Source organism: Aureimonas sp. SA4125 (assembly GCF_019973775.1).
Classification (GTDB): domain Bacteria; phylum Pseudomonadota; class Alphaproteobacteria; order Rhizobiales; family Rhizobiaceae; genus Plantimonas.
In genome coordinates, this window is record NZ_AP025032.1 from 4,205,294 (window position 1) to 4,262,964 (window position 57,671).

The 57,671-nt window shown below is 67.0% G+C and carries 43 protein-coding genes (2 of these 43 running past the window's edge); 17 read left to right on the forward strand and 26 right to left on the reverse strand.

Features of this window, described 5'->3' with window-relative positions; genetic code table 11:
* Both Sa4125_RS19925 and Sa4125_RS19930 read left to right on the forward strand, forming a co-directional pair.
* Positions 1 to 1,007, forward strand: the 3' portion of a protein-coding gene (locus Sa4125_RS19925; RefSeq protein ID WP_224000920.1) for a glycosyltransferase family 4 protein. The gene continues 40 nt to the left of window position 1, outside the view; only the last 1,007 of its 1,047 coding nucleotides appear in the window; the start codon falls outside the window, past its left edge; it ends in the stop codon at positions 1,005 to 1,007.
* Entirely contained in the window at positions 1,004 to 1,801 is a 798-nt protein-coding gene (locus Sa4125_RS19930) for a class I SAM-dependent methyltransferase (protein WP_224000922.1), read from the forward strand. Before Sa4125_RS19925 ends, Sa4125_RS19930 begins: the two co-directional genes overlap by 4 nt.
* A 25-nt stretch (positions 1,802 to 1,826) precedes the next feature.
* Here Sa4125_RS19930 and Sa4125_RS19935 read toward each other — a convergent pair whose 3' ends face one another.
* Positions 1,827 to 2,504 (reverse strand): cytochrome b, encoded by a 678-nt coding sequence (locus tag Sa4125_RS19935; RefSeq protein WP_224000924.1) that lies wholly within the window; start codon positions 2,502 to 2,504, stop codon positions 1,827 to 1,829.
* Positions 2,505 to 2,790: 286 nt separating this feature from the next.
* Between Sa4125_RS19935 and Sa4125_RS19940 the strand changes: the two genes are divergently transcribed.
* From Sa4125_RS19940 to Sa4125_RS19960, 5 genes are all read left to right on the forward strand, one after another.
* The gene (locus Sa4125_RS19940; RefSeq protein ID WP_224000925.1) at positions 2,791 to 21,276 is read left to right on the forward strand and encodes a hypothetical protein; all 18,486 of its coding nucleotides are present in this window, start codon (positions 2,791 to 2,793) and stop codon (positions 21,274 to 21,276) included.
* A gap of 410 nt (positions 21,277 to 21,686) precedes the next feature.
* A complete protein-coding gene (locus Sa4125_RS19945) occupies positions 21,687 to 22,193 on the forward strand; it encodes a tail fiber protein (RefSeq protein WP_224000927.1) in 507 nt (168 codons plus the stop codon).
* A gap of 10 nt (positions 22,194 to 22,203) precedes the next feature.
* Positions 22,204 to 22,707 carry a tail fiber protein gene (locus Sa4125_RS19950; RefSeq protein WP_224000929.1) on the forward strand — a complete coding sequence of 168 codons (504 nt, stop codon included), beginning with the start codon at positions 22,204 to 22,206 and terminating at the stop codon, positions 22,705 to 22,707.
* A gap of 9 nt (positions 22,708 to 22,716) precedes the next feature.
* Positions 22,717 to 23,238: a tail fiber protein gene (locus tag Sa4125_RS19955; RefSeq protein WP_224000931.1), complete on the forward strand. Its 522-nt coding sequence runs from the start codon at positions 22,717 to 22,719 to the stop codon at positions 23,236 to 23,238.
* Between the two features lie 16 nt (positions 23,239 to 23,254).
* A complete protein-coding gene (locus Sa4125_RS19960) occupies positions 23,255 to 23,851 on the forward strand; it encodes a GNAT family N-acetyltransferase (RefSeq protein WP_224000933.1) in 597 nt (198 codons plus the stop codon).
* On the opposite strand, the gene Sa4125_RS19965 is transcribed toward Sa4125_RS19960, so the two are convergent.
* Positions 23,844 to 24,140: a hypothetical protein gene (locus tag Sa4125_RS19965; protein ID WP_224000935.1), complete on the reverse strand. Its 297-nt coding sequence runs from the start codon at positions 24,138 to 24,140 to the stop codon at positions 23,844 to 23,846. The two genes, Sa4125_RS19960 and Sa4125_RS19965, sit on opposite strands and share 8 nt — an antisense overlap.
* Between Sa4125_RS19965 and Sa4125_RS19970 the strand changes: the two genes are divergently transcribed.
* Positions 24,104 to 25,075 (forward strand): SapC family protein, encoded by a 972-nt coding sequence (locus tag Sa4125_RS19970; RefSeq protein WP_224000937.1) that lies wholly within the window; start codon positions 24,104 to 24,106, stop codon positions 25,073 to 25,075. The genes Sa4125_RS19965 and Sa4125_RS19970 overlap by 37 nt on opposite strands.
* Before the next feature lie 34 nt (positions 25,076 to 25,109).
* On the opposite strand, the gene Sa4125_RS19975 is transcribed toward Sa4125_RS19970, so the two are convergent.
* From Sa4125_RS19975 to Sa4125_RS20035, 13 genes are all read right to left on the reverse strand, one after another.
* Positions 25,110 to 25,766: an invasion associated locus B family protein gene (locus Sa4125_RS19975; RefSeq protein ID WP_224000939.1), complete on the reverse strand. Its 657-nt coding sequence runs from the start codon at positions 25,764 to 25,766 to the stop codon at positions 25,110 to 25,112.
* Positions 25,767 to 26,256: 490 nt separating this feature from the next.
* Entirely contained in the window at positions 26,257 to 27,027 is a 771-nt protein-coding gene (locus tag Sa4125_RS19980) for an SDR family oxidoreductase (RefSeq protein WP_224000941.1), read from the reverse strand.
* On the reverse strand, positions 27,027 to 27,950 hold the full coding sequence (locus tag Sa4125_RS19985; protein ID WP_224000943.1) for a dihydrodipicolinate synthase family protein: 924 nt from the start codon (positions 27,948 to 27,950) through the stop codon (positions 27,027 to 27,029). Before Sa4125_RS19985 ends, Sa4125_RS19980 begins: the two co-directional genes overlap by 1 nt.
* The gene (locus tag Sa4125_RS19990) at positions 27,947 to 28,630 is read right to left on the reverse strand and encodes an aspartate/glutamate racemase family protein (protein ID WP_224000945.1); all 684 of its coding nucleotides are present in this window, start codon (positions 28,628 to 28,630) and stop codon (positions 27,947 to 27,949) included. Before Sa4125_RS19990 ends, Sa4125_RS19985 begins: the two co-directional genes overlap by 4 nt.
* A 16-nt stretch (positions 28,631 to 28,646) precedes the next feature.
* Complete coding sequence (locus Sa4125_RS19995; RefSeq protein ID WP_224000947.1) at positions 28,647 to 30,095, reverse strand: amidohydrolase family protein; 1,449 nt, start codon at positions 30,093 to 30,095, stop codon at positions 28,647 to 28,649.
* Complete coding sequence (locus tag Sa4125_RS20000; protein WP_224000949.1) at positions 30,088 to 31,512, reverse strand: ABC transporter substrate-binding protein; 1,425 nt, start codon at positions 31,510 to 31,512, stop codon at positions 30,088 to 30,090. The genes Sa4125_RS19995 and Sa4125_RS20000 overlap by 8 nt, the downstream gene beginning before the upstream one ends.
* Complete coding sequence (locus Sa4125_RS20005; RefSeq protein ID WP_224000951.1) at positions 31,509 to 32,525, reverse strand: dipeptide ABC transporter ATP-binding protein; 1,017 nt, start codon at positions 32,523 to 32,525, stop codon at positions 31,509 to 31,511. The genes Sa4125_RS20000 and Sa4125_RS20005 overlap by 4 nt, the downstream gene beginning before the upstream one ends.
* Positions 32,522 to 33,505 carry an ABC transporter ATP-binding protein gene (locus tag Sa4125_RS20010; RefSeq protein ID WP_224000953.1) on the reverse strand — a complete coding sequence of 328 codons (984 nt, stop codon included), beginning with the start codon at positions 33,503 to 33,505 and terminating at the stop codon, positions 32,522 to 32,524. The genes Sa4125_RS20005 and Sa4125_RS20010 overlap by 4 nt, the downstream gene beginning before the upstream one ends.
* 11 nt (positions 33,506 to 33,516) lie before the next feature.
* Positions 33,517 to 34,392, reverse strand: a complete 876-nt coding sequence (locus Sa4125_RS20015) for an ABC transporter permease (RefSeq protein ID WP_224000955.1) — start codon at positions 34,390 to 34,392, stop codon at positions 33,517 to 33,519.
* Positions 34,393 to 35,358, reverse strand: a complete 966-nt coding sequence (locus Sa4125_RS20020) for an ABC transporter permease (protein ID WP_224000957.1) — start codon at positions 35,356 to 35,358, stop codon at positions 34,393 to 34,395. It lies immediately after the preceding gene.
* Between the two features lie 59 nt (positions 35,359 to 35,417).
* Positions 35,418 to 36,977: an ABC transporter substrate-binding protein gene (locus tag Sa4125_RS20025; protein WP_224000959.1), complete on the reverse strand. Its 1,560-nt coding sequence runs from the start codon at positions 36,975 to 36,977 to the stop codon at positions 35,418 to 35,420.
* Between the two features lie 57 nt (positions 36,978 to 37,034).
* Positions 37,035 to 37,421 (reverse strand): VOC family protein, encoded by a 387-nt coding sequence (locus Sa4125_RS20030; RefSeq protein ID WP_224000961.1) that lies wholly within the window; start codon positions 37,419 to 37,421, stop codon positions 37,035 to 37,037.
* A gap of 105 nt (positions 37,422 to 37,526) precedes the next feature.
* Positions 37,527 to 38,183 carry a GntR family transcriptional regulator gene (locus Sa4125_RS20035; protein ID WP_224000963.1) on the reverse strand — a complete coding sequence of 219 codons (657 nt, stop codon included), beginning with the start codon at positions 38,181 to 38,183 and terminating at the stop codon, positions 37,527 to 37,529.
* A gap of 140 nt (positions 38,184 to 38,323) precedes the next feature.
* Here Sa4125_RS20035 and hydA point away from each other — a divergent pair, with 140 nt between their 5' ends.
* On the forward strand, positions 38,324 to 39,784 hold the full coding sequence (hydA, locus tag Sa4125_RS20040; protein WP_224000965.1) for a dihydropyrimidinase: 1,461 nt from the start codon (positions 38,324 to 38,326) through the stop codon (positions 39,782 to 39,784).
* A gap of 237 nt (positions 39,785 to 40,021) precedes the next feature.
* Here hydA and Sa4125_RS20045 read toward each other — a convergent pair whose 3' ends face one another.
* The 5 genes from Sa4125_RS20045 to Sa4125_RS20065 are packed head-to-tail and all read right to left on the reverse strand — an operon-like array spanning position 40,022 to position 44,546.
* A complete protein-coding gene (locus Sa4125_RS20045) occupies positions 40,022 to 41,041 on the reverse strand; it encodes an ABC transporter substrate-binding protein (RefSeq protein WP_224000967.1) in 1,020 nt (339 codons plus the stop codon).
* Between the two features lie 53 nt (positions 41,042 to 41,094).
* Complete coding sequence (locus tag Sa4125_RS20050) at positions 41,095 to 41,826, reverse strand: GntR family transcriptional regulator (protein WP_224000969.1); 732 nt, start codon at positions 41,824 to 41,826, stop codon at positions 41,095 to 41,097.
* 25 nt (positions 41,827 to 41,851) lie between these two features.
* Positions 41,852 to 42,709 (reverse strand): ABC transporter permease, encoded by an 858-nt coding sequence (locus Sa4125_RS20055; RefSeq protein WP_224000970.1) that lies wholly within the window; start codon positions 42,707 to 42,709, stop codon positions 41,852 to 41,854.
* Positions 42,706 to 43,521, reverse strand: a complete 816-nt coding sequence (locus Sa4125_RS20060) for an ABC transporter ATP-binding protein (protein WP_224000972.1) — start codon at positions 43,519 to 43,521, stop codon at positions 42,706 to 42,708. The genes Sa4125_RS20055 and Sa4125_RS20060 overlap by 4 nt, the downstream gene beginning before the upstream one ends.
* The gene (locus Sa4125_RS20065) at positions 43,518 to 44,546 is read right to left on the reverse strand and encodes an ABC transporter substrate-binding protein (RefSeq protein WP_224000974.1); all 1,029 of its coding nucleotides are present in this window, start codon (positions 44,544 to 44,546) and stop codon (positions 43,518 to 43,520) included. The genes Sa4125_RS20060 and Sa4125_RS20065 overlap by 4 nt, the downstream gene beginning before the upstream one ends.
* A 295-nt stretch (positions 44,547 to 44,841) precedes the next feature.
* On the opposite strand from Sa4125_RS20065, the gene Sa4125_RS20070 reads away from it, so the two are divergent.
* Positions 44,842 to 45,531 (forward strand): fumarylacetoacetate hydrolase family protein, encoded by a 690-nt coding sequence (locus Sa4125_RS20070; RefSeq protein ID WP_224000976.1) that lies wholly within the window; start codon positions 44,842 to 44,844, stop codon positions 45,529 to 45,531.
* Between the two features lie 85 nt (positions 45,532 to 45,616).
* The gene (locus Sa4125_RS20075) at positions 45,617 to 46,276 is read left to right on the forward strand and encodes an RraA family protein (RefSeq protein ID WP_224000978.1); all 660 of its coding nucleotides are present in this window, start codon (positions 45,617 to 45,619) and stop codon (positions 46,274 to 46,276) included.
* 153 nt (positions 46,277 to 46,429) lie between these two features.
* Here the strand turns inward: Sa4125_RS20075 and Sa4125_RS20080 are convergent, their stop codons facing one another.
* Genes Sa4125_RS20080 through Sa4125_RS20095 form a run of 4 tightly spaced genes read right to left on the reverse strand, consistent with a single transcriptional unit; the run spans position 46,430 to position 49,972 of the window.
* Positions 46,430 to 47,278: a fumarylacetoacetate hydrolase family protein gene (locus Sa4125_RS20080; protein WP_224000979.1), complete on the reverse strand. Its 849-nt coding sequence runs from the start codon at positions 47,276 to 47,278 to the stop codon at positions 46,430 to 46,432.
* 31 nt (positions 47,279 to 47,309) lie between these two features.
* Positions 47,310 to 48,158: a ThiF family adenylyltransferase gene (locus Sa4125_RS20085; protein ID WP_224000981.1), complete on the reverse strand. Its 849-nt coding sequence runs from the start codon at positions 48,156 to 48,158 to the stop codon at positions 47,310 to 47,312.
* Between the two features lie 10 nt (positions 48,159 to 48,168).
* Positions 48,169 to 49,257 (reverse strand): LacI family DNA-binding transcriptional regulator, encoded by a 1,089-nt coding sequence (locus tag Sa4125_RS20090; RefSeq protein WP_224000983.1) that lies wholly within the window; start codon positions 49,255 to 49,257, stop codon positions 48,169 to 48,171.
* A 13-nt stretch (positions 49,258 to 49,270) separates the two neighbouring features.
* Complete coding sequence (locus Sa4125_RS20095; RefSeq protein ID WP_224000985.1) at positions 49,271 to 49,972, reverse strand: DUF4286 family protein; 702 nt, start codon at positions 49,970 to 49,972, stop codon at positions 49,271 to 49,273.
* A 191-nt stretch (positions 49,973 to 50,163) separates the two neighbouring features.
* Here Sa4125_RS20095 and Sa4125_RS20100 point away from each other — a divergent pair, with 191 nt between their 5' ends.
* From Sa4125_RS20100 to Sa4125_RS20125, 6 genes are all read left to right on the forward strand, one after another.
* The gene (locus Sa4125_RS20100) at positions 50,164 to 51,795 is read left to right on the forward strand and encodes a CoA-transferase (protein WP_224000987.1); all 1,632 of its coding nucleotides are present in this window, start codon (positions 50,164 to 50,166) and stop codon (positions 51,793 to 51,795) included.
* A 167-nt stretch (positions 51,796 to 51,962) separates the two neighbouring features.
* A complete protein-coding gene (locus tag Sa4125_RS20105) occupies positions 51,963 to 52,823 on the forward strand; it encodes an ABC transporter permease (protein ID WP_224000989.1) in 861 nt (286 codons plus the stop codon).
* 56 nt (positions 52,824 to 52,879) lie between these two features.
* Complete coding sequence (locus Sa4125_RS20110; RefSeq protein ID WP_224000991.1) at positions 52,880 to 53,878, forward strand: ABC transporter substrate-binding protein; 999 nt, start codon at positions 52,880 to 52,882, stop codon at positions 53,876 to 53,878.
* Between the two features lie 67 nt (positions 53,879 to 53,945).
* The gene (locus Sa4125_RS20115; RefSeq protein WP_224000993.1) at positions 53,946 to 54,431 is read left to right on the forward strand and encodes a MaoC/PaaZ C-terminal domain-containing protein; all 486 of its coding nucleotides are present in this window, start codon (positions 53,946 to 53,948) and stop codon (positions 54,429 to 54,431) included.
* Between the two features lie 16 nt (positions 54,432 to 54,447).
* On the forward strand, positions 54,448 to 55,281 hold the full coding sequence (locus tag Sa4125_RS20120; RefSeq protein WP_224000995.1) for an ABC transporter ATP-binding protein: 834 nt from the start codon (positions 54,448 to 54,450) through the stop codon (positions 55,279 to 55,281).
* 4 nt (positions 55,282 to 55,285) lie between these two features.
* The gene (locus Sa4125_RS20125) at positions 55,286 to 56,083 is read left to right on the forward strand and encodes an enoyl-CoA hydratase-related protein (RefSeq protein WP_224000997.1); all 798 of its coding nucleotides are present in this window, start codon (positions 55,286 to 55,288) and stop codon (positions 56,081 to 56,083) included.
* A gap of 279 nt (positions 56,084 to 56,362) precedes the next feature.
* On the opposite strand, the gene Sa4125_RS20130 is transcribed toward Sa4125_RS20125, so the two are convergent.
* Both Sa4125_RS20130 and Sa4125_RS20135 read right to left on the reverse strand, forming a co-directional pair.
* Positions 56,363 to 57,223, reverse strand: a complete 861-nt coding sequence (locus tag Sa4125_RS20130) for a DUF296 domain-containing protein (RefSeq protein ID WP_224000999.1) — start codon at positions 57,221 to 57,223, stop codon at positions 56,363 to 56,365.
* A protein-coding gene (locus Sa4125_RS20135) for an acyl-CoA synthetase (protein WP_224001002.1) crosses the window boundary here: on the reverse strand, positions 57,223 to 57,671 show its 3' end. 1,210 nt of this gene lie beyond the right edge of the window; only the last 449 of its 1,659 coding nucleotides appear in the window; its start codon lies off the right edge, out of view — the gene reads right to left on this strand; the stop codon is at positions 57,223 to 57,225. The genes Sa4125_RS20130 and Sa4125_RS20135 overlap by 1 nt, the downstream gene beginning before the upstream one ends.

Sequence of the window (57,671 nt, forward strand, 5' to 3'; positions counted from 1 at the left end):
GGACGATGACCGGCGGCTATGCCTATGACCGGCGGATGATCGCCGAACTCGGCGCGCTCGGCTGGTCCGTCACGCACCTGGAACTGCCGGGCAGCTTCCCCGATCCCGGTCCCTCGGACATCGAGGAAACCGCGCGGCTTCTGGCGGAAATCGGCGACGGGGCCGCAGTGCTCGTCGATGGTCTCGCCTTCTCGGCCGCGCCGGAGGTTTTCGCGGCGCAAGCGGACCGGCTCGCCTTCGTCGCCCTCATCCACCATCCGCTTGCGCTGGAGACCGGACTGACCCGCCAGCGCCAAGACGCGCTTCGTGCCGCCGAGACCCGCGCGCTCGAACTCGCCCGTGCCGTCGTCGTGACCAGCGCGATGACCGGCCGGGAGCTGACGGATTCGTTCGGCGTCGAGCCGGGCCGCATCACCGTCGCGGTACCGGGCACCGACCGCCAGGCGCGCGCACCGGCGCAAGGCGCTCCGCCGACGATCCTCTCGGTCGGAACACTGGTGCCCCGCAAGGGCCACGACGTGCTGATTACGGCGCTGTCCCGCGTCGCCGATCTCGACTGGCGTTGCCGCATCGTCGGGGATGCCACCCGTGATCTGGATCACGCTTCCGCCCTCGCCCAACTGATCGGCGGGTTCGGCCTCGGCGATCGGATCACGCTTGCGGGAGGCGTGGACGATACGGGCGCCGCGTTCGCCCGCGCCGACCTCTTCGCGCTCGCCACCCATTACGAGGGCTACGGCATGGTGTTCGCAGAGGCGCTGGCCCATGGATTGCCGATCGTCGGCACGCGCGCGGGCGCAGTGGCGGAAGTGGTGCCGGCAGATGCCGGCATTCTGGTCGAGCCGAACGACGTGCCGGCTTTTGGCGGCGCGCTGAGAACGCTCCTCGCCGATCCAGCGCTTCGCCGGCGGTATGCCGATGGCGCCTTCGATGCGGGACAGCGTCTTGCGACCTGGGAAAACTCGGCGCGGCACATCGACGACACGCTTCGACGGCTTGCCGCATGAGCGGGTTCGAATCCGACTGGCTGTCCCTCCGCGAGCCCGCCGATCGCGCGGCGCGCGCAAGCGAACTTCTCGAGGCTGCCGCTGCCCATGTTGCGTCCGGGCAAGGGGCGGTCGTCGATCTCGGCTGCGGCACCGGCTCGACCTTCCGGGCCCTCGACCCGCAGCTGCGCCCGGAAACGCCCTGGGTCTTCGTCGACGACGACGAGGCCCTGCTGGCCCGCGCCCACATGCTGCTGCCACCGGCGGGGCGCGACCGGGTGCGGCTGCATACAGCCGATCTCGCCGGTTTCGACGACGAGATCTTCCAGACGGCCGCGCTGGTCACCGCGTCGGCCGTGTTCGATCTCGTCTCCTCGAGCTTCATCGAGGATCTCGCCGAGCGAATGGCACGGCGCGGTCTTGCACTCTACGCCGCGCTGACCGTCGACGGTCGGATCGTCTGGGACAGTCCGCATCCGCTCGACGACGAGATCGTGAAGGCGTTCTCCCTGGATCAGCAACGCGACAAGGGATTTGGTCCGGGCCTCGGCGGCGGGGCTGCCGTGCTTCTCGAAGCCGCCTTTGTCGCCAGGGGCTACAGGGTGCAGTCGGCGACGAGCGACTGGACTCTCGGCGTCGGCGACCTCGCATTGCAGGACGCGTTCCATGAGGGGCTTGCCGCGCCGGCCCGGGCGGCGATGCACGACGAGGTTACCGGCTGGCTCCGCCACCGGAGGGAAACCGCCCGTGCCGGTTGCGGCGTCCGCGTCGGCCATCGCGACATGCTGGCTCTGCCGCCGGCCCGGCATCCGTGACGCCGCCACAAGGGGCTGCGGCGTCCTAGATCATCCGGTAGAGCGTGGCGTCGCGGCGCAGAACGTGGTGATGGATGACGCCGGCCATGTGCAGCAGAAAGAGCACGAGGATCGTCCAGCCCAGTACCGTGTGCACGGTCATGAAGACGGGCGCCAAGGCCTCGTCCTTGCCGATCGGGCTCGGGATCGGCAGGACGCCGAAAAGGCGCAAGGGAAAGCCGAAGGCGTTGGTGGCGAGAAATCCGGCCACAGGCATCGCGATCAACGCGGCATAGAGCGCGACGTGGACGGTGCCCGCGATCCGCGCCTGCCAGAGCGGCATCGGTTCACGCTCCGGCGCCCCGCGCAACAGCCTGACCGCGAGCCGCGCCAGCATGATCCACAGGATCAGAAAACCGAAAGACTCGTGCAGGAGATAGCCGATCGTCTTGTTGTCCTCGGCGAGGAATTCGATGACCATCCCCGCGGGCCACACGACAATCACCAGCGCCGCGACGATCCAGTGCAGCACCCGCGCGAGCGCCGAATATCGGGCTGCCTGCGGGAGGCCTTGTGCGATGCCGTTATCGTCATACACGGGCATGTCCACGGGACTTGAGTTGCTGTCGAGGGCGACACTGCGCTCGAACCTGCTCGGGGCATAAGTGTCGCCTTCGGATGCACCAAGGTCAATTGGGCGCCGCCGCACGGCGGTCAGGGTCATCACGATGGCCGACCGCGTCCCGTGACGTGGTGTCGTTGACGGCGTGTTGCCGCCACTTCCGGCAGGGCCGGTGGATCACCGGGTCATGGGCTGGCAGGGCTGACGAAAGAATTGTCGCGACGAGGTGCGACGCGATCCAGCATTGTGCTCACTCAGCCAGATACATCCGCCCATTCGGGATTCGGATCGTTCTGCGTACAAACAATCCCACTGCGACTATTGTGCAACGCCGGCAAATTGACAAACTGATCCAACCGTTTGCGACCGGCCTCCGAAGTGGCCGACCTTGGCCGAGCCCATTCACACTAACGAAACGTCAATATCCCGCCCGACTTCCCCTTACGCGTCGCTTCTAAGTTGTGCTTATATCCCGCCAAGGCTCCGGCTCGAGAGGGCGAACCGGAGGGGGATCGACTCTATGCGTTCTCGGCGATCGCAGCGACTGATGACTGGCACCTGCCTGGCGGCCTTGGCCTGCGCGGCGGTCAATGGTGGGGCCCGCGCTCAGGAGAGCCCGGCTTCCTCGGCCAATGGGCCGCTCTGGGGAGCGCATGCCGACATTGTCGGGCAAACGGCGCGCGAGCATTCGGCGGCCGGCGTGGAGTTCTTTGTCCCGCTGGCGCAGAATCAGGATTCGATGATCTTCATCGACGCCGGCATCAACGGCGACTTCGACTCCGAAGTCTATGGGACCTTCGGCGTCGGCTATCGCAAGATCGTCAGCCCGGACCTCATCCTTGGCGGCATCGTCGCCATCGACGTCACGCAGACGGACGAGGGGAACAGCTACGGTGCCATCTCGCTCGGCGCCGAGGCCATCGGCACCGCCGCCGAAGCGCGCATCAACGTGCAGCTGCCCTTCTCGGGGGCGAGCCGGATATCCGACAGAACCGTCGCGCTGAGCCAGCCGGGAACGCTGACCCTTCTCGACAACCGGCTCGTGGAGCAGGTGTCGAGCCGACGCATCACAGTCGACGAAGTGCCGCTGACAGGCGTCGAGGGCGAGATCGGCGTCAACCTGCCGATCGGCTTCGACCGGCTCGACGATCAGTTGAAGGCCTTCGTCGGCGCCTATCACTACGACGGAGACGGCGTCGACAGCTTCACCGGGGTGAGCGGCCGGCTGGAATACAGCGTCCACGACGTTCTGGGCGACAGCCTGCCCGGTGCCGACCTCATCCTTTCGGCAGGCCTCACCCATGATGAGGCACATGGCACGAATTTCGCCGGTGAGGTGCGCCTGCGCATTCCTCTCGGCGCGCCCGCCCGAACCGAAGCGGATGCGCGGGTGCTTTCGCCGATCGAGGAGCGGATGACGCAGCGCGTGGTGCGCACGACCCGCATCCAGACCTCCGAGCGGACCCACTCGACGACGGGAATCCCCCAGATCAGCGTCGCGACCGACCCGCTGACCGGCCTGCCGCTCAATTCGATCTATGTCGCCGACGGTGCCGAAACCCTGGGCGCCGGGACGCTGGCCGATCCGACGACGCTGGAAGACGCGGTGCAGCGGGCCGGCGGGAACGGCACGATCGTCGCCGAGGGAAACAACGGGACGATCGACACGCCGGGCGTGACGCTCGCCGACGGCCAGCGCCTCGTCGGCGGCGGCGTGGCCATCCCGGTGCGACTCGCCGACGGGACCGTGACGAATTTCCAACTGGGGCAGACCGCGCCGGTGATCGCCGGCCTCCCGACCGCGAACGTCATTTCGCTGGCTGCGGGCAACCGCCTCCAGGCGTTGACCATCACCGGCGGTCTCGCCGGGATCGCGGGCACCAATGTCGGCACGCTGACGCTGCAGCGGATCACCATCGCCGGCAGCGCCGCGACGGGCTTCTCGATCGCCAACAACGCCGGCACCAACACGCTTGCCATCGACGGCCTGTCGGTCGCGGGGGTCGGAGGGGCGGGAATCGCCGTGAACGGCCTCGGCGGCGGCACGACCACCGTCACTGGCTTCAGCGGCGTCGGTGTCGCCAGCGCGGGCGGCGGCGGCGTCCTCTTCGACGGCGTCACGTTCGACGCCGACCCTCGGGCTGCCGGCTTCCAGCGTGTCGAAGCCGGCGACCTGACCGTCGGCGCACAGACCGACCCGGCGGCGATCGTCGGCGACGGCCTGCGGCTCAACCAGGTGGCAGGCGACCTGAACTTCGCCAGTCTGCTGATCGCCAACATCGACGGCGCCGGCCTGTTCATCCGGGACCGCGGCGGCGCGGGCGGCGATTTCAACTTCGGCAACACCGGCGGGGCGATCACCACGGTCGGCGGCGCGGCCGTCGACATCGATCCGGTGGCGCTGGCGGCGCGTTTCGGCAGCGTGTCTTCGGTCGATGCCGACGGACAGGGATCCGGCGGCAACAACGGGCTCTTCCTCGACAACATCCTGGCGCGCGACGGTGGTTCGCCGGCACTGGTCATCGACGCGGTCCTCGTCGACGGGGCGACAGGCGACGGTCTCCTCGCCACCAACAATACGGGAGACCTTGTTTTCGGCACGACGACCATCACCAATGTCGGCGGCCACGGCATTGCCGCCGAGAACAACGTCGGATCGCTGAGCTTCGGCACCACATCGGTGACGAATGCCGCCGGGGACGGCATCGAGCTTGCGGGGAATGCCGGGCCCATTTCCTTCGCCACGACGACCATCACCAACCCGGGCGGCATGGGCATCTTTCTGGCCAGCAATGCCGGCTCGCTCACCTTCGCCGACACCGCCATCGCCAATCCCGGCCTCGGCGGCATCAACATTGCCGGGACGAACGGCAGCGTCGGCTTCGGCCATGTCGACATCACCGGCCTCGGCACCGGCACCGGCCTCGATCTGACGGACAAGGCCGGCTTTGCCTCGACGCGGGTAGCGCTGGCCTTCCAAACGCTCGACATTACCGGTACGGGCGCCGCCGGCTCCGTCGGCATCGACTATTCCGGTTCGACGAACACTTTCGACGTCGTCACGGCCGATTCCGGGACCATCAGCGGGGTCGCCGTGGGCATCGACCTTCGCGACGCCGCAGCGACCGGCCTTTTCCAGTACGGCGACGGCTCTGCCACCGATGCAGACGGACGCGCCAGCCAAATCGACGCTGCACGGCCCCTCGAGATCGGCGGGCTGAATGCCACGACGGGCATCTACAATCTGCGCGACGTCGCCCTCGTCGGCGACATCACCAACCTGACCGGCGTCACGGTCTTCTATGTCGATGCCGATGGCGGCAACAACCCCGGGATCGCGGACGGCACGGCGGAAGATCCCGGCACGCTGGCCCAGGCGAGCGCCAGCGGCGCCGACGTCATCGCCTTGGTCGACAACCAGTCCGCCGGGCAGGACGTCATTGACGCCGCCTCCGCCATCCAGGGCGCGCTGGGCTCGCTCACTCTCGCCACGGGGCAGCGCGTCATCAGCTTCCTGTTGCAGGACCTGATCGATCTGGGCGGCGGCCGCGCGCCCTCCAACCTGCTCCTCACCGGCATCGATGCCAACATCGTCCGCAACCCCAATGCCGGCAACGGCGCGCCGCGCCTGACAACGACCGAGGGAGGAAGCAACACGCTGGTCCTCGGCCGCGACAACGCCCTGCTCGGGACAGTGATCGACAATGGCGCCGGGGCCGTCGCGGTGTTCGGCAACGGCATCAGCGGCGTGAGCATCCACAGCAGCGAAGTCGCGTCGATCGCCCTGACAAACGCGACCGGAACCGGGCGCATCGAGAATTCGACGATCGGCCAGCTCGCGCTGACGGGCGGCACCGTCGCACTGACGGGCATCAACGCGGACATCGTCCATTCGGGCGCCGGTGCCGCCTTGTCGGTCACCGCCGGCCATTCCGGCAGCGTCAGCTTCGATGCCGCATCCTCGATCAGCGCAAACGGCGGAACCGGGTTGCGCTTCGTCGGCGTCAGTGGCGCCTACGCGCTCAGCGGCTCGGCCAGGCTCGCCGGTGGCGCCAATCTCGCGATCTCCGGCGCGACGGGCAGCCTGTCGTTCGGCAATGTCGCCATCACCGCGCCGGCGGGCAACGGCATCGACATTTCCGGCGCGGCCGGGACGCTCAGCTTCGGCGATGTCGCGATCACCGGCGTCGCGGCGGGTGCCGTCGCGCTCGACTTCAACGGCGCCGCCCTTACCGGCGCCTTCAACGCGCGATCGCTGGTCGCGACCGGCAGCGGCGGCACCCCGCCCGCCGGCTCGGTCGGCATCGACCTGCGCGGCGTCAGCGGTGGCCAGGCGATCCGCATCGGCGTCTCGCCGGCGCCCAACCCGGCGGCGGACACTCCGTCCAGCCTGACCAATTTCGCCACCGGCGTCTTCGTCGACGCCGCCAGCGACGCCGCCTTCACCTTCGGCGATGGCGAGGATGCGGTCGATCGCGGCAGCCGCATCACGGCAACGACGGCGATCAATGCCGCGAGCGCGCCGACCCTTGGCAACTACAATTTCCTCGACGTCGATTTCCTCGGCGCCGCGCCTGGCGCCGGCTTCAATCCGGCAACCGTGTACTATTTCTCCGAGACCGGAACGGGCACCGGCGCGACCCAGTTCGATCCCGGCTCGATCGGCGGCGCCGAGGCCAGCGGTGCCACCGTGCTGGTGCCGATCGGTCCGGCTACGATCAATGCGGCAAATGGCGGTGGCCTCGGCAGCCTCGATCTGGCAGCGGCGCAGCAACTGCGCGGATTCCAGACTGCCAACGGATCTCTGGCAGTCGGGTTCACCGGCCCGGCCACCATCCAGATCTCCGCCCTCAGTGCCACGATCAACAACCTGACCGGCAGGGCATCGCCGACGCTGACCACCACCGCCGCCGGATCGAACGTCGTCAACCTTTCGAGCGGCAACCAGCTGTCCGCGATCTCGACGAGCGGCGGCGCGTCCGGCATCGCCGGCAGCAGCATCACCAATCTGATCGCGGACAATATCCGGATCGCGAACACGAGCGGCGCGGGCATTGCGCTGATCGGGACGTCTGGCAATATCGCCTTCACCGGGGCGACGTCCGTCACGGCGACGGGGGGCGCGGGTGTTTCCATCGCCGCCGGCAGCGGAACGGTCAGCTTCGCGACGCTGTCGGTCGACAATTCCGCCACGGCGGGCGTCGGCGTGTCGGTCAGCGGCCCCGGCAGCTTCAGCTTCACCAACGGCCTCGCGATCCGCACGACCACCGGCTCGGGCCTTGCCGCGAGCGGCGGCGCCAGCCTTGCGGTGGCGGCGACGGCCGGCGCGGAAGCCATCGCCACGACCGGCGGAACGGCGCTCGGCCTCGACGGCGTGACGATCGGCGCCGGCGGGCTCAATCTCGATTCGCTCCTGGCCAATGGCGCGGCGACCGGCATCGGCCTCAACAATGTCGGCTCGAGCGGTGGAGGGATCAGTCTGGGCACGGTGACGCTGGCCGGCGTGACCGCCCGCGGCGTCGACGTCTCCGGCACGCTGGGGGCCGGGCTCAATTTCGGCAGCCTTTCCATCGGCCTTGCCGGCGGCACGGGCACGGCCTTCGACCTCAATGGCGCGACGCTCGGCGCGGCGATCACGGCCGGCGATTTCGACGTCACCAATGCCGGCGCCCGCGGCACCACGATCGGCATCGACCTCACCGGCCTCGCCGGCAACCAGACGGTCCGCCTCGGCGACGCCAATCCCGGCGGGCAGTCCTCCAGCATCGCCGGTGTCGCGACCGGCGTGGTCATCGCCAACACCTCCTCGGCGCAGTTCACCTTCGGCGACGGGGAAGCCGCCACCGACCGTGGCTCGACGATCGACGCGACGGTCGACATCGCGGCCCCGGGCAGCGTGCCCGCCTTGGCCAGCTTCAACTTCCGCGACCTGCGGCTCGACGGCAGCCCGGGCTCGGGCTTCGGCGTCGGCCGGATTTTCTTCGTCGACAGCGACGGCGCCACCGGCGGCGGCGACGGGACCGGCCGCGACGGCGCCAATCCGGCAGCCCTCGCCTTTGCCGAGGCGAACGCCCTCGCCGGCGACATCATCGTCCTCGTCAACAACGGCACCGCGATCTCCGCCTTCGCGACCGGGGCCGACAACACCCTTCTGCTGCTTTCCAGCCAAGAGGTGCGCGGCTTCGCCAACGGCGCCGTCTCGCTCGGCTTCACCGCGCCGGCCGGGTTCGACTTCGGCGGCAACTCCTTCTCGCTGGCCGACCCGACCAATGGCGGCGCGGCAACGCTGACCTCCGGGCTCGGCAACGACGTCATCACGCTCGGCGCCTCGGGCAACCTGATCGACGGCTTCATCCTCGACGGCAGCCCGGCCGGCGCGGCGCGCGGCATCATCAGCGCGGGATCGGCGGGCGCGACGATCGCCAACATGACCGTCCGCAACTTCACCGGCCCGGCCCTGCACCTCCAGAACCTTTCCGGCATCACCACGCTGACCAATGTCTCGGTGACCGGCGCGACCGGCGGCGCGATGCGCTTCGACAACGCGGCCGGGACGGTGACGGCGACCAATGTCGACCTCACCGGCGCCGCGGCGCTCGTCGTCGCCGGCGGCAACGCCGCTTTCGGCTTCGACGCCGCCAGCTCGATCGCCAATACCGGCGGGCTCGCCGTCAGCCTGTCGGCCCGCACCGGCGGCAGCTTCACCCATGCCGGCACGGTGACCTCCGATGGCGCCGGTGCCGGCGGCATCTCCATCAGCGGCGCCACCGCCGCCAACACCGTGAATTTCGGCGGAACGGTCAATCTCGGCGGCACCACCGCGCTCGGCGCGTCGGGCGTCGTGGTCGACAATGCCGGCACGGCCTCGATCCTGACCTTTGCCAATCTCGGCGTCGCCACCAATGGCGTCACCGCCCTCTCGGCCGGCAATGGCGGCACGGTCAACGTCACCGCCGGCTCCCTGTCGGCGCTGGGCGCAACGGCGGTCGCCCTGAACGCTGTCACCGCCGGCATCAATCTCACCTCGACCAGTTCGACCGGCGGGGCGAACAACGTCGCGCTCACCAATGTCGCGGGCTCGCTCGTCCTCGGCACCGGCGCGCTCAGCGGCGCCACCGCCAACGCCTTCGCGATCACCGGCGGCACCGCGAATATCGGCTATGCCGGGTCGATCACGAAGACGCTGGGCGGCCAGATCCTCTCCGTCGACGGCCACGCGACCGGCACGCTCAGCTTCTCCGGCGCCGTCAACGCCAGCGGCCTCTCCGGCGGCATCCTGATCCAGAACACCACCGGCAGCACGGCCGGCTTCACCGGCGCCGTCACGCTGAGCACCGGCGCGTCCAACGGCGTCACCCTGGCCAACAACACCGGCAGCGTCGCCTTCAACGGCGGCCTCGCCGTCACCACCACCAGCGGCGCCGGCTTCACCGCCAGCGGCGGCGGCACCATCAGCGTCGCTGCCGCCGGCACGCGCCAGATCACCACGACCACCGGCCAGATCCTCAGCCTCAACGGCGTGACGATCGGCGCAGGCGGCGCCAGCTTCGGAAACCTCACCGCATCCGGCATCGTCGCGGCCGACGCGATCAACCTCACCGGCGTCACCGGCAGTGCCCTCTCGGGCGCAACCGTCTCGATCGCGGGAACGAGTGGCGCAGGTTCCGACGGCATCGAAGTCAACAATTCGAGCGCCACCTTCGGCTTCGGCGCGACGACCATCGGCGCCACCGCCAGAAATGGCATCAGCCTGTCGGGCAATGCCGGCACGGTCACCTTCAGCGGCACGACCACGCTGACCAATCCAGGCGCCGCCGGTGTTGCCGTCACGGGCACCAACGGCACGATCGGTTTCGACAACCTGCAGATCGCACTGCAGTCGGACAACACGACCGGTGTCGATCTCCGCGGCGCAAATCTCGACTCCGGCTTCACGGCGACGGATTTCGACCTCACCAGCACCTCTCCCACGGGTACAACGGCGATCGATCTGAGTTTCACGACGAGCACCGGCATCGTGCGCTTCGGCGACACGAACGTGGCGGGGCAGAGCGCCACGATCGGCGGCGCTGGCGCCAATGCGGCGGGACCGACAACCGGCATCCAGTTGGACAGTGCCAACATCGCCAACTTCATTTTCGGCGACGGCGAGAGCACGGGAGACCAGGGCAGCCGCATCACCGCGACGGACCGGCTGGACGCCAGTCCCGGCCCTGCCGGCGGCAGCTACAACATTCTCGACGTCGACTTCCTGGGGGCGGCGCCTGGCCCCGGGTTCTTGCCGGCAACCGCCTACTATTTCTCCGCGGGCGGCACGGGCACGGGCTCGACGATCAACGATCCCGGCTCGATTGCCGGCGCGCAGGCCAGCAGCGCCTCGCTGTTGATCCCCGTCGGCGCGGCGCCGATCGACGCCGCCGGTGCCGGCGGCAGTCTCGACCTCGACGCGAACCAGCAGCTGCGCGCCTTCGACGCGCCGAACGGCACGCTCGACATCGGCTTTGCCTATGGTGGTGCCGGCGTCATCCAGACCACGGCGACGGCGGGCAACATCAGCGACACCGCCGGCAACGGCTCGCCCGAGCTGACCACGACGATCGCTGCCCCCGTCATCAATCTCTCCGACGGCAACACGCTGTCGCGCATCCGCATCAACGGCGGCTTGGTCGGCGTGACCAGCACCGTCGCCATCAACAGCCTCATCGCCAACGACCTGACCGTCGCGAACACGAGCGGCGCGGGCATTGCGCTGATCGGGACGTCTGGCAATATCGCCTTCACCGGGGCGACGTCCGTCACGGCGACGGGGGGCGCGGGTGTTTCCATCGCCGCCGGCAGCGGAACGGTCAGCTTCGCGACGCTGTCGGTCGACAATTCCGCCACGGCGGGCGTCGGCGTGTCGGTCAGCGGCCCCGGCAGCTTCAGCTTCACCAACGGCCTCGCGATCCGCACGACCACCGGCTCGGGCCTTGCCGCGAGCGGCGGCGCCAGCCTTGCGGTGGCGGCGACGGCCGGCGCGGAAGCCATCGCCACGACCGGCGGAACGGCGCTCGGCCTCGACGGCGTGACGATCGGCGCCGGCGGGCTCAATCTCGATTCGCTCCTGGCCAATGGCGCGGCGACCGGCATCGGCCTCAACAATGTCGGCTCGAGCGGTGGAGGGATCAGTCTGGGCACGGTGACGCTGGCCGGCGTGACCGCCCGCGGCGTCGACGTCTCCGGCACGCTGGGGGCCGGGCTCAATTTCGGCAGCCTTTCCATCGGCCTTGCCGGCGGCACGGGCACGGCCTTCGACCTCAATGGCGCGACGCTCGGCGCGGCGATCACGGCCGGCGATTTCGACGTCACCAATGCCGGCGCCCGCGGCACCACGATCGGCATCGACCTCACCGGCCTCGCCGGCAACCAGACGGTCCGCCTCGGCGACGCCAATCCCGGCGGGCAGTCCTCCAGCATCGCCGGTGTCGCGACCGGCGTGGTCATCGCCAACACCTCCTCGGCGCAGTTCACCTTCGGCGACGGGGAAGCCGCCACCGACCGTGGCTCGACGATCGACGCGACGGTCGACATCGCGGCCCCGGGCAGCGTGCCCGCCTTGGCCAGCTTCAACTTCCGCGACCTGCGGCTCGACGGCAGCCCGGGCTCGGGCTTCGGCGTCGGCCGGATTTTCTTCGTCGACAGCGACGGCGCCACCGGCGGCGGCGACGGGACCGGCCGCGACGGCGCCAATCCGGCAGCCCTCGCCTTTGCCGAGGCGAACGCCCTCGCCGGCGACATCATCGTCCTCGTCAACAACGGCACCGCGATCTCCGCCTTCGCGACCGGGGCCGACAACACCCTTCTGCTGCTTTCCAGCCAAGAGGTGCGCGGCTTCGCCAACGGCGCCGTCTCGCTCGGCTTCACCGCGCCGGCCGGGTTCGACTTCGGCGGCAACTCCTTCTCGCTGGCCGACCCGACCAATGGCGGCGCGGCAACGCTGACCTCCGGGCTCGGCAACGACGTCATCACGCTCGGCGCCTCGGGCAACCTGATCGACGGCTTCATCCTCGACGGCAGCCCGGCCGGCGCGGCGCGCGGCATCATCAGCGCGGGATCGGCGGGCGCGACGATCGCCAACATGACCGTCCGCAACTTCACCGGCCCGGCCCTGCACCTCCAGAACCTTTCCGGCATCACCACGCTGACCAATGTCTCGGTGACCGGCGCGACCGGCGGCGCGATGCGCTTCGACAACGCGGCCGGGACGGTGACGGCGACCAATGTCGACCTCACCGGCGCCGCGGCGCTCGTCGTCGCCGGCGGCAACGCCGCTTTCGGCTTCGACGCCGCCAGCTCGATCGCCAATACCGGCGGGCTCGCCGTCAGCCTGTCGGCCCGCACCGGCGGCAGCTTCACCCATGCCGGCACGGTGACCTCCGATGGCGCCGGTGCCGGCGGCATCTCCATCAGCGGCGCCACCGCCGCCAACACCGTGAATTTCGGCGGAACGGTCAATCTCGGCGGCACCACCGCGCTCGGCGCGTCGGGCGTCGTGGTCGACAATGCCGGCACGGCCTCGATCCTGACCTTTGCCAATCTCGGCGTCGCCACCAATGGCGTCACCGCCCTCTCGGCCGGCAATGGCGGCACGGTCAACGTCACCGCCGGCTCCCTGTCGGCGCTGGGCGCAACGGCGGTCGCCCTGAACGCTGTCACCGCCGGCATCAATCTCACCTCGACCAGTTCGACCGGCGGGGCGAACAACGTCGCGCTCACCAATGTCGCGGGCTCGCTCGTCCTCGGCACCGGCGCGCTCAGCGGCGCCACCGCCAACGCCTTCGCGATCACCGGCGGCACCGCGAATATCGGCTATGCCGGGTCGATCACGAAGACGCTGGGCGGCCAGATCCTCTCCGTCGACGGCCACGCGACCGGCACGCTCAGCTTCTCCGGCGCCGTCAACGCCAGCGGCCTCTCCGGCGGCATCCTGATCCAGAACACCACCGGCAGCACGGCCGGCTTCACCGGCGCCGTCACGCTGAGCACCGGCGCGTCCAACGGCGTCACCCTGGCCAACAACACCGGCAGCGTCGCCTTCAACGGCGGCCTCGCCGTCACCACCACCAGCGGCGCCGGCTTCACCGCCAGCGGCGGCGGCACCATCAGCGTCGCTGCCGCCGGCACGCGCCAGATCACCACGACCACCGGCCAGATCCTCAGCCTCAACGGCGTGACGATCGGCGCAGGCGGCGCCAGCTTCGGAAACCTCACCGCATCCGGCATCGTCGCGGCCGACGCGATCAATCTCACCAATGTCAGCGGTGCCAGCTTCCTAGGCGGCACGGTATCGATCGCCGGAACGTCGGGCCCCGGGTCCGACGGCATCGAAGTCAACAATTCGAGCGCCATCGTCAATTTTGGCCTCAATCAGGTCGCGATCAACAATACCGCGGGCCACGGCGTCAATCTCGTCGGCGCCAACGGTACGGTGACGATGTTCAACACCGTGGTCAACGGCGCGGCGGGTTCGGGCGTCCGGATCAGCGGCACGACCGGCTTCGTCTTCCTGGGCGGGTCGCTTGGCGCCACGACCGTCAATAACGGTCCGGGACTCCTCGTGGAGAACACGGTCTCGGGCACGGTTCAGACCACCGGCATCAATGTCCGGGCAAACGGCGCGGACGCCGTCCAGCTGGCGAACAATGCCGGTGCCGTTCTCATGAACTGGCCCGGCACGATCACCCAGCTCGGTACCGGCGATGGCGTCGACATCAGCGGCGGCACGGGCAACGTCACCATTGACAGCAGCATCGTCCACAGCGGCGCCGCGGGAGCCGCGATCCGCATTGCGGGAACCTCCGCGACCATCGCTTTCGATGGCGACCAAATCACCAAGACCATTGGCGGCGTGACCGCCGATATCAGCGATGCCATCGGCGCCGTGCAGATCGGCGGCATCTTCGGGGGCGCGGTGACCGGCAGCAGCGGCGCTGGCGGCCTCCTGATCGACAACAGCAACGTCACTTTCGGGACGCAGGTGTCGTTGACGACGGGAACCGCGAATGGCGTCACCGTCACCAACAATTCCGGCCGCACCGTCGCCTTCACCGGTGGCCTCGCCATCAACACGACCACCGGCACCGGCTTCACGGCATCTGGCGGTGGCATTGTCCAAGTCTCCGCAGCCGGCACGCGCCAGATCAATACCACCACCGGGCGGATCCTCGACTGGGACGCGGTCAACGTCGAGACAAGCGTCAATTTCAGCAGCCTCACCTCGACCGGCCTCATCTCCACGGATGCGATCTACCTCGCAAGCATCGGAGGAGCCGGCACCTTCAGCGGCGGCACGGTCTCGATCGCGGGCACGAGCGGCGTCGGATCCAACGGCATCGAGATCGCAGGTTCCGGTCCGAGCCTCGGCATCGGCTTCGGTCCGACGACGATCGGCGCCACCGGCGGCAATGGCATCGCGTTGACGGGGAACTCGGGCAGCATTGGCTTTACCGGCACCACCACGATCAATAATCCCGGCGCCGCAGGTGTCGATATCGATGGCGGCGATGGCGCCATCAGCTTCGCCAACCTGCAGATCACGCTTGGTTCGGTAAACACGACTGCGCTCGACCTCTCGAACGCGACGTTTAGCGGAAACATCACCGCCGGGGATTTCGACGTCGACGGCGGTGGCCTGGCCGGAACGCTGGGCATCAACCTTACCGACACAACCGGTGCCGGGACGGTCCAGCTCGGCGATCTCCTGAACAACAATCCGCTCGGCCAGGCATCGACCATCGCCGACGTCGCCCGCGGCGCGCTGTTCTCGAGCACCACCAACACCAATCTCGTCTTCGGCGATGGCGCCGCACCGGTTGAATCATCGATTGCGACGTTCGGCGGCGGCAGGGTCATCGACGACAACGGCACCGGCCTGCCGGCCGCTGGCACCTACGATTTCGACGACGTCACCTTCACTGGCGACGCGAGCAATCTGTCGGCGGTGTCGGTCTACTTCATCGACCCCACCGGCACTGGAAATGGCTCGCTCGCGAACCCCGGCAGCGTCGCCGGTGCCGAACTGTCGACCTCCAACGTCTTCGTGCTTGTCGACAAGCTTCTCGACGCCACCTCCGGCCAGATCGACATGGTCAACAATGCCGTTCACGTCAGCGGTGGTTCGGTGAACTCGTTCGACCTGAAGGACGGCCAGGTTCTGATCTCGTTCGCTTCGGGCGACGCGTCGATCGACGTTGCCGACTTCGGCATCAGCGGATCAGGCGCTCCGAACAGCTTCTCCTTCACGACAATCACCAACTCGACCGTCATCAGCGCGCCCGTCGGCATCGACACGGTCAGACCGACGTTGACGACCTCGATCGGCAATACGATCAATCTGGCAACGACTGGCGTGGGCACGATAACCGGCGGCGTCGCGCGCGTCCTGGTCGCCAATACGGGCGTCTCGGGCGACGGCATCGCCGTGACGAGCGATCAGCTCTCCGCCTTCTATCTCCGCAACAATACGATCACGGCGAACGCCAATGCGATCGATATCCGGACCTCGGTCGGCACCTTGGTCGCCGACACCTTCGTTCTGTCCGTCGACGGCAACAGCTTCAGCTCCACGGGCGGCAATGTGGCCGTGGGCATCTCCGGGCAGAATCTCACCGCGGCGACGAACACGGTCGCCATTCGCTCCTTCGCAAACAATACCGTGCTGGGCAGCGGATCAGGCGGCGGCATCACCTTCGACAATGTCCATTTCGATGGCGCTGACACCGCTGGCGATCAGCCGGTCAGTGCCGGCACGCTGACGGTCGGCACCACGGGCGCGCGTGTCCAGGGCGGCGGCATCTCTCTCGTCAATCCGATCGGCACGCTGAACTTCACGACACTCGACATCGCCAACAACAGCGGCACCGGCCTGCTGGTCGATACCAAGGGGGCCGGCACCACCTTTACCTTGAACAACACAAGCGGCGTCGTGGACACGACGAATGGCGTTGCCTTCAACCTCGATCCGCTGACGGTCGGAATGACGTTCTCGTCGGTCACCGCCACCGGCGGCACGAACGGCATCATCTTCGACCAGGTCGCCGGCACGTTCAACGTCACCGGCGCCACGACCATCAGCAATACTTCCGGTGCTGGCCTGTCGTCGATCAATACCAACACCGGCACGTTCAACTTCGCAGCCTTGACCGTCAACAACACCACCGGCGGCGGCATCGGCTGGGCGAGCGGCACGCTCAACGTCAGCGGCCTTGCCAATATCGACACGACCAGCGGCACGGCCATCTCCCAGACCGGTGGCGTGACGTCCTTCACCGGCGGGCTCGACATCAATACGACCAGCGGAACCGGCTATGCCGCAACGGGCGGCACGGTCATTGTCACGGGTGCCGGGAATACGATCGGGACCCAGACGGGCCAGCTCCTCGAAATCCAGAACACCACGATCGGTGCCGGAGGCGTGCAATTCGACTCGCTCAGTGCGACCGGCGCGGTGCTCGCCGGTTCCGCCGTCACCTTCTTGAACACAACCGGCGCAGGCACCACCGTCGATCTGGGCGCCATCACGGTCGCCGGCGCCGCCGGCGCGGGGCTCGTCATCACCAACTCGGCGCCGAACTTCGAGATCGCCTCGGCGACGATCTCCGTTGCAGCCGGGGGTATCTCCCTCAACGGCGCAAACGGCACGGTGAGGTTCGATACTATCGACCTGGAGGCGATAGCGGGAATCGGGTTTGCGATCAGCAACAACACCAGCGCCATCTCGGTTCTGGCCGGCTCGGTCGGTGCCGTGAACGATCCCACCGCAACGGGTCTGCTGATCAGCGGAGGCTCGGGCAACATCGATTTCGCCGCCAGCGTGCGCAAGACGACCTTTGCGTCGCCGACCGTGCGCGTGACCGGGCGGACCGGTGGCACCGTCAACATCACCGGCGCGGTGGTGCGCGAGAACTCCGGCGGGGAAGGCATCGTCGTCGACACCAATACCGGCGGAACCATCAACTTCACCGGCGCCATGACCCTCGCCACCAATGCCGGCAGCGCGGTCAGCCTTTCGAACAATACGGGTGCGACGGTCAACTTCTCCGGCGGCATGGCGATCGCCAACCTGTTGTCCGGCGCGGGCTTCATCGCCAGCGGCGGCGGCACGATCGCCGTCACCGGCACCAACACGATCTCGACTGGGACCGGCACCGCGCTCTCGCTGAGCGGCATCACCGTCGGCGGCAGCGGAATCAATCTCTCCGGCGTTTCGGCCAACGGCGCAGCAAACGCCATCCTGCTGACGGGCGTAGCCTCGACCGGCGGCGGGTCCATCGCGCTCGGGACGGTCAATCTACAGAACGTCACCGGGCGCGGCGTCGGCATCAGCGGGACGATGGGCGCGGCGATGTCCTTCGCCGACCTCGACATCTCGCTCAACGACAGCGCGGCGATCGCCTTTGACCTTAACGGCGCGACCCTCAATGCGTTCGTCACCGCGGGTGATTTCGACGTCACCAACAATGCCGCCGCCGGCACGAGCGTCGGCGTCGACCTGCGCGGTGCGCTTGGCGGGTCGGTGGTCCGGCTCGGCGACGCGGCGGTGGCGGGCGCCAGTTCCTCGATCGCCGGCGTCAATACCGGCGTCTTCCTCAATGCCGCGACGAACCTCGCCTTCTCCTATGGCGACGGCGAATCGGTCACGGATCAGGGGTCGACCATCTCCGCCGTCGTCGGGATCGATGCTTCGGCAGCGCCGGTCGCCGGGACCTACAGTTTCCGCGACGTTTTCTTCCCGGCAAGCCCGGGCCTCGGCTTCGGCATCGGCGACATCTACTTCGTCGACAGCGACGGCGCGACCGGTGGCGGCAGCGGGTCCGGCATCAATGGCGCCAACCCGATGACGCTGGGGGCGGCGGAGCTGGCCTCGGACGGCGGTGATATCATCGTGCTGATCAACAACGGCTCGGCGATCACCGCGGCGGGCACCAATGCCAACGACACGCTGCTGCTGTCGGACGGCGAACAGGTGCGCGGGTTTGGCGGGGGTGCGATCAACCTCGCGCTGACCGTGCCGTCAACGATCCAGCTGGCGAGCGACAGCATCTCCATCGCCGATCCCACTGCTGGCGGCGCCGCGACGCTGACGACAAGCGCTGGTGAAGACGTCATCAGGTTGGGCAGCCAGAACAACATCATCGACGGGTTCATCCTCGACGGCGATCCGGCGGGCGCGGTCCGCGGCATCAACGACAATGGCGCCGGCGCGACCAACACGCTCGTCAACAACATGACGATCCGCAATTTCGATACGGTCGGCATCGAGATCACGCCCTCGACGAACACGACGATCACGAACACCAGCTTCACCGGCAACGTCACGGACGTGCTGCTCAACGCCGCCGGCACGACCCTCTCGAACGTCACCAGCACCGGCGCGACCGGAACGGCGTTCCGGCTCGACAACGTCACCGGCACCACCGCGTTGACCAATGTGTCGATCAGCGGCGCGGCCAATGGCGGCCTCACCTTCTCCGGCTCCCATGCCGGAACGATCAACCTGACCAATGTCGACATTTCCGGGACCAACGCGCTGAACATCATCGGCGGCGCCGGGGCGTTCACCTTCGATTCGACGAGTTCGATCACCAACAGCAGCGGTACGGCGGTCACCATCGTCAACCGCACCGGGGGCGCCGTCAATTTCGCCGGCACGGTGGTGGCGAACGGCGCGACCAACGGTGTCGTCGTTTCGGGCGCCACGGGTGCGAACACGGTCAGCTTCACCGGTACCGTCGACCTTGGCGTCGGAACGGCCCTGACCGGCACGGCCGTATCGCTCGCCGACGCCAACACCACGACGAGCTTTTCGAACATCGACATCGTGACCAACAGCGCGTTCGGCTTCAACGCCACGGGCGGCGGCACTGTCAACGTCACCACCGGCACGCTCAATTCCACCGCCGCACAGGCGATCAACCTCGATGGCGTCGCGGCGGGGATCACCTTCACCTCCACGACATCGAGCGGCGGCACGAACAATGCCGCCCTGAACGCCGTGACCGGCACCGTCAATCTCGGCTCGGGTGCGTTCAGCACGGCGACGGGGGCGAACTTCCTGATCAGCGGCGGAACCGCCAACGTCAGCTATGGCGGCACCATATCCAGGACCGCGGCGGGACGGCTGATCGACATCCAGAACCGGACGGCCGGCAACGTGACCTTCAGCGGCAATCTGTTGGCCACGGGAGGCGCCGCCTCCGGCATCTTCGCCAATGCCAATTCGGGCGGCGCCGTCACCTTCTCCGGCACGACAAAGACGCTGAACACCGGCGCCAATGCTGCCGTTAACCTGACCAGCAACGCCGGCGCGACGTTCAACTTCACCAATGGCGGTTTGGATATCGATACGACGTCGGCGACTGGCTTCAACGCCACCGGCGGCGGCACGGTCACCGTGCAGGGGACCGGGAACACCATCACCTCGACCACCGGCACGGCGCTCAACGTCGCCAACACCAATATCGGCACGGCCGACCTGACGTTCCAGAGCATCACCTCAAACGGCGGCAGCGCCACAGGCATCATTCTCGACACCACAGGCTCGGCCGGCGGCCTGCACGTGACGGGCACCGGCTCTGCAGGCTCGGGCGGCACGATCGCCAACAAGACCGGCGCCGATGGTGCGTTGACGACCGGCAATGGCATCTACCTGAACAACACCGCCGACGTGCGGCTGGCCCGCATGCAGCTCAACGATTTCCAGAATAGCGCCATTCGCGGCTTCGCGGTGAACGGCTTCTCGCTGGAGAACAGCGTGATCAGCGGGACGGTGGGCAACAATGCCGGCGTGATCGAGGGCGCGATCGCCTTCGGCGACGCTCTGGCGCTTGGAACGGCCGGCCTGACTGGCAGTTCGCTGATCGACAACGTCAACATCAGCGGCTCCATCGAGCACCAGATCGAAGTTTACAATCAGACCGGCACGATGAACCTGACGGTCAGAAATTCGAGCATCCACGATGGCGGCGTCGACGGCTTCCAGTTGGAGATCAGGGGCACCGCACAGGCCTTCGTCCACATCGACAACAACCAGATCTTCAACATGGGGTCGCAGGCGATCCAGATGAGCGCGCTGGAGCAGTCCAACCTCCACGCGACCATCCGGAGAAATACGATCACGCGCGGCACGCAAGGCAACGAAGGCATCGTGATTTCGAACGGCGGCGATGCCGACGCCAGGGTGCTGATCGGCGGACCGGCCGCAGGCGACGGCAATACCATTTCGGGCTTCGGCGGCGTGGCGATCTTCGTGGGTCAAGTTGCCGGTCAGGGCACCGCCCAGTCGCTGCTGGAGGCGACGATCCAGAACAACACCGTCACGTCCCCGGCGAGCGCGACCAACCACGCAATACTTGCATTCCTCAGCAGCCAGGTTGGGCAGGTGTCGCAGGCCCGATTCCTCATCGACAATAACAACGTGACCTACAATTCCGCCGCTGCTCGCGCCATTCTCGTCGATGCGCCAGATGCGGGCGGGTACACCCCTAACTTCTACGCCACTGTGACGAACAATACGGTCACGGCTACCAATGCAGGTGCAGTGACGATGATCTCGGTCGCGGCCCGAAACGGCGCCACCGGTCATTCGGATATTCGCGGCAATGACGTGAATTACACGACGGCTGTGGGGGTTACCGGCATCAACGTGCGCGAGGCCACGGCAGGAAGCAACGAGCTTGCCCGCGGAGGATCGGGGTCCAACGATTCCGCCGCGGTCCTGGCGGCCAACAACCCGTTGTCGACGACGACCGTCCTACCCAGCGCCGGTGACATCCCCGTCGTCGAGAACAACACCATTCTGCTCCCGGCGACGCCGACTCTGCCGAGCCTGCCCTGATGGGGAGGACCTGGCGGCAGCGAAACGGTGGCGCGAACGTCCGCGGCAAGACCCTGTCCACGACGCGCGGAACCCGGTCGTCCCCCGCCGCAATCGTCAGCGGCGGCGTCGGTCGGATGCATCAAGCGGCATCGAGAGTAGGAATGACATCAACCCGAAACACCGCAACCGCAACATCGTTGAAAGACCCCGTCGATCGGACAACTCGCCAAATTTATCTGTAAAATCAATATTCTAAATTCCTTTACGCAGCAATTTAATGCTCCGATTAGTTACCCTTCTTTGTCTACCGATATTTTTGACAATGGACGTCGTCATCAGAACGCATTTATATTCAAAACCCCCCGAGCTTTGGTAGACTCTGGATCGAGCACGTATATAATGAACAGTGAAAACATGAGGGGAGGCCTATGGCAGAGCCATTTCTATCCGAAATCCGCCTCATGTCCTTCGCCTTCGCGCCGAAGGGATGGGCCCTCTGCAATGGTCAGTTGCTGCCGATCAATCAGAACCAGGCGCTCTTCTCGCTGCTGGGGACGACATTTGGCGGTGATGGCAGGGTGAATTTTGCCTTGCCCGATTATCGGGGGCGGGTGCCCATGCATGTCGGCTCCGGACACACGCTTGGCGAACGTGGCGGTGAGCAGGCGCACACGCTTTCCACTTCCGAACTTCCGACGCATACGCACGTCCTGCAAGCCACCAGCGGCACCGCCACGGCCGCCATACCCTCCTCCGCGCTGATGCTAGCGACGTCCGCCAATTACGAGGCCTATCGTCCAGCTTCGGCGTTGGTTTCGCTGCAGCCGTCGACCGTGGCAAATGTCGGCGGCAGCCAAGCGCATCTGAACATGCAGCCATTTCTCTCCCTGTCGTTCTGCATCGCGCTGCAGGGCATTTTCCCGTCACCGAACTGAGGAGACCGCCATGGCTCAGCCTTACGTCGGCGAGATCCGCATGTTCGCTGGCAATTTCGCGCCACTCGGCTGGATGTTCTGCGACGGCCAGCTCGTGCCGATCTCGGAAAACGAGACGCTGTTCCAGTTGATCGGCACGACCTATGGCGGCGACGGCCAGAGCACGTTCGCCCTGCCCGATCTGCGCGGGCGCCTGCCACTGCACCAGGGCAACGGCTTCATCCTGGCCGAGACGGGCGGCGTCGAGGAGATAACGCTGACGGTCAACCAGATCGCCGCGCACGGCCATCCGATGCTGGCGTCGACGGACCCGACGAACACGCCCAGTCCGAGCAACAACGTGATCGGAACGCCGCAGACGGCAACGCCCTTCTACGCCGCGCCGCCGACGCTTCCGCTTTCTCCGCAGTCAATCTCCCCGGTCGGCGGCAGCCAGCCGCACACGAATATCCAGCCCTATCTTTGCGTCAATTTCATCATCTCGCTGTTCGGGATCTTCCCGTCGCCGACCTGAGAGGCAGTCATGGCCGACCCTTTCGTTGCGGAAATTCGTATCTTTCCATTCAACTTCGCGCCCAAGGGCTGGGCCTGGTGCGACGGGCAACTTCTGCCGTTGTCCCAGAACACGGCGCTGTTTTCGCTCCTCGGCACCACCTACGGCGGTAACGGCATTTCGACCTTCGCCCTCCCGGACATGCAAGGGAGCGTGCCGATGCATCCCGGTCAGGGGCCGGGCCTGTCGCTGCATGATCTGGGCGAAACCGCAGGATCGGAGACCGTCACCTTGCTTGAGTCGGAGATCCCGACCCATAGCCACGCGCTCAATACCTACAACGACGTTGGCGAAGATCGCATCGCAGGCGCTTCCGAAGCGATCGCCCGATCGACCGGGGGACTTCTCTTCGGAGCGCCCGCGGGATTGGCAACGATGTCGCCCACCGCGCTCACGCCCGCCGGCGGCGACCAGCCGCACAACAACATGCAGCCCTATCTCACCTGCTATTTCTGCATCGCGCTGCAGGGCGTCTTTCCGCCGCGGCCGTGAGCGGCGGACAGGCGGGATGACTCGCAGAACAGCATTTGAGGCGCGGGACGTCGGCGAGACGGGCCTGAGAACGGCCGCCGCCATGTCGCGCCCGGCGCCGCCGGGAACGCTTTTCCGCGCCGCCACGATCGACGACTCGGTCTTCTTCGCCGCTCTCTACGCGTCGACCCGAGCGGAGGAACTGGCCCTGTCGGGCTGGCCGGCAGCCATGCAGGCGGCGTTCCTCGCCCAGCAGGCGGCGGCCCAGCATGCGCATTATGTCCAGTACTACGGCGACGCGGATTGGTGGGTGCTGGAGCGGAACGGCCGGCCGATCGGCCGGCTGATCCTGGCGCATTGGCCGAGCCAGCATCGCATCGTCGACATCGCGCTGCTGCCGGAAGCCCGCGGGCGTGGCCTCGGCGGGGCGATCCTCGCCAGCGTCATCGCCGCGGCGGAGGCCGGCGGCAAGCCGGTGTCCATCCATGTCGAGAAGGCCAACCCGGCCATGCGCCTCTACCGCCGCCTCGGCTTTGCGACCGTGGAGGACAAGGGCGTCTACGATCTGATGATGCGCCCCGCGGCCGCCCCCGGAAGGGTCGACACCGCCGGCCTGCGCCCGCCGGTCAGTTGAAGATGGCCTCGTACAGCATGCGCTCGCCCTGCCGCCCGACCGGAACCAGAAAAACCGGGGTGCCCTCGCTCTCTTCGCCGACGGGGGCGAGAGCCACCGTGCCCTGCGCGAGCGCGGGCGCAGCCGGCCCGGAAAAGTTCAGGCTAAAACTCATCCCGTCTGCGCGCAGGCCCTGGCCGAGCGGCGTCACCGCGTCGAGGACGAGCGGCACGACAGACCCGCCGATGCGCGCTTCGAACGCGCCCCCCGCGCATGCCTGCGCCGATTCCAGTGTCGTCAGCATCGCCATTTGCCACCCCGCTTCGCCCCTGCCGCGCCAGGATACCGGATTTGCGCGGAGCATCGATACCGGCAATTGCGGCGCCGGTATTTATCCCTCAACTTGCCTGGAGAGGTTCGCGACGCGGCATCGAAAGATACGCCGCCGAGCGGGCAGGCCACCATCGGGAGACGCTTGAGATGAGCCAGACCGAGCCCCTACTGCCGCTGTTCTATACGCGGCCGGAAGCCCTGCAGCCGGAGCGGCACGGATTGCTCGGGCTGAAGCCGGAACCGGATTTTCGTTTCGCCGCGCGGGCCGTGTCGGTGCCGATCAGCGCTGCGGAAGCGCCCTTCGCGGCGCGGCATTATCCGATCGTCTTTGCCACCGCCGGGGAGTTCCTACCGCTGGCGGTACTGGGCCTCTCGACCGGCGAAAACCTGTTCGTCGACGCGGCGGGCTTGTGGGAGCCGGGCGCGTACATTCCGTCCTATGTGCGGCGCTATCCGTTCGTCTTCGCGGCCGAAGATGAACAGGATCGGCTGACCCTCTGTGTCGACCGCGCGGCCGGCCGCATCGTCGAGGACGGCGGCGAAAAACTGTTCGAGGGCGGCAAACCGACGAAAGTGACCGACAACGCCCTCGATTTTTGCGCAGCCTTCGAGCGCGAGATCGCCGCGACGCGCAAGATCGTCGACCTCCTGCGCAAACACGCACTTCTCACCGAAAACCAGGCGACGATGACCCTGCCGAGCGGCTCGAAGATCGCGTTGACGGACTTCATGGTCATCGACACGACGGCTGCGGAAAAGCTCTCCGACGAGGTCTTCGCGGAACTGCGTCACAAGGGCGCCTTGCCGCTCCTCTTCGCGCAGATCGCGTCGCGGGCCGGATGGGGCGATCTCGCGCGCCGGCTTCCCGCAGGCCGCGGCGCGGCTGAGGCGGCAACCGTCACGGCGGCCTGAGCGGCGCCAGGGAGAAGCGTCCGGTCCCGCGCCGCTACGGGGTCTTCCCACCCGGGGCTTGGCCACCCGGGGCCTGGCCACCCGGGGCCGTCCCAGCCGAGGCCGTGCCAGCCGGTGCCGGGTCGCTCGCCCGGCCGGCCGTGTAGTCGGCGTAAGCGGCGGAAAAACCGACGAGCGTCACCGGGACGGTGACCGCCTGCTGCTGCGCCGACTGGAACGTCACGTCGAGGGCGCTGCCGGCCTTCAGCCTGTCGAGCAGGGCCGCGTCGAGGGCGGCGCCGGCATAGCTGCCGTTCTGGTCGGCGGTCTGGATGACCAGCTTCTGGGCCTCGCCCTTGTCGATCTGCATCTGCACCCCCGCGGGCAGGAACAGCCCATGCGGGAGCGCCAGGAGCAGCGCCGGGAGATTGTCCGCGCCGGGCTGGACCATCACCGTCAGCAATCGCTGCTGGCCCTTGCCCTGATCGGCCACGAGATTCTGCAGAACAGTGCAGCGCCTGGCCTCGCCGTCGCCGCTGCAATTGACCTGCCAGTTGCGTTCCGGCACGGCGGCTCCCGCCTTGGCTGCCGGAGCAGGTGCTGGCGCTGGTACCTGTGCGGGCGCCGCATCTTGCGCGGCAACCGGCGATCCGGTCGCGGCGGCCACGGCCATGGCAAGGATAAAACCGGCGGCGATGCGCGCTTTGGTCATCACGTCCCTCTCCCTCCTGATGCGCGCGGCATTCCGGTCGAGATGCGCTCGCCGCCCGGCGCTGGCGCATCTTTGCCCGAGCCGCCGGCACAGACAAGCCGGCTTCGGAGGAAGGCTGGATCAGGGGCATTCGGGCCGGAATCTCCGCGTTGAGGCCATTCGCTGCCTGGCGAAGTCGAGGAGACATGCCGCTCGATCCCTCCCGGTTCGGCATGCCCTCTTCGGCGATCGACCCCGCGTTCGCCGGCGACGGGTACCCCTTCTTCTTCCTTCCCGGAGCACTGAACGCCCGCATCGGGTGACGGCCTTGGCGCAGGGCCGGCCGTCACACCGCACGCTCATGGCTGGGGACGCCGAGGTCGGACAGAACGGGCCGGCGCATCTCCTGCCCGATCCGACGGTTTCCGGTCAGCCCATGGTCGGGATCGCAGTCACGTTCGGAACGACGGCACGACCTGGCTGCACAGCGGCCGTGCCCGCCAGGGCCGGCTCACAGCGATCGGATGGCCCCGCCATCGACCCGCAACCGGCTGCCCGTGACATAGGATGCCTGTTCGGACGCGATGAACGCCACGACCGCGGCGAATTCCTCGGGTCGGCCGTAACGACCGGCGGGAATGGCGGCGGCGGAGGTCTTCTGCACCGCCTCGACCGAGGAACCGGTGCGGCTGGCGGCCGCAGCGTCCAGTTCGTCGACGCGGCTGGTCTGGATGCGTCCGGGCATGACGATGTTCACCGTCACCCCATCGACGGCCACTTCGCTCGCCAGGGTCTTCGACCAGCCCGCCACGGCGGCGCGGATGCCGTTCGAGAGCGCGAGGTTCGGGATTGGCTGTTCGATGCCCGACGAGGCGATCGTCACGATCCGGCCCCACCGGCGCTCCCGCATTCCCGGCAGCAGCCTTTCGGTCAGATGGAACAGGTTTGCGGCCATCACCTCGAACTGGACGAGCCAATCGCCACGACCCGTCGTCGCGGCCAATCCGGGCGGCGGGCCGCCGGAATTGTTGACGAGGATATCGACCCCGCCCCGTTCCAGAATCGCGTCCGCCAGCCGGTCGACGGCGGCGAGATCCGACAGATCGGCCGCCATGGCGGTGAGGGTCGGCCGGCTTCCGGCCCAGGCCTCGATCGATTCCGCCTTGCGGGCGACCGCGATGACCTCGACCCCTTCGGCGAGCAGGGCTTCGGCGACGGCGCGTCCGAGGCCCCGGCTGGCGCCCATCACGAGCGCCCGCTTGCCGTTGATTTTCAGATCCATCAGTTCAGTTCCTTCAGGCGTTTTTCCTGTCGCGCGATCAACCGCTCGACCTCGGCGATCGACGCGGCGCTCAGGCTGCCGCCCGGACGGCGCAAGGCCCCATGGGCGATGATGCCGCGCCGCGCCATGGTGTATTTCCGCACGGCGAGGCCGATGCCGGGCTGCTGTTCGTAGCGCGCGAGCGGCAGGTAGGCGTCAAACAGATCCTGGCCGCGGTCGGCCTCGCCGACCTTGGCGTGCCGCACCACGCCGATCATCATCTCGGGATAGGCAAAGCCCGTCATGGCGCCGTCGGCGCCGCGGTGCATCTCTTCCGGCAGGAACATTCCGCCATTGCCGCAGAGGATCGATATGCGGCGGTTCAGGGCCCCGTCGGCGCGCAGCGCCGTGATCTTGTCGAGTCCCGGCCAGTCCTCGTGTTTCAGGCAAACGCAGCTCGGCAGCTCGTTCACGATGCGGCGGATGACGGGCACGGACATCTGCACGGACGTGACCAGGGGGAAATCCTGCAGGACGAAGGGGACGTCGCCGATAAAGCTCACGGCCTGCGCATAATAGGACACGATCTGGTCGTCGGTCCTGGCGGCCGAGGGCGGCGCGATCATGACGCCGGCGGCCCCGTCGTCCATCACCATCTGCGTCAGGGATGCCATCTGCGCAAAGCCCGGCGCGGAAACGCCGACAACGACGGGCACACGGCCGCCGACCCGCGCGAGGATCCGGCGGACGACGCACTGCGATTCCTCGATCGTGAGCTTCTGCGCCTCGCCCATCATGCCGAGGACCGTCAGCCCCGTCGCCCCCGCTTCCAGGTAGAAGTCGACCATGCGGTCGGTGCTTTCCAGATCGAGCGCACCGTCGGCGTGGAACGGGGTCACGGCGATGACGTAGACGCCCTCGGCCGCTTCGGTAAGTCTGGTCACGTGTTGGGTCCCCTTGTCGATTGGTAGGCTCTGGCCAGCGCCACGCGCCCGATGGCCATGGCGGCAGCCGCTTCGCAGGGCTCGACCACCGGGCGTCCCACGATCTCGGACAGTTCCGCGCGGTAGCTCGCCATGCCGGCACAGCCCAGAATGATGACCTCGGCCCCATGGCTGTCGCGCAGGCAGGTCGCGACATCGCGCAGGCGGGCCAGGGTGCGGTCCCGATCCGACAGTTCGGCAACGCCAAGCTCCAGCGGCAGGTCGGCGGCGAGGCGGTCCATCACACCCATCGCGCCCAGCATGCGCATGTGACGGGGCACCGACCGGGAGAGGATGGAGACAATGCCGAAACGCTGTCCCATCGTCATCGCGGTCAGAATCGCACTCTCCGCAATGCCGAGAACCGGATGGCGGCTCTGCTCGCGCAGGGCGGCCAGACCCGGATCGGAAAAGCAGGCGGTGACGAAGGCGGACGCCTCTGCTTCCAGTGTCGCGGCCCTGGCGAGAAGCGGCATCACCACGCCATCGACATGCGCCTGCGTCTCGATGCCCTTCGGCCCCTCGTCGAGCTGGATCGCGGCGATCGGCACGGGACTGGCCGCGCGCAGCGGCGCCATCGCCCGGTCGATCCCGTCGGTGACGGTCCGGCTCGAATTGGGATTGATCATGTAGATCGTCATCGGTCCCCTTCCCTCCTCATGCCGGCGCGGCAGGATAGCGTGCGCGGCCCCAGAATCCTTCCGGCAGAGCCAGCATCTCTCGCGCCCCCAGACGGTCGATCATTCGCTCCGCCTCGCGTTGCGCATTGGCCAGCACTGCGGCCTGGTCGGTGTGAACGGGCTTGCCGCCCCGCAGCAGAACCCTGCCGCCGACGACGACCGTCTCCACGTCGTTGCCATTGGCGAAATAAACGACGCGGAAGGGCTCCATGTTGACGGGATGGAGATGCGGCCGCTGCATGTCGATCAGGATCAGATCGGCGGCCTTGCCGGGTTCCAGCGAACCGATCACCTTGTCGAGCCCGAGTGCCTTGGCCGCATCGATCGTGACCATCTCCAGCGCCTTGCCGGGAGGAAGGACGGACGGATCGCGAAAGTGCCGACGGTGATAGTGCATCGCCTGCTGCATGTGGCGGAACATGTCGCCCGACCGGTCCGGCGCGGTCGCATCCGAGCCGATCGCCACCACCGCGCCGGTTTCCATCAGTTCGATCGCGGGGCAACGCCCCATCACGGAGGCGATGGCGGAAGGGTTGTGGGCGACCCGCGTCTGCGTTTCGGCGCAGAGGGCGATCTCGTCGTCATGGAGGTCGATGCAGTGCGACAGGAGGGCGTCGGGACCCAGAAGCCCCAGCGCCTGCGCCCGCCGCAACGAGCCGCGCCAGTGCCCGTCCTGCGTGAACAGCACGCCCCGCTCCCGGGACAGGGCCCGCACCACCTGCGCCTGGCGCACCGCCTCCGCATAAACTTCCGCGGGCATCTCGGCTTCGTGCTCGTCGCGCAGCACCGGGTAAAGCAGCGCGATGCTGAGGGTGCCCTTGCCGTGCCACTGGTCGATCAGATCGCGGCAGGTCGCCATCTGGCGCTCGAAGCTGACCGGATAGGGGACGGCGCGATCCTCGGCGTCGCGCCTCGCGTAAGTGCGGGGGTGTGGCGCCCGCGTCGGGCCGACGGCGACGACGGACCGTGTGCCGATATCGGCGACGCCGTCGCAATGCGCCGACCCGTACTGCGGATCGTCCGTCCGCATGATGGTGTCGCCGCCCCCGAGCAGCGATACGCCGCACGTCACGCCGAAGCGCAGGCGCTCCAGCGCGGCAAGCCGGGCCTCGGCATACCAGAACTCGGGCGGGGAGGCGGTGGTGTAGACCTCTCCGCAGATTTCCTCCCAGTGGTTGCCCTGCTCCATGCCCATGGTCTTGATCAGCCCGTGCCCGGCATGGGCGTGCACGTCGATCAGCCCGGGCAGCACGACCTTGCCCGCGGCGTCGATCACCTCCGCGGCCTGGTACGCGCTGTCGATTTCGTCCTTCGGACCGATCGCAAGGATCTTGCCATCGGCTAGGGCAACCGAGCCGTTGGCGATCACCCGGCGTTCCCCGTCCATGGTGATGATGCACGCGCCGGAAATGACGAGATCAGCCATGGGCCACCATCGGCAATCGCGTGACATCGAGGACGGCGTCGACACCCAGCGAAAAATCCGGATGCTCACCGACCAGGCCGACGACGCGCACGGGGTTGTAGAGGGTCAGCCAGGGTGGATCCGACTGCATCACGCGAAACGCCCGCCGGTAGATCGCCGCACGCGCCGCGTCATCGGGGCAGCGCCGGCCCGCGTCGATCAGCGCCTCGACCTCGCCATTGTGGTAGCCCTCCCACCACGAGCCCCTGACCCGCGCATCGAGCTTTTCGGCCAGGACACGATAGGTCGACAGCGGGCTGGAATCGAAGACCGCCAGGTCGCGTATCTCCTTGCGCCGGACCATGTGGGCGTAGGCCTCGCGATCCTCGTGATAGGTCACGTCCAGCGTGACCCCGATCCGCGACAGCTGCTCCGCCAGCGCCGCAGTCAGCCGCACCGCCTCGTCCGGCAGGCGGGTCGGGCAGGAAACGCCGAGGGTGAGCCCCTCCGGATATCCCGCCTCGGACATCAGGCGGCGGGCCGACGCCAGATCCGATGGCCGCGCCGCCGTCGCCTCGGCGCCGAAGTGGACGGGGCTGACAAAGCCGTAAAGCGGCGTCGCGCCGCCCTCCATCACGTCCCGCACCAGCGCCTCGCGGTCGAGGGCGAGATCGAGGGCGCGCCGCAGGCGACTGTCCGTCAGGGGACCCTCGGATGCATTCATCAGAAAGATGATCGCCACCGGATTGAGGACCTCGACGCGCGTGATCCCCGTCCCGAGCACCGTTCGGAAAGGCAGGTTCGTCGCCGCGTCTGCCCGTCGTTCACGCAAGGCGCTCGCCCGTTCTTCGGCGTCCGGCATGGCCCGGAAGATCAGCCCGGGCGCCGCGGGCTTCAGGGACGCCGGTTCCAGCTGGACCTCGCCCGCACGAACCCCGGCGATCCGGTAGGGTCCGGTGCCGGCCATGGCCGTCAGCTCGCCCGCGTCCATCCGCCCGAGACAGGCGGGGGAGACGACAAAAGCCTGCACCAGAACATCCAGAAGGTCGGCCATGGGCTCATCCAGTCGGATCCGGAGCGCCAATCCGTCGCACTCGATAGCCGCGTTCCCCAGATACTGCCGCCACACGGCCGGGGCCCCCAGCGTATAACCCTTGTCCTCGCGCGCCATGCGCTGCAGAGACTTCACGACGGCCGGCGCGTCGCAGGCGGTGCCGTCGTGGAACACGGCGCCGGCGCGCAGCACGAAGTCCCAGGTGCAGGCATCGGCGCTGACCGTCCAGCTCTCCGCCAGACCGGGGCCGAAGTGGGTCCCGACGCGGCGGACGAGCGTCTCCAATGCGGCGGAGAGGATCGACAGATCGTCGGCGGCGTCGGTGCAGTCGTGCGGATCGACGAGATCGGCCCTCCGCTGCAGGATGACGAGCGGCGCGGTCACGGCGTGTCCCTTTCGGGTTCGTCGGTCAGGTGGCAGGCGACGGACTGGCCGTCTCCCACGTCCCGAAGCAGGGGGCGCTCGGCGGCGCAGCGGTCCCAGGCGAAGGGGCAGCGGTTGCGGAAGCAGCAGCCGCTCGGCAGGGAGAGGGCGCTGGGAACCTCGCCCTGCAGCAGGATTTCCGGCCGCGAGCGGGCCGGATTGATGCTGGGCGCGGCGGACAGGAGAGCCCGCGTGTAGGGGTGGCGCGGCCGGGCGAAAAGGCCGTCGCGCGGGCCGATCTCGACCAGGAAGCCGAGATACATCACCCCGATGCGGTCGGCGATGTGATGCACCACCGACAGATCGTGGCTGATGAAGAGATAGGCCAGCCCGAACTCGTCGCGCAGATCCATCATCAGGTTGAGGATCTGCGCCTGGACGGACACATCGAGCGCCGAGACAGGCTCGTCGGCGATGATCAGGCCGGGATTGACAGACAGAGCGCGGGCAATGCCGATCCGCTGGCGCTGGCCGCCGGAGAACTGGTGCGGATAGCGCCCGGCATGCTCGGCGTTCAGGCCGACCTTCGCCAGCAGCGCGGCGACGCGCTCGCGAACCTCGGGCGCGGAGAGGCCCGCTTGCGCGCGCAGCGGCTCGGCGACGATGTCGCGCACCTTCTGCCTCGGGTTGAGCGAGGCATAAGGGTCCTGGAAGATCATCTGCATCTTCGAGCGATAGGGAAGCAGGGCCGTCTGGCCGAGGGAGGCGATGTCCGCGCCCTCCAGCCGGATTGAGCCCCCGGTCGGTTCGTAGATGCGGGCCACGGCCTTGGCCAGGGTCGACTTGCCGCAGCCGGATTCGCCGACGATCGCCAGCACCTCGCCCTTGGCGATGGAGAAGCTGACGCCGTTGACCGCCCTGACCACCAGCTCGCTGAGATGCAGGCGGCCGCCTTTCAGGCTGATCCGCTCGAGCAGGCCGGGATTCAGCCGGAACTCCTGCTGCAGGTCCTGCACGTCGAGCATGGCCGTCATGCCGCCTCTCCTGCCCGGAGCGGAAAGTGGCAGGCGGCGCTCCCGCCGTCCGGCTGTGCGACGAGCTGCGGCTCGACCTCGGCGCAGATCATCTGCGCGCGGGCGCAGCGAGCGCGAAAGGCGCAGCCCGTGGGAAGGTGCCGGACATCCGGCACCGTGCCGGGAATCTGCCGAAGCCGGGACGCGCGATGGTCGGGGTCCGGGATGGAATCGATGAGACCGCGCGTATAGGGATGCGCCGGCGCTTCCAGCACCTGCCGGACCGGGCCGGTCTCGACCACGCGGCCGCAGTACAGCACGACGATCTTGTCGACCATCTCGGCCACGACGGCGAGATCGTGGGTGACGAGGATCAGGGACGACCCCTGATCGCGGATCTCGCGACGGATGAGGCGAAGGATCTGCGCCTGGATGGTCACGTCGAGGGCGGTGGTCGGCTCGTCCGCGATGATGAGGCGCGGCTTGGCCAAGAGCGCAATGGCGATGACGACGCGCTGCCGCATGCCGCCGGAAAACTGGTGCGGATAGCTGTCGAGACGTTCTGCCGCGCGTGAAATGCCGTTGGTTTCCAGGACATCGATGCAGCGCTGCCGGCGGGCGGGTTTGTCGAGATCCGTATGCAGGCGCAGCATCTCGTCCATCTGGCGACCGATGGTGTGGACCGGATTGAGCGAGGTCATGGGGTCCTGGAAGATCATCGCGATCTCACGACCGCGGATTTCGCGCAGACGGCTCTCCGGCGCCTTGGCCAGATCCTCTCCCGCAAACTCGATCGTGCCGCCCTCGATCTTGCCCGGCGGATCGATGAGGCCGAGAAGCGAGTATCCCACCACGGACTTGCCGCCGCCGGATTCGCCGACGAGCCCCATGATCTCACCCGCGGCCAGATCGAAGCTCACGCCGTTCACCGCCTTCACGACGCCCGCGAAGGTGTGGAACCAGGTGCGCAGGTCGCGCACGCGCAACAGGGGCTCGGCCATCATCGGCAATCCTATTTCAACCGCGGATTCAGCTCGTCGCGGAGAAAGTCCCCGAGCAGGTTGATGCCGAACACCATCGCCATGATCATCAGGCCGGGGAAAAGCGAGGTCCACCAAAGCCCGGAGAACAGCACGTCGAAGCCGTTCTTGATCAGGAGGCCGAGCGAGGGCTGCGTGACCGGCACGCCGACGCCGAGAAAGCTCAGCGAGGCCTCGATCAGGATGAAGGTGCCGACCTGCACCGTGGCGATGACGATCAGCGGCGTCATGACGTTGGGAAGGATGTGCCGCCAGATGATCGCCCGGTTGCGAAGACCGGCCACCTGCGCCGCCTGCACATATTCGCGGCTGCGCTCGCCGAGCGTCGAGCCGCGCACGGTTCGGGCGTAGACGACCCAGCCGACAGCCGTCAGCGCGATCAGGATCTTGTCGATGCCGGTGCCGAAGGCCGACATCAGGAACAAAGCGATCAGCATCGAGGGAAACGACAGCTGGATATCGGCGATCCGCATGATCAGCGCGTCGATCCAGCCGCCGAAATACCCCGCCATCAGCCCCAGGAAGGTTCCGATCACACAGGACAGAAGGGTCGCCGCGACCCCGATCAGCGCCGAGATCCGCGTGCCGTAGACGACGGCGGCGAGGACGTCGCGCCCCTGGCCGTCGGTGCCGAGGAGATATTGGGTGCTGCCGCCGTCGAGCCAGGCCGGCGGCAGGTAGCTGTCCAGCAGCTCGAGCTGCATGACGTCGTAGGGATTTTGCGCCACGAGCGACGGCCCGGCCGTGACGATGAACAGACAGACCAGCAGGATGGCGCTGCCACTGATCGCCGAGACGTTCCGGCGCCAGTTGAACGCCATCTGCGATGCCAGAAATCCGCTGATCATCTATTTCACCGTGATGCGCGGATCGATCAACGTATAGAGAACGTCGATGACGAAGTTGATGACGACGAAAATCAGGGCGACCAGCATCAGATAGACGACGATCACCGGCCGGTCGGCGCGGTAGATGCTGTCGATCAAGAGCTTTCCCATGCCGGGCCAGGCGAAGATGGTTTCGGTGATGGTCGCGAAGGCGATGAGATCGCCCAGCTGCAGGCCGAAGATGGTGACGACCGGGATCAGGGCGTTGCGCAGGCCGTGACCGTAGAGAACGCCCCGTCGCGAAACTCCCTTGGCGCGGGCGAATTTCATGTAGTCCTGCCGCGTCACCTCCATCATGCCGGCGCGCGTCATCCGCAGCACGATGGCGAGGGTGCCGACCGACAGGGTGACGGCGGGAAGGACGATGTGCTGCCACCCCGACGCCGTCGCCAGCGAGGTCTCGACCCCGAAGATCGTGCCGACCGTGCCCCGGCCGGAAGACGGAAAGATCCGGTATTCCACGGCCAGCACCCAGATCAGCATCATGCCGACCCAGAAGCCCGGCAGCGACACGCCGAGCAGCGAGCCGGACATGATCAGCCGCGACAGGGGCTTTCCCGGATTGGCACCGGCGTAGACGCCGAGCGGAATCGCGACGGCGGTCGCGAAGGCCATGGCGACGAGGACGATTTCCATCGTCGCGGGGAGCCGCTCGAGGATCAGGCCGAAGGCCGGCTGGCGAAACACGTAGGACAGACCGAAATCGCCCTGCAGCAGCCCGGAGAGGAAGATGCCGTATTGGACGATCATCGGGCGGTCGAGGCCGAGAATGCGGCGCGCCTGGTCGATCTCGCTTTGCGTCGCATCGATCGGAACGACCATGTACACCGGGTCGCCGGTGAAGGTCATCATCAGGAAGACGATCACGGAAACCGCCCAGAGGACGACGACCATCTGGACCAGCCGCCGGACTGTGAAAGCAAACATTTCTGGTCCTCAGCCGAAAGACCCGGCGCCCCAGCGGGGCGCCGAGCCAAAGGGATCAACTATTCGGCGACGTCCATTTCGTAGGCCCAGATGAACTTGTCGACGCGCGGCGTGAAGGTCACCCCGCTGCGCGAGGCGTAGACGTCCTGCTCGTAGTGGACGGGAACCATCGGGATGTCCTGCAACAGGATCCTGGTCGCCTCCTGCAGGTGGGCGTCGCGCTCGTCGAGCTTCGACGTCGAATCCGCCTTGTCGAGGAGAGCGTCCACCTCGGGATTGGTGTAACCGGTCCGGTTCACCTCGCCATAGCCGGGCTTTTTGTCCCGGCTGTAGTAAAGCGCGCCGTACATCGAACCGGCGTCGCCGGACGGCACGTCCCAGCCGGACATGATGAGGCTGGAATTGTCGGACGGCACGCGGATATAGCCCCAGAAGTTCGATTTCGGCATCAGGTTGAGCTTCAGCTGGATGCCGATCTTCGCCAGCATGGAAGCCAGGGCCTGGGCGATCTGCGCGTCGTTGACGTAGCGGTTGTTGGTCGCATCGAGGGTCATCGCGAAGCCGTCGGCGAAACCGGCTTCCGCCATCAGCGCCTTGGCGCGGGCAATGTCGAACGGGTACATCGCGCGGAAATCGACCCCGTCGACATAGCCGAGATGCGACTCCGGCACGTACTGCTGCGACGCGGTGGCAAGGCCGTTCATGATCACCTTGTCGATGGTGGCGACGTCGATGGCGCGTGCGATGGCCTCGCGGACGCGGCGGTCCGTCATCGGGTTCTTGTCGAGCGCGATGGTCGGTGATTTTTCGCGCACGTCGAGTGCCAGGAGAATGTTCAGAAGGCTCGGCCGGGTCAGGACCGTGACGCCCGTCTCCGCCTTCACGCGCTCGATGTCGCGGACGGCGAGATCCTGGACGACATCGAGTTCCCCGGTGAGCAAAGCGGCGGTGCGCGTCGCCGGATTGGTGATCGGGCGGAACACCACGGTGTCGATCTTCGCTTTGCCGCCGTAATAATCCGGGAAGGCTTCGAGGGTCAGACGATCCTCCTTCGCCCATTCCTTCAGCTGGTACGGCCCCGTGCCCATCGGCTTCAGGCCGAGTTCCGCATCGCCGACGGACTTCACATAGGCCTCGTTCAGGATGAGGATGGCGGCCAGATCGTTCGGCAAGGCGGCGTAGGGGCCGGGCGTCGCGATCTCGACGGTGAGATCGTCGACCGCCGTCGCGCTGGCAATGTTCGCCGAGAGGTTGGACATCACCGACGCCTTCAGGCGATCGATGGTGAATACCACGTCCGAGGCCTTCAGCGTTTCCCCATTGTGAAACTTCACGCCGGGCCGCAGCTTGAACACCCAGGTCTTCTCGTCCTTCTGCGACCAGCTTTCGGCCAGGCCGGGGCCGAACTGGAGGTCGGCGTCGCGCCGCACCAGCGGGTCGTAGACGTGGTAGAACATGATGTTGCTGGAGAGCTCCTCACCCGCCTGGGGGTCGAGGATGGTCGGGTCCGAGGTCAGGCCGATGGTCAGATCCTTGGCATCCGCCAGAGTGGCGAAGGGCAGCGCCAGCGCCAGGGTCGCGGTGGTCAAAAGACGGCGCATCGTGAGGTGTAGGGTCATGGACGTTCTCCTTACTGGAATGACTCGCCGGCCTTCGCCGTCTCGTTGCGAACCTGGTCAGTCGAGCGCCGACTGAACCTCGATCTGGTAGCCTTCGGGATCGTTGAAGACGAAGGCGCGGATGCGCAGCGCCGCACTGCTCTTCGGCTCGCTCAGGCCATCGACGCCCTGGCTCGCGACGAAGGCGTGCCACGCATCGACGTCGGGAACGCGGATGCAGATCTGGACCGGCTTGGGGTCGGATGCGCGGTGCATGCCGCGCGTCTCGTCGACGAGCCCGAGATGGGCGGCGCCGGTGATGCGGTAGATCTTCGACCAGCCCTGGTCGATGGCGAGGCTGAACCCCAGCACCCGTTCGTAGAAGGCCACGGCACCGGCGAGGTCGCGATAGTAGAGAAAAGTGATGCCGAGGATCGGTCCCTCGGGTCGCGCATCCGCATCCATGTCGCACCTCATTCCGTATACTCCCGCCATCCAAGCGGTATACACACAGAATGGCAAGTGCTTTTTTAGCCCCCGCTCAGTCGGCGACGCGGATACCTGGCGAAACTAGAACAGCCGGGAGAGGTGGTTGAGGATCGCGCTGCGGGCGTTCTCGATATGGGTGCGCATGGCCAGCTCGGCGCGCTCGGGATCCCGCGCCAGGATCGCGTCGATGATTTCGATATGTTCGTGGCAGCCGGGTTCGAACCGCTCCGGAATGGACCCCTTGTCGAACATCCGCGTCTTCAGCTTCAATCCCTTGACCAGCTCGGTCAAAAGGCTGGACCCGGCCGTCTTGGCGACGAGGCAATGCAGGCTCTCGTCGAAATCGGCATATTCCGTCACGCTGGGACGGGCTCCCTGCAGATACTGGGTCAGTCGCCCCCTGAGCGCCAGAAAGGGCTCCGGCGAAGCGTTGACCCCTGCCGCCTGCCGCGCCGTCTCGCTCTCCAGCAGCCGGCGAACATGAAGGATCTCCATGATTTCGGACACCGAAATGCGGCTGACGGTCGGCACGCCGCCGCCGCTGCGTGTCACCAGTCCCTCGCTCGTCAGTTTGGCGACCGCCTCGCGAACAGGCGTGCGGGAGACCCCCAGCCGCTCGGCAAAGACCTTTTCCTGCAACGGCGTGCCGGACGGCAGCTCGCCGGCGAGGATCATCCCCCGGAGGCGTTCGTGCACGGAATGGCCGAGGGTCTGCACGACCGGTCTGTCTTGGTTCATGTCGGCCCCTGGGCTTTGATCGGGTCTTTGCCCTCTCTGGGTCTTACGCGGTTTCGCCTCGAAACGAAATCGCTTGCGAATAAGTGTATACTGCAGGTATTCGGGATGAGGATATTCGGCCACTGCCGCGAGGACAAGTCATGCATGACGTGCTGATCGAGGGCGGCCTGGTCGTCACAGCCAGCCAGACCATGCAGGCGGACGTCGCCATCCGCGAAGGCCGCATCGAGGCTGTCGGCTCGAACCTCGGCGCTGCTCGAACGCGCATCGATGCGCGTGGCAAAATGGTCATGCCGGGCGGTGTCGATACCCATTGCCACGTGGAACAGATTTCCGGCGCTGGACTGATGAACGCCGATACATTCGAGTCCGCGACGCGGTCCGCCCTCTGCGGCGGCACGACCAGCATCGTCTCGTTCGCCGCCCAGCATCCGGGGCAGCGGCTGCGCGGCGTGGTCGACGCCTACCAGGCGCTTGCCGCCAAGGGCGCGATGATCGACCATGCCTTCCACCTGATCGTGTCGGACATTGCCGGCGACAACCTCGCGCGCGACCTCCCCGAACTGATCGGGGAAGGACATCGGTCGATCAAGATCTTCACGACCTATGACAAGGTGCGCCTTGCCGACGAGGCCATCCTCGACGTCCTGTGGACGGCGAAGGAAAGCGGCGCCCTCGTCTGCTTCCATGCGGAAAACGACGGCCTGATCCGCTGGATGACCCGCCGGCTTCTGGACAGCGGCAGGACCGAAGCGCGCTTCCACCCGCTGTCGCATCCCCGCGCCGCCGAGATCGAAGCGCTGGCGCGGATGTGCGTCTTTGCCGAGTTTACCGGGCAACCGATCATGCTGTTCCACGTCTCGACCCGCGAGGGCGTCGAGATCGTGCGGGCGGCCCGCGCCCGCGGCGTTCCGGTCGTGGCGGAGACCTGCCCGCATTATCTGTTCATGACCGGCGACCAGTTGAACCTCGCCGGACAGGAAGCCGCCGGCCTGATGTGCAGCCCGCCGCAACGACGGCGCGATGATCAGGATGCGCTTTGGGCCGGTCTCGAGGGCGGCGCGCTTCAGGTGGTCTCGTCGGACCATGCGCCCTACCGTCTGGACGCGACCGGGAAGTTCGCCCATGGCGCGGCTGCGCCCTTCAACCGCATCGCCAACGGGATGCCGGGCCTCGAACTGCGCCTGCCGCTGATGTTCGACGCGATGGTCAGCGGCGGCCGGCTGGGAGCGCAGAAGTTCGTCGCGCTGACAGCGACGTCCCCGGCAGAGATCTTCGGCCTCACCGGCAAGGGCCGGATCGACGTCGGCGCCGATGCCGACATCGCCGTTTGGGACCCCGATCGGAAGGTCACCTTCGGCAAGGACGACCTGCACGACGCGACCGGCTACAATCCCTTTGCCGGACGGACGGTGACCGGATGGCCGGAAACCGTCTTGTCGCGCGGCGAGATCGTCGTGTCCGGCGGCAGATGCCTTGCAACACCCGGGCGGGGAAGGCGGATCGTCATGGCGCGATCGCAGGCCATGCGGCCCAGCACGCGAGCCGAAGCCGACGAACTGGACCATGAAACCAGGGAGCCGGAGCGTGCGACCCCCTGATTGTCCGTGCGATGGCGGTTTGCAGCCGCCGCCGGGGCCGCCCGGCCTCGATAGCGCGGAGGCCTTGCAGTGCCGCTTGTTCGGAGCCGGCGGTTTTCCCCTGCATCGCAAGCGGCGCGGCGCTTTCTGCTGGCGCGGTGCCAAGATGCTGCCGATCCGCTTTACCGGGGCTGGCAAATCCCCTCGCCCCGAATGCTCCAGGCTTTCCGCCGGGGGCGCCAAACCTGCCCAAGACGATCAGCGGGCCTTGGACCAGGCTTCCACGAAATCGTTGCTGTAGGCCGCGTCGAGATCGGGCAACGGCTTGGCCAGGTCGCCGGAGGCGAGCAGGCTGTCGTGCCAGGCTGTCCAGGCAGCCGGGTCGTTTTCTCCCAGGCGCTTGCCGTCCGGCGGAGTCTGCCGGGCAATGATCGCTTCCGTCAGGGCCCGCGCGAAATCCGGATCCTCGCCCTCCTGCGGATTGCCGGTCGCCGTGTGCCGCAGCACCGTCTCGATGTTGGCCTTGTCCATCGCAAAGGTCGAGCCGCGCGCCACGGCCCGGCCGAAGCCTTCGATGACATCCGGGTTTTCGGCGATGAAGGGCGCGAGCGCCACGAAGCCGTTGCCGAAGAAGGTGCGGAACCGATCCGGGGTGATGTTTGCCATCGGCAGACCGCGCTGGTTGAGGATGGCGCCGTCGCTGGTCGCCGCCGCATAGGCGTCGATGTCGCCGCGGCTGAACCCGGCGACCGCCAGGCCGCCATCGCCGACCACGAGGAATTCGTAGTCCTCGCCTTCCTTCATGCCGGCCGCCGCCATGATCGTGCGCGCGAAAGCCGTCTCGGCTCCGTCGGCGGTGCCGACGCCGATCACCTTGTCGCGCAGGTCCTGCGGCGAGGCGATGCCCGAATCCGACGGAACGAGCACGCCGAAGGCGCTCTGCGGATTGAGGTTGTAGAAGAACTGCACGTCGAGCCCGTTGGCACGCGCGCTGATGGTCGGCCCGGCGCCCGGTTGGCCGATCTCGGCCTGGCCTGCGGCCACCGCCTGCAGAACGGCAGCCGAACCATTCACCGCCTGGATCGTCACCTTGAGCCCCTCATCAGCGAAATAGCCCTCACCGATGGCGGTCCAGACCGGCGTGATGTTGATGGCCGAGGGATTGGCGAGCACCACGGTGATCTCGCGCGGCGCCGGCCTGTCCTGGGCTGCCGCCAGGCCGGTCGCCATCAGGCCGGCCAGCGCCGCCGTGGCGGTGATCATCCAATTGGGTCGCATGTGGTTTCCTCCCGTTGTCTGTGGCTGCCGCCGTCCCTCGCGGGGACGGCGTGTCAGTCCGTGGCTGCCGCCTCCGCTTCGCCCGGCACCGGCGCGCTGGTCTGTTCCTCGAGCTGTCTGAGGGTCAGCCTGTAGTGTGCGGTCAGGCGCTCCGTCGCCCGGGCGATGTCGCCGTCGATCGTCGCCTCCATGATGGCGCGGTGCTCCTCGCGCGAATCGCGGCGGGGATAGGATCCGGACATCGAGGCGAAGCGGTAGCGCTCGGCATGGTCCATCATGTCGTGGCAGAAGCCGGTGATCCACGACGAGCCGCTGTTGCCGATCAGCGCGTTGTGAAAGGCGCGATGACGTTCTTCCCAGGCGGAATTGTCGCCCTCCTCGCCGGCGAGACGAACCGGCTCGCGATCCAGCCGGTAGTGGGTGGTGATCAGCTCGTCCTCCCAGGCCTGCGTCCGGTTGAGGATCGACTGCTCCAGTGCCAGCGCCTCGATCCAGCACCGCGACTGCACCAGTTCGCGGAACGCTCTGAGGGTCAAAGGCGGCACGAAGAAGCCGCGCTGGTCGCGGCGGTCGACCAGACGCTCGGCCGATAGCCGGTTCAGCGCCTCCCGGACCGGGTTGATGCCGGAATCGTAGCGCTGCGCCACCTGGTCGATCTGCAGCTTCTGTCCCGGCTTCATCGTGCCGTTGAGGATGTCGCGCCGCAGTTTGTGATAAACGAGGGTTGCCGACGTCGTCTTGTCGGAGGGCTTCTGCAACGGCGGCTCGGGGGCCAGTGAGATCATAGACGCGCGCCTTTCTCGGCGGCCCTCAGAGACCGGGACCGCCTGCAACCGACGACTTATGCCAGAAGACGAAGCGCCGCTCGACCCACACGACGGTCCAGAACAGAGCCAGACCCAAGCCCGACAGGAAGACGATCAGGGAAAAGATGCGCGGCGTGTTGAGCTGCGATGCCGCGACGCGGATCAATTCGCCAAAACCCTTGCCGCCCCCCAGGAATTCGCCGGTGATGGCGCCGGCCATGACGCCGACCGAGGCGATCTTCAGCCCGGTGAAGATCTGCGGCAGGCCGGTCGGCAACTTCATGCGGAACAGCGTCTGCCATCGGCTGGCGCCGAGCGTCTTGAACAGCATGCGCGAGTTGTCGCTGGCGACATGCAGTGCAGCCGCCGTGGCGACGACGATCGGGAAGGTGGCGATGAATGCCGCGAGCGCGACCTTCGAGGAGATGCCGAAACCGAGCCAGGCGACGAACAGCGGCGCGAAGGCGACCTTCGGCATGGTGTCGATCGCGACGAGATAGGGAAGGACCACCCTCTCGCCAAAGCTGGTTTCGCCGACCAGGAGCCCAAGCGAGAAGCCGATCGCCATGGCGATGATGAAGCCGTAGATGACTTCCTTGATGGTGATCCAGAGTGCAGCGAGCATGTAGCCGCCTGACAAGAGATTCGTGCCGACAAAGATGATGTCCTCCGCCACTTCGATCGGTGACGGCAGGATGATAGGCGACACCAGTTCAAAAAGGTGGACGAGTTGCCAGAGTCCAATGAACACGGCGAAAAGCAGCGCCATGGCGACAGGCCGCGGCACGCGGTCGATGACTGAAGCACGTTCCGTCCAGACCGTGTCCGGAGCCGTCACCTCCGTGGCGGAATACTCGCTCATTGGAGAGCTCCTTCGTCGAGAAGCGACCGGATGCGGCGAACATAGGCGGCAAGCTGCGGATCGGTCAGCATGTCGAGGGTACGGGGCCGTGGCAGGTCGATCTCGATGATCTCGACAAAGCGGCCTGGCCGCGGCGACATCACATAGACGACGTCAGACAGGATGACCGCCTCGGGGATCGAATGGGTGACGAGAAAGGCGGTGGCGCCCTTTTCGAGGCAGATGCGTTGCAACTCCATGTTCATGAAGTCGCGCGACAGCTCGTCCAGCGCGCTGAAGGGCTCGTCGAGCAGCAGCATGGAAGGGTCTGTCACCAGCATGCGGCAGATCGCGGCACGCTGCGCCATGCCGCCCGACAGCTTGTCGGGATAGACGTTCTCAAAGCCCGAGAGGCCGACGAGGTCGAGCAAGGCGCGGGCCGTGTCATGGCCCGCCTTTGCAGCCGCAGAGCCGTCCCGGATCTCGATCGGCAGAACGACATTCTCCAGTGTCGTTCGCCAGGGAAACAGCGTTGCCTGCTGGAACATCATGCCGATGTCGCGGCGGGGGCCCATGACCGGCGTGCCGTTGAGCACGACCCGGCCACTGGTCGGAGGGACAAGACCCGCCATGATCTTCAGCAGCGTGGACTTGCCGCAACCCGATGGCCCGATGATCGCCGAGAAACTGCCACGCTTCAGCGTCAGGTCGACGGTGTCGATCGCGTGTATCGCACCCCGCCCATAACTCTTCGTGACGCGCGACAGCTCGTAGACGATGGGGCGGCCGGCGTCGGCGACGACGCGATCCATAGCGCCGGCCGCCGCGCTCATTGCGCGTTCCAGCCGTCGATGAACCGGTTGGTGTAGGCGGCCTCGAGATCGGCCAACGGCGCCTTCAGCGCCCCGGTCTCGACCTGAGCCTTGTGCCACAACTCCCAATGCTCGGGCGGCTGGAAGCCGTAGCCCTTGCCGCGCACCTGCTCCTGCGGATTGATCCGTGTCTGTGCGGCTTCCAGAAGCAAGGCCGCGAGAGCCGTGTCCTCACCCTCCTGCGGGTTCGCCGCCGCGGCATGGGCCAGTGTCTTTTCGTTGTTGGCGGGGTCCAGACCAAAGCGCGTTCCCTTGACCAGGGCACGGCCGAAACGCTCGATGACGCTTTCGTTCTTGTCGAGATAGTCCTTTGTGACAGCCCAGCCATTACCGAAATAGCTGAGGAAGCCGTCCGGCGTGATTTCACGCAAGGGGATGCCGCGCGCCTCGATGATGGCGGCGTCGCTGGCCGCCGCGGCATAGGCGGCCACTTCCTTGCCGAGGATCGCCGCGGCCGCCGTGCCGCCGTCGCCGATCGACAGGAACTGGTAGCCCTGGTTCTCCATCAACCCGGAAGCCGCCATGATCGCACGGGTGAAGCCCACCTCGGCGCCGTCCGCCGTTCCCACGCCGATCGTCTGGTCCTTGAGCTCGGCGGGATCCTTCACGGTCGACTCTTCGGGGACGACGAGGCCGAAGATCGAATTGGGATATTGATTGTAGATGAAAACGATCTCTTCCCCGCGTTCGCGCGCCGCCAGGACGGGTCCAGGGCCGGGATTGCCGATCTGCGCCTGGCCGGAGGCGAGCGCCTGCAGGACCGAGGCCGAGCCGTTGACCGCTTCCACCGTGACGGTCAGCCCTTCCTCCTCGAAATATCCCTCGCCGACCGCATTGTGCAGCGGAAAATTGTTTAGCGCCGAGGGGTTGGGAACGACGATGGTGAGGGCGACGGGCTCCTGGGCCAAGCTCGCGCTGCCGGAGAGCACCAGCGCGGCGAAGCCGGCCAGGATGCCAATGGGGGTCGATGACCTGCGAAATGCCATGATGATTCCTCCCTGATGAGCGCACCGTCGCTCTTGTTCGGCGTATGTGCGAAGGGAAGGATAGCATCAGAAAAAACGTTTTCGAAAGCCACAACCTGTGTTGCACCTGCGAGCAACAGGGCGAAAGGTCGGCTTTTCCGGATATTTGGCTGCCAATTTTTCTAGTATCTGTGTCTTTCTATCAGTTTCCACCGCCCCGCAGGCACTCGAATGCGGCGATGCAAAATGTTTTTTTATTGTTCTCGGATGTTTTCATGTGTTTTCTTCTGGCCATCCAATGATGGGAGGAAGATCCATGAGTCAGTACGTTGTCGACGCCCCTGAAACGCCGGCGATCCCGGTGCTGGGATCTGACGCCAAGTTTCCGGTCCGGCGGATCTATTGCGTCGGCCGCAACTATGTCGCTCACGTCCGCGAGATGGGCGGCCATGAGGAACGCGACGCGCCGCTGTTCTTTCAGAAGCCGGCCGACTCGCTGGTGCTGGATGGCGGAACCATCCCCTATCCGACGATGACCAAGGACTTCCATTTCGAGGTGGAATTGGTCCTGGCAATGAAGGGTGGCGGACTGAACATCCCGCAGGAAAGCGCGCTCGAGCAGATCTACGGCTACGCCGTCGGCATCGACATGACGCGCCGTGACATTCAGGGGGGTGGACGCCCCTGGGAGATCGCCAAGTCCTTCGACCATTCCTTTCCCTGCGGCGCGATCGTGCCGGCGACGGAAGTCGGCCATATCCAGGCCGGCCGCATCGCACTGACGGTGAACGGCGAGACCCGCCAGGAATCGGACGTGGACCTCTTGATCTGGAAGATTCCGGAGATCATCGCGAACCTGTCGACCTATTTCGAACTGATGCCGGGCGACGTCATCATGACGGGCACCCCGCATGGTGTCGGGCCGGTCAATCCGGGCGACAGGATCGAGGCGCGCGTGGACAAGCTTCCCGCGCTTCGCGTCACGATCGGTGAGGCACTCGTCTGAACGGAGGCGGCCGCGGCGTGCCGGATCATCGCGGCGCCGCGCCGCGGCCGATGACGACGGACATATTGGCATCGGAGCGACGACGATGGGCTTTACGATCTATCCCCGACGCGGCGACATCAGTCCCGTCTGGATCGAGCGCTTCAGGGCGCTTCCGGTCGCCACCATCAGCGATTCCATGGAGCGCCTGCACGGCATCGGGGCGCCGCTGCGCGCCATGCATGGGGGCGGCCGGATGGTGGGCAGCGCCTTTACGGTGAAGACACGGCCCGGCGACAACCTCATCGTCCACAAGGCGCTGGATCTCGCCGCGCCGGGCGACGTGGTGGTCGTCGACGCGGGTGGCGCGCTGGAGAACGCCATCATCGGCGAGTTGATGGCCGCCTATGCCGAAGAGCGCGGTCTGGCCGGCCTTATCATCTACGGGGCGATCCGCGACAGCGCCGAACTGAGGCGCGGGACCTTTCCGGTCTTCGCCATGGGGATCACCCATCGCGGCCCGTACAAGAACGGTCCGGGCACGATCAACATGCCGATCGCCGTCGCGGGCCTGTCGGTATCGCCCGGCGACCTCGTCTGCGGCGACACCGACGGACTGCTGGCCATCGCCCCCGCCGAGGTCGAACGGATCCACGATCGCGCCGCCGAGAAACATGCCGCGGAGCAGAAAATGCTGGAAGCGATCCGCTCTGGTGCCGATGACCGGTCCTGGATCGACCAGGCGTTGAACGATGCCGCATCATGAAATCGGATGCACGACCTGCTGCTCTGAAGCTAAAATGCCGCCTCCGGTGACAGCCATCCGGCATCGATCGTTTGGGACGACAGACTTTCCTTCTGATCGCCTGCCGTCATCGGGCTGGTTAGCCGCCGTTCAGCCGTTCCCTTCTGGCGCCGCTCATGCGGTACGCGACTTCAGCGTCTGCTGCTGCTCGCCGAGACCCGAGATCCCCAGCCGCATGACGTCGCCCTCCTTCATGAAAACCGGCGGCTTGCGGCCGAGGCCGACGCCGGGAGGCGTGCCGGTCGTGATGATATCGCCGGGCTGCAGCGCCATGAAGCGACTGGCATAGGCGACGATGTGCGCGCAGGTGAAGATCATGCGGGTCGTCGTGCCGGTCTGTTCGCGATGGCCGTTGAGATCCAGCCACAGATCAAGGTTCTGCGGATCGCCGACCTCGTCCGGCGTCACCAGGTAGGGGCCGCAGGGAGCGAAGGTCGGATAGCTCTTGCCCTTGGCCCACTGGCCCTCCCATTCGAGCTGGTATTCGCGCTCGGAGAGATCGTTGAGGATGGTGTAGCCGGCGACGTAGGAAAGAGCCTCCTCCTCCGAGACGTGCCAGCACGGCCGGCCGATGACGAAGGCGAGTTCGACCTCCCAGTCGAGCTTCGTCGAACCCGGCGGCAGGATCACATCGTCGAAGGCGCCGCTGAGGGACCCCGTGTGCTTGTTGAAGATGATCGGCTGCGACGGGATCGGCGCGTTCGTTTCCTCGGCATGGTCGGTGTAGTTGAGGCCGATGCAGACGAGATTGCCGACATGGGCGACGGGCACGCCGAGCCGGACGTTCTCCTCGACCAGCGGCAGCGATGAAAGGTCGAGCGCGCGCAACCGGTCGAGCCCTTCGGGCGAGAGCGTTGCGGCGTCGATGTCGCGGACGATGCCGGAGAGGTCACGGACGCGCCCCTCGGCATCGAGAATTCCCGGCTTTTCGGCGCCGGCCGGCCCGTGGCGGAGTAGTTTCATGTTCATCTCCCAAAGCTGAAGGTGTGATGGTTCAGGCCCGGTCGGACCCGATCTGAAGAAAGTCGATGATCGCGGACGTCTGCGCGGCGACCATCGCGGCGCCCCCGGCATGGCGGCAGCCGAGACGTCGCGCCGCATCCAGCAGCGGGGTCGTCGGCCGCGTCACGATGTCGACGACGGCAACACCCGCGTGAAGGCTCGCGACATCGACGGGCAGGCCGTCGGAGGGCGACATTCCGACGGGCGAGGCATTGACGAGAAGGTCGAGGTCGCCGGGCACGAGCGCGGCGACGGCCTGCGCCGTCGTGCCGGCGTCGCCGATCCGCCGGGCGACATCGCGGGCGCGCGCCGCATCCTGGTCGACGATGGCGAGCGAGCGGATGCCGGCGCCGGCGAGGGCGAAGGCGATCGCGCTGCCGGCGCCCCCCGCGCCGATCAGGCCGACCCGAAGCCCCGCCGGCTCGATGCCGATGCTGCGCGCCGCGCCGATGAGACCCACGCCATCAAAGATGTCGCCGAACCAGTCGCCGGTCGGCAGCCGGCGCAGGGCGTTGACTGCGCCGACCGACCGTGCGGCCGCGCTGAAGCCTGCGAGCATCGGCATGATCCGGGTTTTGAAGGGCATCGTCACGACGATGCCGCCGAGATTGGCGAGCCGCATGAGGGCCGGCATGTCGGCATCGAAGGACGCCGAAGGGAACTGGAACGGCACCATGACGGCATCGATTCCGCGCCGCGCGAACTCCGCGTTGAAGCTGACCGGCGATTTCACCTGCCGGATCGGATCGCCGACGATGGCAACGATGCGGGTCTCGCCGGTGATGTCGGGGCGCGAGGCAGAAGGCTTGGTGATGTCGTGGCTGTCGACGGGCGTGTTCATGCGATCGTATTCACTCCTTTGGAGGTGGGCCGGAGGACTCGCGAATGACGATCTCCGCCTCGCTCTCCAGAGGATAATCGGGCTCGCGCTGCTCGACCCGGTCGACGATCAGCCGCGCCGCGCGGTAGCCGATCTCCTCGCCGGGAACGCGGACCGTGGTCACGGATACCGCCAGATGGCTCATGATCTCGATGTCGTCGTAACCGACGATCGACACCTCCTCGGGGACGCGTCGTCCGCTGGCGAGGGCCTCGAGCATGGCGCCGACGGCGAGCGGGGCATTGCCGCAGATGATGGCGGTCGGCTTTGGATCAGTGTCCATCACCTGCGCAAAGAGACGGCGCCCTTCCTCGATCGTCCACGTCCCGATCGCCAGGTGCTGGGGGCGGACCGCGAGGCCGCGCAAAGCCAGCGCGTCCCGGATCCCGGCAAGCCGGGCGCCGGCGCGGTCGTTGTTCTCGGTCTCCTGGGCGATCACCGCAAAGCGGACATGTCCGAGATCGGCCAGATAATCCGTCATCTTGACGAGGGCCTTGTGATTGTCCGGGCCGACGCAACTGCCGTGGAAGGCAGGTTCGTAGATGAAGGAGCTGATAAAGGGCAGGTTGCGCTGCTTCAGGAAGGGCAGCAGTTCGGGATGGTGGGCGAGACCGACGAGGATGACGCCGTCGACCCCGCGTTCGGCGAACTTGCGGACCTGCTGAAACTCCAGTTCCGGGTCATATTCGGAACAGGCCAGGAGCAGCGTGTAGCCCACGTCGAGAAGCTGGCGCTGGATGGCGTTGGCAGCCCGGGGAAAGTCGCCGAGACCGAGGGTTGGAAACACGGCGCCGATGGTCTGCGAGCGGCCCGTCGTGAAGGCGCGCGCGCGCCCGTCCGGAATCCAGCCGAGCTCGGCGACGGCCAGGGAAATGCGCTCGCGCAATTCCGGAGAAACCACCTCCGGCCGGTTGATGGCGCGAGACACCGTCGCGGTCGAGACGCCCACGGCTCGCGCCACGTCACGAAGGCCGACGCCGCCCCTGTGGGGCGATTCCGATGCCTCGATCGCGCGCCGCGGCACTTCGTGCGCCTCGCCCCCCGCCTTCATCCTTGCCATGGCGTTCCCCTGCTCACCGTCTGAGGCTCGGGCCCGACAACTGCTCGCGGCCGAGCGAATACTGCAGACGATAGATCCCGCGATCCTCGGGCGGGCAAGTCGCCTCGACAGTTCCAAGGAGGACGTCGAGCTCGCCGGTGAGAATTGCTTCGAGAGGCTCGGGATTGGTCGCCTCGGCCAGCAGGATCCAGGCGGCCGTCTGGTCCGGCTCGCCGCGCAACGCCTTTTCTGCGGTTGCCCCGCCGTCGGAACCCGCTTCGCCGCGCAGGAGATGAACCCCGACCACCCCCCGCTGGTCCCTCAAGTTCTCGAGGCCGGCGGTCAAACGGCCGAGAAATTCCTCAGGCGCGGCCCGCGTCGCCATCCTCAACGTCGCCACGAAGGCGCCATCGCCTTCACCGGCGGAGTAGACGAGGCTGCATGCCGTCCGGGAGGTCTGGCGGAAATGACGCACGACCCGCTTCGTCCATTCGGAGGGAGCGTTGAGGCGCTCGATATATGCCGGAGAGCTGAGGGCGGCCGGCGTATCGGTCTCGTAGAAGTTGAAGTATTTCGGCTCACCGCGCACCGCGACATAACGCCGGCCGCGCAGAAATCCTGGTACGGCCACTCGCTCGGGAATGTGCTCGCGAACGTGCCAGGAGAGGAAGTCAGCCTCCGCCTCATCGGCGATGCCGTTCCAGATCGCCAATACGCCGCCGCCCGCCAGGCCCATCTCGAATCCCCTCCTTGTGCAACCGGTTGCCGTCCTGCTCTTGAAAAGCAGGCTGTCGGTGAAGCGCCCTCTTCGGGGGCCTTAATCGTCCTTGCCATTTCTTGAGACCGCTTGACAAGGTCTGGTCCGGTTCAGTATGCAATCGGTTACATGACAAATCGGACCGTTGTCAACGGTGGCAGGGAGGCGAAATGAGAGTCATCACGGCGAGTGAGGCGGCAAGCCTCATCGAGCCCGGCGACAGCGTTCTCGTCAGCGGTTCGGGCGGCGGCCACTGCGTTCCCGAGGCGGTGCTGGCGGCGATCGAGGCGCGTTTCCTCGACGTCGGCGAGCCGCGCGACCTCACCCTGATCCACGCGGTCGGCATCGGGGATCGCCAGCTGAAGGGTGCGGCACGGTTCCGCCACCCCGGCATGCTGAAGCGGTCGCTGACGAGCGCCCTGGTTGATTCGCCGCCGCTGATCAAGCTGGCGCTCGACGAGGCGATCGAATCCTACACCATTCCGCAGGGCGTCATCTCGCAGCTTGTCCGCGAGATCGCCGGTGGTCGGCCCGGGCTCATTACCCGCACGGGTCTTCATACCTTCGTCGATCCGCGCCAGTCGGGAGGACGCCAGAACGAGGCCGCGAAGGAGGACATTGTCGAACTCCTCACCATCGGCGGCGAGGAATGGCTTCGATTCAAGCCTTTCCCGCTCGACGTCGTGATCCTGCGCGGGACCACCGCGGACGAGGACGGCAACGTCTCGATGGAAGAGGAGGCGATTCCGGGCGAGATGCTTTCCTGCGCCCAGGCCGCCCGGCGCCTCGGCGCCGCCGTCGTCGTCCAGGTCAAGCGGCTGGCACGGCGGGGCACCCTGCCCCAGCGCAGCGTCCGCATTCCCGGCATTCTCGTCGACTATGTCGTGGTCGACCCGGAGCAGCGCCAGACCTATGCCAGCGCCTACGAGCCCAGCTATGCCGGCGAGATGCGGGTGACGACGGAGGCCATGCGCCGTCTGCCGTTCACCGAGCGCAAGATCATCGCCCGCCGCGCGGCAATGGAGATCATTCCCGGTGCCGTCTGCAACCTCGGCGCGGGAATCTCGACCGGCGTGTCGGCCGTTGCGGCCGAGGAGGGCATCCTCGACAGCATCACCCTCAGCAACGAGCAGGGCTTCATCGGCGGCGCGCCGATGACCGGGCCCGATTCCGGGGCCGCGCAGAACTTCGACGCCATGGTCGACCAGCCCTACCAGTTCGACTTCTACGACGGTGGCGGGCTCGACATCGCCTTCCTGTCCTTTGCCGAGATCGACGCCGCCGGAAACGTCAATGTCAGCCGCTTCGGCGATACCATTGTCGGCATCGGCGGCTTCATCAACATCAGCCAGAACGCCCGCAAGGTCGTGTTCAGCGGCACGTTCACGGCCGGCGGCCTGCGCGTCGAGGGCGGCGGCGGCAAGTTGACGGTTCTGGAAGAGGGGCGGCATTCCAAGTTCGTCGAGGCGGTACGGCAGATCTGCTACAGCGGCGCCTTTGCTCGTGAGGAAGGACGCAAGGCCCTGTTCGTCACCGAACGCGCCGTCTTCGATGTCGGGGCGGCGGGACTGGAACTCGTGGAGATCGCCCCGGGTGTCGATCTCGAACGCGATATCTTCGCCCACATGGCGTTCCGGCCGAGCGTCTCCCCGAGCCTTCAGCTCATGGATGCACGGCTTTTCAAGCCCGAACCGATGGGATTGGCCGCCGAGTTCGGCAAGTTCGGCCACAGTGCCCGCTCCCCCCGCCGCAGGCTCGCGGCGGAGGCGGGCCTTGGCGGAAAAGATCGCGCCGCGGCCTGACGGTCGGCCTGCGCCACCCCGTCGGGGTGGAACACGGCGTGGGAAAATGCAAGCGGATACATTCCGTCCGCCGGGAGGGCGACCGGGTAGCGCCCGGGTCAGCCGAGGGCAGAGGGACGGAGCGGCAAGGCTTCCCTAAGGGAGCCACCGAACAGGGAGGAAGGTCGATGGCCATTCAGCAGATGACGCCCGCGCCGGGTCTTTCAGGTCCCGTGGCGGCAGACACGCAGGAGCCCGCAGCACGCGGCCCCTCGAAGGCGATGCGGCGGGCGCGCGCGCTCGGGTGGAATTCGCTTCCGCCCCTCACATTCCTGGTGATCATCGCCTTCTGGTCGCTCTCGGTGCGCTTCTTCGAGATCCCGGCCTACCTGCTGCCGGCGCCCGGCGCGGTGTTTTCCCGCGTCATTTCCGATGCGCCGATGCTCTGGACGCATTCTCTGGTGACGCTGACGGAGATCGTCCTCGGCTTCGGGCTGACGCTGCTGACCGCCATTCCAATCGGCCTCGTGATCGCCCTGTCACCGCTCGCCCGGCAGGTCCTCTATCCGCCGATCATGCTTCTCCAGCTCGTCCCGAAGATCGCGGTCGCGCCGCTGTTCCTGGTCTGGCTCGGCTTCGGCATGGAATCGAAGGTTCTTCTCACCGTCCTCATGACTTTCTTTCCGCTGCTCATCGCCAGCATCAGCGGTTTCCAGATCCTCGACCAGCGGCTTCTCTATCTGACACGCTCGATGGGCGCCTCGATATGGCAGACGTTCCGCTACCTGCGCGTGCCCTCGGCGCTCCCCGTGATCTTCTCCGGCGTCAAGACGTCGGCCACCATCGCGGCCACCGCGGCCATCGTCGCCGAATTCGTCGGCGCCAACCAGGGTCTGGGCTACGTGCTTCTGCGCGGCACCAGCACCATGGACATCGAACTGACCTTCGCCGTCCTCGTCGTCCTGACGTTCATCGGTATCCTGATCAACTACGTCGTCGAGTTCAGCGAATGGTTGATGACGCCCTGGCAGCGATCCGGGGCGGACTAACCGGCGCCCGCCCGGGAGGGGCGGCCGTCATCATTTCAATCCTGGGAGGAACCAACATGCTGCATATCCTGAAGACCACCGCCGCGGCGGGACTGCTCGCGATGACCGCGCTGACGGGCACCGCCGCCGCCCAGACCGCCGTCACCTTCCAGCTCAACTGGACGGCCGGCGGCGCGAATGCGGGCTTCGCGGCGGCGCTGCAACAAGGCTTCTACAAGGAAGCCGGCCTCGACGTGACCATCGTCCAGGGCAATGGCTCGGGCAACACCGCCCAGCTCGTCGCCAGCGGCCAGTCGCAGCTCGCCTATGCCGACGCGGTCGCCGTCAGCCAGCTGATCGCCAAGGGCGCGCCGATGCGCGTCGTCTCGACGATCTACCAGTCCAACCCGAACGAGCTGATCGCGCTGAAGGCGACCGGCATCAAGTCCTTCGCCGACCTCAAGGGCAAGACCATCGGCGTGCCGTCGGGCTCGTCGCAGACGACGATGCTGCCGCTTCTGCTGAAGGCCAACGAACTCCAGGAATCCGACCTGCAGCTCCTCAACATGCCGATGACCTCGATGGTGCCAAGCCTGCTCACGGGCCAGGTCCAGGCGATCCTCGGCTCGCTCGACGCCTATGCCATCCAGCTTCGGGCCCAGGGCGCCGAGATCGACGAGTTTCCTTTCGCCGACAACGGCGTCCCGACGGTCTCGACTTCGATCTTCGCTGCCAACGACTTCCTCGAGAAGAACCCTGAAGTCGTGAAGAGCTTCATCGCCGCAAGCCTGAAGGGCTGGAGCTTTGCCCTCGACAAGCCGGCAGAGGCCGTGGCGGACGTCAAGGAACTCTTCCCCGACTCCGACGAGAAGCTGGTCGCGGCAGAGCTGGCCGCCATCACGCCCTTGTTCTGCAGCGGCGACGCCAAGTTCATCGGAAGGGCCGAACCGGCCCAGTGGGTCAAGACCCAGGAGCTGCTCTCGCAGGTCGGCCTCCTGCCCAACGGCCAGGATCCCGTCACTTACTACACCAATGACTACCTGCCGCCCGAGGGCGACCTTCGTCCCTGCCAGTAAGGCTGCACCGAAGGCCCCCGGCATCGGCCGGGGGCTCTCCGCCCGCCATCCAGCCCAGGACAAACCGATGAGCTATCGCTTCGACGACCTCTTTACCGGCATGCGCTTCCGCAGCCCAGGTCGCACCGTGGGCGAGGCAGACGTCATGGCCTTTGCGGGCCTGACCGGCGATTTCTCGGAACTGCATACCAGCGACGTATACGCGGCCAAAAGCCAGTTCGGTCGCCGCGTCGCGCACGGCATGCTCGGCCTGTCCTTTGCCCATGGTCTGATGTGGGCGCGGACGGGCGAGTTGCGCGAAACGGCGATCGCCTTTCTGGGGATTTCCGACTGGCGGTTCGTCGGCCCGATCTTCCTCGGCGACACGATTTTCGTGAGCTACGTCATTGCCGAAATCCGCGATTCCCGCTCCCGACCGGACCAGGCGATCGCGACCTTCGATGTCGAGCTCGTGAACCAGCGCGACGAAGTCGTGCAGAAGGGGCGCAAGGCGCTTCTTCTTTCCAAGACACCCCTTGCCGCCGTTGCGGCATCCGCCGCTCCCGCGGCCTGAACGGCAGGAGGCTACCATGGCGCTTTCCGAGACCCACGCCGAGAAGACCGGCGTTCCCATCTCCATCCGCAACGTCTCGAAGGTTTTCGGTGAGGGCGGGGACACGCCCTTCCGCGCCATGGGTCCGGTCGACCTCGAGATCCCGGCCGGCCAGTTCATCTCCGTCGTCGGCGCGTCCGGCTGCGGCAAGAGCACGCTGATGCTGATGGTGGCGGGGCTGATGAAGCACTCGACCGGCGAGATCCTCTGCGACGGCAAGGCCGTCACCCGTCCGATCACCAATGTCGGCATCGCCTTCCAGGACCATCTGCTCCTGGATTTTCGCACGGCTTTCGACAATGTCATGCTGCACGCCGACATCCGCGGGCTCGACCGCAAGATGATCGCCGACCGCGCCCGGGACCTCTTCGCTCAGCTCCGGCTCGAGCACGCCATGGACAAATACCCGCGCCAGCTTTCCGGCGGCATGCGCCAACGCGTCTCGCTGATCCGGACCCTCGTCCACGAGCCGGACGTGCTCCTGATGGACGAGCCCTTCGGCGCGCTCGATGCCCTCACCCGGTTGCAGGTGCGCACCGATCTCGAGCAGCTCTGGCTTCGCCGCCGCCCCACCGTGATCTTCATCACCCACAGCGTCGAAGAGGCCGTCGGCCTCTCCGACCGCATCATCGTCATGAGCCCGAGCCCGGGCGTGGTGGTCGACGACATCACGGTCAGCCTCCCGCGCCCGCGCCCGATCGTCCTTGGCGACGCTCCCGATTTTGCCTCCTACGTCGATCGCATCCACCAGCATTTCGAGCGCATGGGCGTGCTGCACGGCGTCACGCCGCAGACCAAGATCGCGAGCTGACCCGGTGACGGACCGCACTGGCGCCACGGCCGGCATGGTCAGCCTTCGCATTGACGGTGCGGTGGCCGAGCTCGGCCTGGATGCGGGCCGGCTCAACCTGGTCACGCGCGCGCTCCTGCGCGACCTCGACGCCGCGATCGCCGCCCTGACCGGCAATCCTTCCATCCGCTGCGTGATCCTGCATGGCGGACCGGCGGTTTTCTGCGCCGGCAGCGATATCCGCGAATTCTCCTCGCTCGGCGCGAACGCCAGCGAGGATAAGATCCTCTACGAGGACCATGTCCTGCGCAAACTGGCGGCGCTCCCGTGCCCGACGATTGCGGCGATCGACGGACCGGCGCTCGGAGGGGGATTCGAACTGGCGCTGGCCTGCGATCTGCGGGTGCTGGCACAAAGCGGAAGTGTCGGCCTTCCCGAGAGCCGGCTGGGGGGCCTGGCGGCCAGCGGCGCCGTGCGTCTTGCCCGGCTTGTCGGTCCGGCGCGCGCAAAGGAGATGCTGTTCACAGGCATGATCCTCGACAGCGAGCGCGCCTTGGCCTGGGGCCTCGTGAACCGGGTTACGGCCGGCGGCGCGCTGGAGGAGGCGCGCGGCCTGGCGGTCGAAATCGCCCAGCGGGGGCCCCTGTCCAACCGCCTGGCCAAGACGCTCGTCGACATGGCGCTCGACCTCCCCGTCGACGCGGCCCTGTCGCGTGGCAACGCCGCGCAACAGATGATCTTCGACGGCAAGGACCTCAAGGAGGGAGCCGCGGCCTTCTTCGCCAAGCGCGAGCCGGTATTCGGGCCAGGCACTGCAGACTGAACGACCAGCGGCTTCGAGCGATTCGGGGACATCGCCTGTGCGGCCCGCACACCTCCTGGCAAAGATCCCTCCAAGTGCGCGATCACGGACTGCCGGGCCTGATCGGATGCGATACCGACGCCGATCTTCAGTACGGCGGGCTCCAGCCGACGCTTCCTTCCCGGCCTATTCCTGCCACGCAGCAGCTGCCTGCTGAGATGCTGGATGAACGGCGACTCAGTCCATCCGCCGATGTGAGGCGAAACTGTCGGTCAGCTTTTCGGTCCCTGGCGGCCAGGGCTAGGATCGGCCGGTATCGGTGGCGCCGACGATCAGCAGCTCGAACGTCACGCCGACCGGATTTTCGCCAAGCTGCAGGCGACCCCGCGTAATGGCCCCGGCGACGTCGACGACCGCAACATCCAGTTCGGCCACCAGACCGCCCGCAAGGTCGGTCACCTCGCCCCGTTCGATCAGGATTTCGGTCGCCGGGCATGGCACGTGTCGCCCGTCATCGAAGGCAGGCTCGTGGATGCTGCCGATGCCGAGGATCTGCCCCGCGCCGATCCCCTGACGTTCGCAGGCCGCGGCGACGGCCGCACCGATATCCTCGTTGGGCCGCACCCGCAGGAAAAGATTGCGAGCCCCTTCCGACCCCGAGGCGCCCTTCGGCGAGAACAGCGTGAAATTCGTTTCGGCATCCGGCGCCCCCTCGAACCAGGCCGTGGCACTTCCATAGCCGCTCACGCGGATCGGCACGGAGACGACACTGTCGAAAGGCAGCATGTGGCCCATGCGCGGCGCCTCTGCGCCGACGGCCCAGAGACCGTGGCAGTGCAGGAAGGGCCCGCCGTCGCGGCGGCCGACCATGGCGGTGGCCTGCAGGATCGTCGCGCCGTGCTCCGGCGCCAGCGTGTCGCTGTACCAGGCGGCATGCCGGGGATCGGAGGACAGCGCCGGCAGCACGTAGCGGAAGGGGTCGCAAGCGCCGCCCTCGAGCTGCAGCACGCCGCCCCGGCAGCCGGCGGCGGCGAATGTTCGCGCGACCCCTGCCATCACCGTCTCGCCAGGCAGAAGGTAGCCGTCGAGCGGCACGAGCGCGGTGGCGACGGCCTCAACGCGCGGTTGCGCGGGAGGGCCGGGATGGACGATCGGGCGCATCAGGCGGTCTGCCGGGCGCCGGAGCCGCCATCGAATGCGGCATCCTCCGCTTCCGTGGCGGGTTCCCCGCGGCGCTCCAGTTCTTCGCGAATGAGCTTCTTGGTGATCTTGCCATAGGCCGATTTCGGCAGGGCTTCCCAGAAGAGGTAGCGCTTCGGCAGCTTGTAGCGCGCCATCTTCCCATCGAGATGCGCGGCGATCTCGGCCCCGGTGACGACGGCACCGGCGCGCGCGACGCAGACGGCGATGCCGACCTCGCCCCATAGCGGATCGGGCATGCCGAGCACCGCCACCTCGCTGACCGCCGGATGCGTCAGGATCTTCTCCTCGATCTCGCGCGGATAGACGTTCGAGCCGCCGGATATGTACATGTCCGAGGCACGGCCGGTGATGTAGAGAAAACCCTGATCGTCGACATGACCGAGATCGCCGGTACGGAACCAGCCGT

What these genes read in the sequence shown, in the direction of transcription:
- Sa4125_RS19930 (WP_224000922.1), top strand. Translation starts at nt 1,004, where the DNA reads ATGAGCGGGTTCGAATCCGACTGGCTGTCCCTCCGCGAGCCCGCCGAT.
- Sa4125_RS19935 (WP_224000924.1), bottom strand. Translation starts at nt 2,504, where the DNA reads ATGACCCTGACCGCCGTGCGGCGGCGCCCAATTGACCTTGGTGCATCC.
- Sa4125_RS19945 (WP_224000927.1), top strand. Translation starts at nt 21,687, where the DNA reads ATGGCAGAGCCATTTCTATCCGAAATCCGCCTCATGTCCTTCGCCTTC.
- Sa4125_RS19950 (WP_224000929.1), top strand. Translation starts at nt 22,204, where the DNA reads ATGGCTCAGCCTTACGTCGGCGAGATCCGCATGTTCGCTGGCAATTTC.
- Sa4125_RS19955 (WP_224000931.1), top strand. Translation starts at nt 22,717, where the DNA reads ATGGCCGACCCTTTCGTTGCGGAAATTCGTATCTTTCCATTCAACTTC.
- Sa4125_RS19960 (WP_224000933.1), top strand. Translation starts at nt 23,255, where the DNA reads ATGACTCGCAGAACAGCATTTGAGGCGCGGGACGTCGGCGAGACGGGC.
- Sa4125_RS19970 (WP_224000937.1), top strand. Translation starts at nt 24,104, where the DNA reads ATGCCTGCGCCGATTCCAGTGTCGTCAGCATCGCCATTTGCCACCCCG.
- Sa4125_RS19965 (WP_224000935.1), bottom strand. Translation starts at nt 24,140, where the DNA reads ATGGCGATGCTGACGACACTGGAATCGGCGCAGGCATGCGCGGGGGGC.
- Sa4125_RS19975 (WP_224000939.1), bottom strand. Translation starts at nt 25,766, where the DNA reads ATGACCAAAGCGCGCATCGCCGCCGGTTTTATCCTTGCCATGGCCGTG.
- Sa4125_RS19980 (WP_224000941.1), bottom strand. Translation starts at nt 27,027, where the DNA reads ATGGATCTGAAAATCAACGGCAAGCGGGCGCTCGTGATGGGCGCCAGC.
- Sa4125_RS19990 (WP_224000945.1), bottom strand. Translation starts at nt 28,630, where the DNA reads ATGACGATCTACATGATCAATCCCAATTCGAGCCGGACCGTCACCGAC.
- Sa4125_RS19995 (WP_224000947.1), bottom strand. Translation starts at nt 30,095, where the DNA reads ATGGCTGATCTCGTCATTTCCGGCGCGTGCATCATCACCATGGACGGG.
- Sa4125_RS20005 (WP_224000951.1), bottom strand. Translation starts at nt 32,525, where the DNA reads ATGACGGCCATGCTCGACGTGCAGGACCTGCAGCAGGAGTTCCGGCTG.
- Sa4125_RS20010 (WP_224000953.1), bottom strand. Translation starts at nt 33,505, where the DNA reads ATGGCCGAGCCCCTGTTGCGCGTGCGCGACCTGCGCACCTGGTTCCAC.
- Sa4125_RS20015 (WP_224000955.1), bottom strand. Translation starts at nt 34,392, where the DNA reads ATGATCAGCGGATTTCTGGCATCGCAGATGGCGTTCAACTGGCGCCGG.
- Sa4125_RS20020 (WP_224000957.1), bottom strand. Translation starts at nt 35,358, where the DNA reads ATGTTTGCTTTCACAGTCCGGCGGCTGGTCCAGATGGTCGTCGTCCTC.
- Sa4125_RS20025 (WP_224000959.1), bottom strand. Translation starts at nt 36,977, where the DNA reads ATGACCCTACACCTCACGATGCGCCGTCTTTTGACCACCGCGACCCTG.
- Sa4125_RS20030 (WP_224000961.1), bottom strand. Translation starts at nt 37,421, where the DNA reads ATGGATGCGGATGCGCGACCCGAGGGACCGATCCTCGGCATCACTTTT.
- Sa4125_RS20035 (WP_224000963.1), bottom strand. Translation starts at nt 38,183, where the DNA reads ATGAACCAAGACAGACCGGTCGTGCAGACCCTCGGCCATTCCGTGCAC.
- hydA (WP_224000965.1), top strand. Translation starts at nt 38,324, where the DNA reads ATGCATGACGTGCTGATCGAGGGCGGCCTGGTCGTCACAGCCAGCCAG.
- Sa4125_RS20045 (WP_224000967.1), bottom strand. Translation starts at nt 41,041, where the DNA reads ATGCGACCCAATTGGATGATCACCGCCACGGCGGCGCTGGCCGGCCTG.
- Sa4125_RS20050 (WP_224000969.1), bottom strand. Translation starts at nt 41,826, where the DNA reads ATGATCTCACTGGCCCCCGAGCCGCCGTTGCAGAAGCCCTCCGACAAG.
- Sa4125_RS20055 (WP_224000970.1), bottom strand. Translation starts at nt 42,709, where the DNA reads ATGAGCGAGTATTCCGCCACGGAGGTGACGGCTCCGGACACGGTCTGG.
- Sa4125_RS20060 (WP_224000972.1), bottom strand. Translation starts at nt 43,521, where the DNA reads ATGAGCGCGGCGGCCGGCGCTATGGATCGCGTCGTCGCCGACGCCGGC.
- Sa4125_RS20065 (WP_224000974.1), bottom strand. Translation starts at nt 44,546, where the DNA reads ATGGCATTTCGCAGGTCATCGACCCCCATTGGCATCCTGGCCGGCTTC.
- Sa4125_RS20070 (WP_224000976.1), top strand. Translation starts at nt 44,842, where the DNA reads ATGAGTCAGTACGTTGTCGACGCCCCTGAAACGCCGGCGATCCCGGTG.
- Sa4125_RS20075 (WP_224000978.1), top strand. Translation starts at nt 45,617, where the DNA reads ATGGGCTTTACGATCTATCCCCGACGCGGCGACATCAGTCCCGTCTGG.
- Sa4125_RS20080 (WP_224000979.1), bottom strand. Translation starts at nt 47,278, where the DNA reads ATGAAACTACTCCGCCACGGGCCGGCCGGCGCCGAAAAGCCGGGAATT.
- Sa4125_RS20085 (WP_224000981.1), bottom strand. Translation starts at nt 48,158, where the DNA reads ATGAACACGCCCGTCGACAGCCACGACATCACCAAGCCTTCTGCCTCG.
- Sa4125_RS20090 (WP_224000983.1), bottom strand. Translation starts at nt 49,257, where the DNA reads ATGGCAAGGATGAAGGCGGGGGGCGAGGCGCACGAAGTGCCGCGGCGC.
- Sa4125_RS20095 (WP_224000985.1), bottom strand. Translation starts at nt 49,972, where the DNA reads ATGGGCCTGGCGGGCGGCGGCGTATTGGCGATCTGGAACGGCATCGCC.
- Sa4125_RS20100 (WP_224000987.1), top strand. Translation starts at nt 50,164, where the DNA reads ATGAGAGTCATCACGGCGAGTGAGGCGGCAAGCCTCATCGAGCCCGGC.
- Sa4125_RS20105 (WP_224000989.1), top strand. Translation starts at nt 51,963, where the DNA reads ATGGCCATTCAGCAGATGACGCCCGCGCCGGGTCTTTCAGGTCCCGTG.
- Sa4125_RS20110 (WP_224000991.1), top strand. Translation starts at nt 52,880, where the DNA reads ATGCTGCATATCCTGAAGACCACCGCCGCGGCGGGACTGCTCGCGATG.
- Sa4125_RS20115 (WP_224000993.1), top strand. Translation starts at nt 53,946, where the DNA reads ATGAGCTATCGCTTCGACGACCTCTTTACCGGCATGCGCTTCCGCAGC.
- Sa4125_RS20120 (WP_224000995.1), top strand. Translation starts at nt 54,448, where the DNA reads ATGGCGCTTTCCGAGACCCACGCCGAGAAGACCGGCGTTCCCATCTCC.
- Sa4125_RS20130 (WP_224000999.1), bottom strand. Translation starts at nt 57,223, where the DNA reads ATGCGCCCGATCGTCCATCCCGGCCCTCCCGCGCAACCGCGCGTTGAG.